Source organism: Pseudomonas sp. FFUP_PS_473 (assembly GCF_002858665.1).
GTDB classification, from domain to species: domain Bacteria; phylum Pseudomonadota; class Gammaproteobacteria; order Pseudomonadales; family Pseudomonadaceae; genus Aquipseudomonas; species Aquipseudomonas defluvii.
This window is the reverse complement of sequence record NZ_PJQQ01000014.1, coordinates 1-57671: the sequence shown is the minus strand read 5'-3', so window position 1 is coordinate 57671 and position 57671 is coordinate 1. Positions and strand designations below refer to the sequence as shown.

At 59.6% G+C, this 57671-nt stretch carries 42 protein-coding genes and 1 pseudogene (1 of these 43 running past the window's edge); 20 read left to right on the top strand and 23 right to left on the bottom strand.

Going from position 1 to position 57671, the window contains the following annotated elements; translation table 11 throughout:
• The 4 genes from hutH to hutC form a co-directional block, all read right to left on the bottom strand.
• Nucleotides 1-822: the 5' portion of a histidine ammonia-lyase gene (gene hutH, locus CYD26_RS11765; protein WP_065760642.1), read on the bottom strand. 711 nt of this gene lie to the left of the window's left edge; 822 of the gene's 1533 nt are visible here — the first part of the coding sequence; it begins with the start codon at nucleotides 820-822; its stop codon lies beyond the left edge, outside the window.
• A 67-nt stretch (nucleotides 823-889) separates the two neighbouring features.
• Entirely contained in the window at nucleotides 890-2554 is a 1665-nt protein-coding gene (gene hutU / locus CYD26_RS11760) for a urocanate hydratase (protein ID WP_176717446.1), read from the bottom strand.
• A 369-nt stretch (nucleotides 2555-2923) separates the two neighbouring features.
• Nucleotides 2924-3496 carry a HutD family protein gene (locus CYD26_RS11755; protein ID WP_102052683.1) on the bottom strand — a complete coding sequence of 191 codons (573 nt, stop codon included), beginning with the start codon at nucleotides 3494-3496 and terminating at the stop codon, nucleotides 2924-2926.
• Complete coding sequence (hutC, locus tag CYD26_RS11750) at nucleotides 3493-4203, bottom strand: histidine utilization repressor (protein WP_177442432.1); 711 nt, start codon at nucleotides 4201-4203, stop codon at nucleotides 3493-3495. The genes CYD26_RS11755 and hutC overlap by 4 nt, the downstream gene beginning before the upstream one ends.
• 143 nt (nucleotides 4204-4346) lie before the next feature.
• On the opposite strand from hutC, the gene CYD26_RS11745 reads away from it, so the two are divergent.
• On the top strand, nucleotides 4347-5711 hold the full coding sequence (locus tag CYD26_RS11745; RefSeq protein WP_102052682.1) for a formimidoylglutamate deiminase: 1365 nt from the start codon (nucleotides 4347-4349) through the stop codon (nucleotides 5709-5711).
• A gap of 36 nt (nucleotides 5712-5747) precedes the next feature.
• Here the strand turns inward: CYD26_RS11745 and CYD26_RS11740 are convergent, their stop codons facing one another.
• Both CYD26_RS11740 and CYD26_RS11735 read right to left on the bottom strand, forming a co-directional pair.
• Nucleotides 5748-6320 carry a lipocalin family protein gene (locus tag CYD26_RS11740; RefSeq protein ID WP_102052681.1) on the bottom strand — a complete coding sequence of 191 codons (573 nt, stop codon included), beginning with the start codon at nucleotides 6318-6320 and terminating at the stop codon, nucleotides 5748-5750.
• The gene (locus tag CYD26_RS11735) at nucleotides 6317-6571 is read right to left on the bottom strand and encodes a hypothetical protein (RefSeq protein WP_065760637.1); all 255 of its coding nucleotides are present in this window, start codon (nucleotides 6569-6571) and stop codon (nucleotides 6317-6319) included. Before CYD26_RS11735 ends, CYD26_RS11740 begins: the two co-directional genes overlap by 4 nt.
• 225 nt (nucleotides 6572-6796) lie before the next feature.
• On the opposite strand from CYD26_RS11735, the pseudogene CYD26_RS25905 reads away from it, so the two are divergent.
• Together CYD26_RS25905 and CYD26_RS25900 are read left to right on the top strand one after the other, a co-directional pair.
• Nucleotides 6797-7834, top strand: a pseudogene (locus tag CYD26_RS25905) (cache domain-containing protein); the annotation flags it as partial.
• A 24-nt stretch (nucleotides 7835-7858) separates the two neighbouring features.
• Nucleotides 7859-8689 (top strand): methyl-accepting chemotaxis protein, encoded by an 831-nt coding sequence (locus tag CYD26_RS25900; protein ID WP_371917219.1) that lies wholly within the window; start codon nucleotides 7859-7861, stop codon nucleotides 8687-8689.
• Nucleotides 8690-8725: 36 nt separating this feature from the next.
• Here the strand turns inward: CYD26_RS25900 and CYD26_RS11725 are convergent, their stop codons facing one another.
• From CYD26_RS11725 to CYD26_RS11715, 3 genes are all read right to left on the bottom strand, one after another.
• Nucleotides 8726-9322, bottom strand: a complete 597-nt coding sequence (locus tag CYD26_RS11725) for a DUF924 family protein (RefSeq protein WP_065760635.1) — start codon at nucleotides 9320-9322, stop codon at nucleotides 8726-8728.
• 4 nt (nucleotides 9323-9326) lie between these two features.
• Nucleotides 9327-10337: a class 1 fructose-bisphosphatase gene (locus CYD26_RS11720; RefSeq protein WP_065760634.1), complete on the bottom strand. Its 1011-nt coding sequence runs from the start codon at nucleotides 10335-10337 to the stop codon at nucleotides 9327-9329.
• A 142-nt stretch (nucleotides 10338-10479) separates the two neighbouring features.
• The gene (locus CYD26_RS11715) at nucleotides 10480-12930 is read right to left on the bottom strand and encodes a glycogen/starch/alpha-glucan phosphorylase (RefSeq protein WP_102052679.1); all 2451 of its coding nucleotides are present in this window, start codon (nucleotides 12928-12930) and stop codon (nucleotides 10480-10482) included.
• A gap of 196 nt (nucleotides 12931-13126) precedes the next feature.
• On the opposite strand from CYD26_RS11715, the gene CYD26_RS11710 reads away from it, so the two are divergent.
• On the top strand, nucleotides 13127-13531 hold the full coding sequence (locus CYD26_RS11710; RefSeq protein ID WP_065760654.1) for a YkgJ family cysteine cluster protein: 405 nt from the start codon (nucleotides 13127-13129) through the stop codon (nucleotides 13529-13531).
• A 97-nt stretch (nucleotides 13532-13628) separates the two neighbouring features.
• Here the strand turns inward: CYD26_RS11710 and typA are convergent, their stop codons facing one another.
• Both typA and thiI read right to left on the bottom strand, forming a co-directional pair.
• Nucleotides 13629-15452, bottom strand: coding sequence for a translational GTPase TypA (gene typA, locus CYD26_RS11705; protein WP_099773353.1), 1824 nt, complete (start codon nucleotides 15450-15452; stop codon nucleotides 13629-13631).
• A 127-nt stretch (nucleotides 15453-15579) separates the two neighbouring features.
• The gene (gene thiI, locus CYD26_RS11700; RefSeq protein WP_102052678.1) at nucleotides 15580-17034 is read right to left on the bottom strand and encodes a tRNA uracil 4-sulfurtransferase ThiI; all 1455 of its coding nucleotides are present in this window, start codon (nucleotides 17032-17034) and stop codon (nucleotides 15580-15582) included.
• Between the two features lie 330 nt (nucleotides 17035-17364).
• Between thiI and glnA the strand changes: the two genes are divergently transcribed.
• The 3 genes from glnA to ntrC all read left to right on the top strand — a co-directional run bounded on the left by glnA (nucleotide 17365) and on the right by ntrC (nucleotide 21804).
• A complete protein-coding gene (glnA, locus tag CYD26_RS11690) occupies nucleotides 17365-18771 on the top strand; it encodes a glutamate--ammonia ligase (protein WP_065761549.1) in 1407 nt (468 codons plus the stop codon).
• Between the two features lie 514 nt (nucleotides 18772-19285).
• Nucleotides 19286-20371 (top strand): nitrogen regulation protein NR(II), encoded by a 1086-nt coding sequence (gene glnL / locus CYD26_RS11685; protein WP_065761548.1) that lies wholly within the window; start codon nucleotides 19286-19288, stop codon nucleotides 20369-20371.
• Entirely contained in the window at nucleotides 20368-21804 is a 1437-nt protein-coding gene (gene ntrC, locus CYD26_RS11680) for a nitrogen regulation protein NR(I) (RefSeq protein WP_099773352.1), read from the top strand. Before glnL ends, ntrC begins: the two co-directional genes overlap by 4 nt.
• A gap of 296 nt (nucleotides 21805-22100) precedes the next feature.
• On the opposite strand, the gene CYD26_RS11675 is transcribed toward ntrC, so the two are convergent.
• Nucleotides 22101-22538 carry a hypothetical protein gene (locus CYD26_RS11675; protein WP_102052677.1) on the bottom strand — a complete coding sequence of 146 codons (438 nt, stop codon included), beginning with the start codon at nucleotides 22536-22538 and terminating at the stop codon, nucleotides 22101-22103.
• On the opposite strand from CYD26_RS11675, the gene trmL reads away from it, so the two are divergent.
• Nucleotides 22537-22992: a tRNA (uridine(34)/cytosine(34)/5-carboxymethylaminomethyluridine(34)-2'-O)-methyltransferase TrmL gene (gene trmL / locus CYD26_RS11670; RefSeq protein WP_065761545.1), complete on the top strand. Its 456-nt coding sequence runs from the start codon at nucleotides 22537-22539 to the stop codon at nucleotides 22990-22992. The two genes, CYD26_RS11675 and trmL, sit on opposite strands and share 2 nt — an antisense overlap.
• Nucleotides 22993-23040: 48 nt before the next feature.
• On the opposite strand, the gene secB is transcribed toward trmL, so the two are convergent.
• The 4 genes from secB to ltrA form a co-directional block, all read right to left on the bottom strand.
• On the bottom strand, nucleotides 23041-23529 hold the full coding sequence (gene secB, locus CYD26_RS11665) for a protein-export chaperone SecB (RefSeq protein ID WP_065761544.1): 489 nt from the start codon (nucleotides 23527-23529) through the stop codon (nucleotides 23041-23043).
• A gap of 39 nt (nucleotides 23530-23568) precedes the next feature.
• On the bottom strand, nucleotides 23569-23823 hold the full coding sequence (grxC, locus tag CYD26_RS11660; RefSeq protein ID WP_065761543.1) for a glutaredoxin 3: 255 nt from the start codon (nucleotides 23821-23823) through the stop codon (nucleotides 23569-23571).
• A 3-nt stretch (nucleotides 23824-23826) separates the two neighbouring features.
• On the bottom strand, nucleotides 23827-24240 hold the full coding sequence (locus tag CYD26_RS11655; RefSeq protein ID WP_065761542.1) for a rhodanese-like domain-containing protein: 414 nt from the start codon (nucleotides 24238-24240) through the stop codon (nucleotides 23827-23829).
• A gap of 160 nt (nucleotides 24241-24400) precedes the next feature.
• Complete coding sequence (ltrA, locus tag CYD26_RS11650; RefSeq protein WP_102052676.1) at nucleotides 24401-26128, bottom strand: group II intron reverse transcriptase/maturase; 1728 nt, start codon at nucleotides 26126-26128, stop codon at nucleotides 24401-24403.
• A 1259-nt stretch (nucleotides 26129-27387) separates the two neighbouring features.
• Here ltrA and gpmI point away from each other — a divergent pair.
• The 4 genes from gpmI (at nucleotide 27388) to CYD26_RS11630 (ending at nucleotide 32513) form a co-directional block, all read left to right on the top strand.
• The gene (gpmI, locus tag CYD26_RS11645) at nucleotides 27388-28923 is read left to right on the top strand and encodes a 2,3-bisphosphoglycerate-independent phosphoglycerate mutase (RefSeq protein WP_102052675.1); all 1536 of its coding nucleotides are present in this window, start codon (nucleotides 27388-27390) and stop codon (nucleotides 28921-28923) included.
• Between the two features lie 127 nt (nucleotides 28924-29050).
• Nucleotides 29051-30337, top strand: a complete 1287-nt coding sequence (locus CYD26_RS11640) for a murein hydrolase activator EnvC (RefSeq protein WP_099773349.1) — start codon at nucleotides 29051-29053, stop codon at nucleotides 30335-30337.
• An 87-nt stretch (nucleotides 30338-30424) separates the two neighbouring features.
• On the top strand, nucleotides 30425-31744 hold the full coding sequence (locus tag CYD26_RS11635) for a S41 family peptidase (protein ID WP_065762004.1): 1320 nt from the start codon (nucleotides 30425-30427) through the stop codon (nucleotides 31742-31744).
• 1 nt (nucleotide 31745) lies between these two features.
• Entirely contained in the window at nucleotides 31746-32513 is a 768-nt protein-coding gene (locus tag CYD26_RS11630) for a divergent polysaccharide deacetylase family protein (RefSeq protein ID WP_256587553.1), read from the top strand.
• Nucleotides 32514-32541: 28 nt separating this feature from the next.
• Here the strand turns inward: CYD26_RS11630 and CYD26_RS11625 are convergent, their stop codons facing one another.
• From CYD26_RS11625 to betT, 3 genes are all read right to left on the bottom strand, one after another.
• Entirely contained in the window at nucleotides 32542-37290 is a 4749-nt protein-coding gene (locus CYD26_RS11625) for a dermonecrotic toxin domain-containing protein (RefSeq protein WP_102052674.1), read from the bottom strand.
• A 104-nt stretch (nucleotides 37291-37394) separates the two neighbouring features.
• Nucleotides 37395-38135, bottom strand: coding sequence for an ABC transporter substrate-binding protein (locus tag CYD26_RS11620; RefSeq protein ID WP_102052673.1), 741 nt, complete (start codon nucleotides 38133-38135; stop codon nucleotides 37395-37397).
• Between the two features lie 131 nt (nucleotides 38136-38266).
• The gene (gene betT / locus CYD26_RS11615) at nucleotides 38267-40270 is read right to left on the bottom strand and encodes a choline BCCT transporter BetT (RefSeq protein WP_065758227.1); all 2004 of its coding nucleotides are present in this window, start codon (nucleotides 40268-40270) and stop codon (nucleotides 38267-38269) included.
• Nucleotides 40271-40693: 423 nt separating this feature from the next.
• On the opposite strand from betT, the gene betI reads away from it, so the two are divergent.
• The 3 genes from betI (at nucleotide 40694) to betA (ending at nucleotide 44637) form a co-directional block, all read left to right on the top strand.
• Nucleotides 40694-41359, top strand: a complete 666-nt coding sequence (betI, locus tag CYD26_RS11610; protein ID WP_099773347.1) for a transcriptional regulator BetI — start codon at nucleotides 40694-40696, stop codon at nucleotides 41357-41359.
• Between the two features lie 29 nt (nucleotides 41360-41388).
• Entirely contained in the window at nucleotides 41389-42861 is a 1473-nt protein-coding gene (gene betB, locus CYD26_RS11605; protein ID WP_065758225.1) for a betaine-aldehyde dehydrogenase, read from the top strand.
• 78 nt (nucleotides 42862-42939) lie between these two features.
• Nucleotides 42940-44637 (top strand): choline dehydrogenase, encoded by a 1698-nt coding sequence (betA, locus tag CYD26_RS11600; RefSeq protein WP_102052672.1) that lies wholly within the window; start codon nucleotides 42940-42942, stop codon nucleotides 44635-44637.
• Nucleotide 44638: 1 nt separating this feature from the next.
• Here betA and CYD26_RS11595 read toward each other — a convergent pair whose 3' ends face one another.
• The gene (locus CYD26_RS11595) at nucleotides 44639-46855 is read right to left on the bottom strand and encodes a dermonecrotic toxin domain-containing protein (protein ID WP_102052671.1); all 2217 of its coding nucleotides are present in this window, start codon (nucleotides 46853-46855) and stop codon (nucleotides 44639-44641) included.
• A gap of 163 nt (nucleotides 46856-47018) precedes the next feature.
• Here CYD26_RS11595 and CYD26_RS11590 point away from each other — a divergent pair, with 163 nt between their 5' ends.
• The 4 genes from CYD26_RS11590 to trxC all read left to right on the top strand — a co-directional run bounded on the left by CYD26_RS11590 (nucleotide 47019) and on the right by trxC (nucleotide 54211).
• Nucleotides 47019-48761 (top strand): potassium/proton antiporter, encoded by a 1743-nt coding sequence (locus tag CYD26_RS11590; RefSeq protein ID WP_065758222.1) that lies wholly within the window; start codon nucleotides 47019-47021, stop codon nucleotides 48759-48761.
• Between the two features lie 40 nt (nucleotides 48762-48801).
• Complete coding sequence (gene mscK / locus CYD26_RS11585; protein WP_099773345.1) at nucleotides 48802-52149, top strand: mechanosensitive channel MscK; 3348 nt, start codon at nucleotides 48802-48804, stop codon at nucleotides 52147-52149.
• A gap of 58 nt (nucleotides 52150-52207) precedes the next feature.
• Nucleotides 52208-53668, top strand: a complete 1461-nt coding sequence (gene selO / locus CYD26_RS11580) for a protein adenylyltransferase SelO (RefSeq protein ID WP_102052670.1) — start codon at nucleotides 52208-52210, stop codon at nucleotides 53666-53668.
• 108 nt (nucleotides 53669-53776) lie between these two features.
• Nucleotides 53777-54211: a thioredoxin TrxC gene (trxC, locus tag CYD26_RS11575; RefSeq protein ID WP_099773344.1), complete on the top strand. Its 435-nt coding sequence runs from the start codon at nucleotides 53777-53779 to the stop codon at nucleotides 54209-54211.
• Here trxC and CYD26_RS11570 read toward each other — a convergent pair.
• Both CYD26_RS11570 and CYD26_RS11565 read right to left on the bottom strand, forming a co-directional pair.
• Nucleotides 54208-54981 (bottom strand): ParA family protein, encoded by a 774-nt coding sequence (locus CYD26_RS11570; RefSeq protein ID WP_065758219.1) that lies wholly within the window; start codon nucleotides 54979-54981, stop codon nucleotides 54208-54210. The two genes, trxC and CYD26_RS11570, sit on opposite strands and share 4 nt — an antisense overlap.
• A gap of 53 nt (nucleotides 54982-55034) precedes the next feature.
• Entirely contained in the window at nucleotides 55035-55937 is a 903-nt protein-coding gene (locus tag CYD26_RS11565) for a LysR family transcriptional regulator (RefSeq protein WP_102052669.1), read from the bottom strand.
• Nucleotides 55938-56162: 225 nt separating this feature from the next.
• Between CYD26_RS11565 and CYD26_RS11560 the strand changes: the two genes are divergently transcribed.
• Nucleotides 56163-57332 (top strand): MFS transporter, encoded by a 1170-nt coding sequence (locus CYD26_RS11560; protein ID WP_176717396.1) that lies wholly within the window; start codon nucleotides 56163-56165, stop codon nucleotides 57330-57332.
• 122 nt (nucleotides 57333-57454) lie between these two features.
• On the opposite strand, the gene CYD26_RS25315 is transcribed toward CYD26_RS11560, so the two are convergent.
• The coding region (locus CYD26_RS25315) for a hypothetical protein (RefSeq protein ID WP_218197057.1) at nucleotides 57455-57671 on the bottom strand (217 nt) is incomplete at its 5' end.

Below are 57671 nucleotides of genomic sequence, written 5' to 3'. Positions count from 1 at the left end.
GCAATGCTCATGGGACGCCGAGACTTCACTGCCGTCACCCAGCAGGTCACGGTAGCAGGCCGCTGCGTCGATTTGACCGCGCTGACCACGGGCGGCGTGAATCCGCGGGTCGAAAGGCGAACGCGAACCGAGCACGGCTTCAACGGTCAGGCCACCGCAGGCCATGGCCGCTGCGAACAGGTCTTCACCCTGGAACAGGCCACGCAGCGCGTAGGCCGTGGACGCCTGGGTACCGTTGAGCAGGGCCAGGCCCTCCTTGGCAGCCAGGGTCAGCGGTTCAAGCCCTGCTACTGCCAGTGCTTCGGTCGCCGACAGCCACTGGCCTTTATGACGAGCCTTGCCCTCGCCCAGCAGAACCAGCGACATGTGCGCCAGCGGCGCCAGGTCACCGGATGCCCCCACCGAACCCTTGAGCGGGATGTGCGGGTAAACCTCGGCGTTGATCAGCGCGATCAGCGCATCGATGACCTTGCGGCGGATGCCCGAGAAACCACGGCTCAGGCTGTTGACCTTGAGCACCATGATCAGGCGCACCAGCTCATCGCAGATCGGCTCGCCGACACCTGCGGCGTGAGACAGCACCAGCGAGCGCTGCAGGTTTTCCAGGTCATGGCTGGCGATACGGGTCGACGCCAACAGGCCAAAACCCGTGTTGATGCCGTAGGCGGTACGGTTTTCCGCAAGAATCTGCTCGACGCAGGCAACGCTGTCGTCGATCTGCTGGTCGGCGCTGGCATCCAGCTTCAGTTTCAGCGGGTTCTTGTAGATGGCACGCAGCTGAGCCAAGGTCAGGGTGCCAGGCTTCAGGGTCAATTCAGTCACGTTGTTGCTCCGCTACAGAGAGGCGATTACGCCTGTCGTTAATTCAGTATCAACCATTGCGCGCCAATCAGCGCGTAATCATCGGCAGGTTCAGACCTTGTTCCTTGGCGCAATCGATGGCGATCTGATAACCGGCATCGGCATGGCGCATCACGCCAGTGGCCGGGTCGTTGGTCAGAACGCGAGCGATTCGCTCGGCTGCCTCGTCGGTACCGTCACAGACGATGACCATGCCGGAGTGCTGCGAGAAGCCCATGCCGACACCACCGCCGTGGTGCAACGAGACCCAGGTCGCGCCGCTGGCGGTGTTGAGCAGTGCGTTGAGCAATGGCCAGTCGGACACAGCGTCGGAGCCATCCATCATCGATTCGGTTTCGCGGTTCGGGCTCGACACCGAGCCCGAGTCCAGGTGGTCACGACCAATCACGATCGGTGCCGACAACTCGCCGCGGCGAACCATCTCGTTGAAGGCCAGGCCCAGTTTGGCGCGCTGCCCCAGACCAACCCAGCAGATACGTGCTGGCAGGCCCTGGAAGCTGATGCGCTCACGGGCCATTTCCAGCCAGTTATGCAGATGCGCATCGTCAGGGATCAGTTCCTTGACCTTGGCGTCGGTCTTGTAGATGTCTTCGGCGTTACCCGACAAGGCCGCCCAGCGGAACGGGCCGATGCCACGGCAGAACAACGGACGAATATAAGCCGGTACGAAGCCTGGGAAGTCGAATGCGTTTTCTACGCCTTCTTCCTTGGCCATCTGACGGATGTTGTTGCCGTAGTCGAAAGTCGGAATGCCCTGCTTCTGGAAATCGAGCATGGCCTGAACGTGCACGGCCATCGACTGCTTGGCCGCCTTGACCACGGCAGCCGGCTCGGTTTGTGCGCGGTCACGGTACTGTTCCCAGGTCCAGCCTGCTGGCAGGTAGCCGTTGAGCGGGTCATGGGCGCTGGTCTGGTCGGTGACCATGTCTGGACGCACGCCGCGCTTGACCAGTTCAGGCAGGATTTCAGCCGCGTTACCGTGCAGGGCAATGGAAATGGCTTTGCCTTCAGCGGTGTACTTGGCAATGCGCGCCAAGGCGTCGTCCAGGTCATTGGCCTGTTCGTCGACATAGCGGGTGCTCAGGCGGAAGTCGATGCGGCTCTGCTGGCATTCGATGTTCAGCGAGCAGGCACCGGCCAGGGTTGCGGCCAGCGGCTGCGCGCCACCCATGCCACCCAGGCCGGCGGTCAGTACCCACTTGCCCTTGAGGCTGCCGTTGTAGTGCTGGCGGCCGGCCTCGACGAAGGTTTCATAGGTGCCTTGAACGATGCCCTGGCTACCGATGTAGATCCAGCTGCCGGCAGTCATCTGGCCGTACATGGCCAGGCCCTTGGCATCCAGTTCGTTGAAGTGCTCCCACGTGGCCCAGTGCGGCACCAGGTTGGAGTTGGCGATCAACACGCGTGGGGCGTTGGCGTGGGTCTTGAACACGCCGACCGGTTTGCCGGACTGCACCAGCAAGGTTTCGTCGTCGTTCAGGTTGGTCAGGCTTTCGACGATCTTGTCGTAGCACTCCCAGTTACGCGCCGCACGGCCAATGCCGCCGTACACCACCAGCTCTTTCGGGTTTTCCGCGACTTCAGGGTCGAGGTTGTTCATCAGCATGCGCAGCGGCGCTTCGGTCAGCCAGCTTTTGGCGGTCAGCGTAGTGCCGCGCGGGGCGCGAATTTCGACGTCACGGAATTTGTTCATGTTCTTGTCAGTCACGGTAACGGCTCCTCAAGCGATCGATCCCGCCCAGCCCAGGCTGTGGGCGAGCGTGCCAGCGGTGGCAGGCAAATTCGGGATGGCAGTAGGGCTGCCATGCACACTCATACAAACACATATTTACTTGTATGTACAAGCATAGGCAATTGAAGTGCCAACTTCTCCGACGAACTGCCAAAGAGGCACGCCACGGCCAACGCAGCGCAAGAAATCCGGGGTTCTGGCAGCAAAAGAAAACGTATGGGAGGGGGACAGGGGTGCAGAACAACGCCGTCAGACAAGGTGGCGTTGCACCACCTTGGGTCAATCAGTAACACACCCGCGCGCAACTCATCAGTAACCGCGGTAACAATCTCAGCAGTGGCTCAGCTCGATCAGGCAGCAGTGACCACTCAGCTCAAGCGCCTGCAACCCCGCGTTTCCTTCGACCTGCAGACAGTCGTGGCGTGACAGCGTCTGCACCGCATGCCCGCCCAACGCAGCACGAACCTGCTCGCCAGCAGCGAAGACCAACAGCGTCTGCGCCGAACTGAAGAGACGACTCTCACCCTCAAGCCATTGCAGGCGTGCGCGGTAACGCTGCGGCGCATAGATCAGGTTGAAATCGCGGATCGGCCCACCCAACAAGCGGCAGCTCACCTGGCTTTCACCTGAGAACATGAAGGCATCGAAGGGCAACAGTGCACGGCTTGCCTCACCATCGACCTGCAGCACCATGCCGTCACCTTGCAGCACGGTGATGATCCGCTGGTATCCGGCAAAGCTGGAGAAGCCACCCGACTCGGCAATATCGGCAATCGACAGGCGCCAGCCAAAGCCCTCAAGCCCCTCTCCGGCGTCACGGGCGATTTCTTCGGTGCTGCCACCACCATTCTTCCAGGGCATGCGGGGGTAATTGACCGCGCGAAGTACCTGCATCTGACTCATTTACTGAAACGTCCTTCCAAACGATGACGGGAACCAGGGTGAATCAACCGTGCCGCCGTCACCGGCTGACGGCCGGACCACGTGCGACGTCGAATCAGCAGGCACGGCTCGCCCTGCTCGATCTGCAGCAGACGACATTCCTCCGGCTCAGCCAGAATCGCCTCGACCACATGCTCGCCCTCGGTCAGGGGTGCCACCTGGGACAGGTAGGCATAAGGGGTCTGCACGGTGAAATCCTGCTTGAGGTAGTCCGGTGCAACCTGAGCATTGACGAAGCGGTCTTCGATTTGCACCGGAATGTCGTTCTCGTAATGCACGATCAACGAATGGAACACCCGCTGACCTTCGCGCATATCCAGTGCCAGCGCCCGCTCGGAGCCGGCGGCCTCTTCAGCCAGGGTCACCACCTTGCAGGTGTGTTTGTGACCCCGCGCGGCGATCTCGTCTGCAATGTTGTTGACGTCGAACAATGCGGAACGGGTCTTGGGCTCGGCAACAAAGGTCCCGACGCCCTGCATGCGCACCAACAGCCCCTCGGCTGTCAGCTCGCGCAGTGCGCGGTTAATGGTCATGCGACTGAAGCCCAGCTCACTGACCAGTTCGCTTTCCGACGGCACACGGTGGTGCGGTGGCCAGCTACCGTTCTTGATTTGCAGGGCAATCATTTGCTTGACCCGGGCATACAGCGGCGCCGGCCCCTCGCCCATTTGGGCAACCAGCGCGGAGACAGGTGGTGTCGGCACGTCGAGATCCTTGTTCAAAATGAGTACTCCATAGATTGCCGGAGTTTACCCAGCAGGCAAACGTCTGTATATGTATATACAAATAAACAAAACGAGGTGCCGTGTCGATGTCCGTCTTCTTTGCCGAACGTGCTTTGCTGCCTACCGGCTGGGCCAACAATGTCCGCATCGAGGTCGGTACCGACGGCCGAATCGGCCGCGTCCATACCGATGCCTCGGCCGAGGGCGCCGAACGCGTGGCAGGCCCACTGCTGCCGGGCATGCCAAACCTGCACTCACATGCCTTCCAGCGCGCCATGGCCGGCCTGGCTGAAGTGGTTGGCAACCCCAATGACAGCTTCTGGACCTGGCGCGAACTGATGTACCGCATGGTCGGCCAGATCAGCCCGGAACAACTGGAAGTGATTGCCCGCCAGTTGTACATCGAGATGCTCAAGGCCGGATACACCTCGGTCGCCGAGTTCCACTACGTGCACCACGATGCTGATGGCACTCCCTATGCCGACCCGACGGAACTGTCCCAGCGTATCAGCCAGGCTGCCAGCCACAGCGGCATCGGCCTGACCCTGCTCCCCGTGCTCTACAGCCACTCAGGTTTCGGTGGCCAAGCGCCCACCGATGGGCAGCGCCGCTTTATCAACAACACCGAGCAGTATCTGCGGCTACACGAGCGCCTGGCACCACTGCTGGCGCAGCAACCCGCGCAACATTTGGGGCTGTGCTTCCACTCGCTGCGCGCCGTCACTCCGCAACAGATCGCTCAGGTCATGGCCGCCAGCGACCCACACTGCCCTGTGCACATACACATTGCGGAGCAACAGAAAGAAGTCGACGACTGCCTGGCCTGGAGCGGCCGACGCCCACTGCAATGGTTGTACGAGAACACCGAGGTTGATCAGCGCTGGTGCCTGGTCCATGCCACCCACGCCGAAGCCGACGAAGTCGCGCTGATGGCGGCCAGCGGCGCGGTAGCTGGATTGTGCCTGACCACCGAGGCCAACCTGGGCGACGGCATCTTCCCTGCAGTCGACTACCTGGCCCGTGGCGGTCGCCTGGGTATTGGCTCGGACAGCCATGTTTCGCTCAGCGTGGTGGAAGAACTGCGCTGGCTCGAATACGGCCAACGCCTGCGCGACCAGCGACGCAACCGACTGTACCGTGCGGAGCAGCCGATGGTTGGGCGCACACTGTTCGATGCAGCCCTCAGTGGCGGAGCACAAGCATTAGGGCAGCCGGTGGGCACGCTGGCAGAAGGTCACCGCGCCGACTGGCTGGTGCTCGACGGCAACGACCCCTACCTGGCAACGGCCAAGGGCGATGGCATCCTCAATCGCTGGCTGTTTGCCGGAGGCGATCGTCAGGTCCGCGATGTGATGGTCAACGGCAAATGGGTGGTACGCCAAGGCCATCATGCCGCCGAAGAACAGACCGCCCAGGCCTTTACCCGTGTGCTGAGAGAACTGTTGGGCTGACGCGGGAGTTGATGCAGGGGCCAGCCAGGCAAGCAATCACGGCTGCCTGGCAATATCCTGATCAGACACTCGCCAGATCAAGCGCGTCGTGTCGTACCCCTGCTGGCGTGCCTTGGCCAGCAGGCTTTCGCGCTCATAGGCCGGTACCGTCGGCCTGCGCGAGAGCAGCCAGAGGTAACGCCGGTTCGGGTTGCCAACCAGTGCGGTCTGGTAGTCATCGTCGAGGTACAACACCCAATAGTCGCCCTTGGCGACGCCCGGCAGCAGTCTCGAGAACCAGTTATCAAACTCGACCCAGAGCTTGTCGGTCTTGCCTGGCACCTGTGGCGTGGCGGTACCGCTTGCCTCCTGCCACTCCCCTTCTAAGGTGCGACAGCGATTGAGAACGCCGACATTGCCATCTGGCTTGAGGCTGTAATGCGCTTCAGATTGCGCACAATCACGCTGGAAGAACATCGGCAAACGCGCCAGTTCATACCACGTGCCCTGGTAGCGCTTGAGGTCGACACGCTCGACTGTCTTGGGCGGCAGTGGCCCGCTATCAGAGTGCGCGCAACCGCCAAGAAGCAGAGCCGCGCTCAGCCCCAGCAGGTGAGAGAGTCGTTTCATTTGAGCCCCTGTCCTGAGTACATCAATACATTGTCACCCGCAAACTGGATACTGATGAAGGTGTCTTTGTCACCCCAGGTACAGCTGGAGATGCCCAACGCACCTGAGCAATCAGTTGGCTTGCCGAGCAGCTTTTCAACGTCGACCTTTGCCATGCCCGCCTTGAGCCGTGAGTAGTTTTCCTGATTGATTTTGTTGCACGCAGTCAGAAACACGCACAAGGACAACAGAGCGAGGGAACGCAACGACATGAAAGGTCACTCCTGAACATGAGGGGGCTGGGCGGATAGCCTGCCATCAGCTTAGAAGGGGAAAAGCCCCTGTGGTTCCCCGCAGTAGAACATTGATCGATGACGTTGGTCGGCTCAGGTGAAATGAGCATTAATCTTTTTTACCGCTTGGACGACACCTAGAGTGCGCTGCGACCTTTTGCCGCGCCCTCACCATTGATTCGCCTTGCGTAAAAAGACCTCGTAATGACCAAAAACCTGAAGTTCAGCCACAAGATCCTTCTCGCTGCCGCCCTTGTGGTCGTCGTCGCCTTCTCCGGCTTCATCCTGTTCAACGATTACCGGCAACGCGAGGCCCTGCGCGACAGCACCGAAGCATCGATGCAGGAACTGGGCAGCCTGACCACCAGCAACATCCAGAACTGGCTAGGCAGCCGTATTCAGATCCTGAATTCTCTGGCTCAGCAAATTGCCGTGGACGGCACCCAAAAAGACAGCCTGACACGCAGCATTGAGTTGTCGGTCTATAGCGATAACTTCCTGATGACCTACTTCGGTGGCGAGGATGGCAGCATGTTGTCAGTGCCTGCCGGAAACCGTGCTGCCGACTATGACCCACGCGCCCGTGGCTGGTACAAGGCTGCCAGCAACGCCAACAGCACCATTATCACCGAGCCCTATGTATCGGCCTCCATGGGCAAGCTGGTCATTACCATTGCGACCCCGGTGCAGCATGATGGCCGGCGGGTTGGGGTGACGGGTGCCGATACAGGCCTGGACACCATCAGCTCAATCATCAATGCCTTGAACTTCGATGGGCATGGCCGCGCGTTCATCGTCGGCAGTGACGGCAAGATCCTGATCCACCCGGACAGCTCGTTGAACCTGAAGACACTGGCCGATGTGTACCCACAAGGTGCACCGACTATTGGCAGCGGGCTCAAGGAGGTTGAAGTCAATGGGCACAAGAAGTTCATCAGCTTCACGCAGGTCAGCGGCATTCCGTCGGTCAACTGGTACGTCGCACTGGAACTGGACCAAGAGGCGGCCTTTGCCATGCTCGGCGAGTTCCGCACCTCGGCCATGATTGCCATGGCGATTGCCGTGCTGATCATCATCGGCCTGCTCGGCATGCTGATTCGCGTGCTGATGGAGCCGTTGCATGTGATGGGCCGTGCGATGCACGACATTGCCGAAGGTGAAGGCGACCTGACCAAGCGGCTGCGCATCCATGCTCAGGACGAATTCGGTGCATTGGGGCAGTCGTTCAATCGCTTTGTCGAACGCATCCACGAGTCGATCCGCGAAGTGTCCTCGGCTACCGGCCAGGTCAATGAAGTAGCCACCCGCGTGGTCAGCGCCTCGAACGCCTCGATTCAGAATGCCGACCAGCAGGCCAGCCGGACCAACAGTGTTGCTGCAGCCATCAACCAGCTCGGCGCCGCCGCACAGGAGATCGCGCAAAACGCCGCGCTAGCGTCGCAACACTCCAGTGAAGCGCGCAACCTGGCCGAAGACGGTCAGCAGGTGGTTGATCAAACCATTTCGGTGATGAATCAGCTGTCGACGAAGATCAGCGACTCCTGCGGCAATATCGAAACCCTGAACGCCAACACGGTGAACATCGGGCAAATCCTCGACGTCATCAGTGGCATTTCCCAACAGACCAACCTGCTGGCGCTTAACGCTGCCATCGAAGCAGCGCGTGCCGGTGAAGCCGGGCGTGGTTTCGCGGTGGTGGCCGATGAAGTGCGTAACCTTGCCCATCGCACCCAGGACTCAGCGCAGCAGGTACAACGGATCATCGAAGAACTGCAGAGCGGGGCGCGGGATGCGGTCAACACCATGACCGAAAGCCAGAGCCAGAGTGAACGCAGTGTCGGTATCGCCAATCAGGCCGGTGAGCGCCCGGGCAGTGTGACCCAGCGGATCAGCGAGATCGATGGCATGAATCAATCGGTCGCTACGGCCACCGAGGAGCAGACCGCCGTGGTGGAGTCGATCAACGTCGACATCACCGAGATCAACACGCTGAATCAGGAAGGGGTGCAAAACCTGCAAACCACTCTGCAGGCGTGCAATGACCTGGAACACCAGGCCACACGCTTGAAACATCTGGTCGGCAGTTTCAGGATCTAAACAGCGCTGCATCGCCGGCCAGGCCGGCGTTGTGCCTTAGAACCGAGAGCCCGGCTCCAGCAGGAAGTCCATTTCCTCGTCGGTGCTGGGCCGACCGAGTACCAGGTTGCGGTGCGGGAAGCGCCCGAAACGGGTTATGACGCGCTGATGCTGCTCGGCATAATCGAGAAAACCCTCGAACAGGCGACGATCAGACTCAGGCTGAGCCGCCAGCAACAGCCGGTAACGCTCGACGCAGATATTCTGCCAGTCCAGCACTTCGGCATGTTCCAGCACCAGCAGGATGAACACCCGCTGGATCGGCAACAGCTGATAATCCCAGGCCTTGTCCAGGCCCTGCATCACCAGCACCTGTGCGCGCCGGTCGCCATCGAAGGCTCGCGGCGTATCGCGATAGATCATCCGCGGCAGTTGATCCAGCAACAACACAAGGCCCAACCAACCCTGAGGGCTTTGCAACCACTCATCCAGGCCGCCAGCCAGTGCCTGCTCGACCAGATCACCGAAGCGCTCATGCGCCTCGGCATCGTGGTGCTTGCCGAACCACAAGGTGCTCTTCTCGTCAGCCACGTCTTGAGGGCTGGTGCCCCAACCGAACCACCACTCCAGTAACGGCTGCCAAGGTGCGAGCATGGAATTACTCCTTGTGGTAGCCGGTCACGCGCTCGACTTCCTGCTTGGAGCCGAGGAACACTGCAACGCGCTGGTGCAGGCTGTCTGGCTGAATGTCGAGAATACGCTGATGACCGTCAGTGGCAGCACCACCGGCCTGCTCGATGATGAACGACATCGGGTTGGCTTCGTACATCAGGCGCAGCTTGCCCGGCTTGGAAGGCTCGCGGGAGTCACGTGGGTACATGAACAGGCCGCCACGGGTCAGGATGCGGTGCACATCGGCAACCATCGACGCGATCCAGCGCATGTTGTAGTTCTTTTTCAGCGGGCCGGTTTCGCCTTCCAGCAACTCGCCGACATAGCGCTGTACCGGGGCTTCCCAGTGACGCTGGTTGGACATGTTGATGGCGAACTCGGCGGTGCTTTCCGGCACGCTGATGTTCTCGTTAGTCAGGACGAAGCTGCCCAGCTCGCGATCCAGGGTGAAGCCTTTGACGCCATCACCCAGGGTCAGGATCAGCATGGTCTGCGGGCCATAGATCGCGTAACCGGCAGCAACCTGCTTGGTGCCTGGCTGCAGGAAGGCTTTCTCGTTCAGGCTTTCGTTCTGGCTCAGGTACTCATTCGGGCAACGCAGTACCGAAAAGATGGTGCCGACCGACACGTTGACGTCAATGTTCGAAGAGCCGTCCAACGGGTCGAACACCAGCAGGTAGGCACCCTTCGGGTATTTGCCCGGGATCTGGTAGGCGTTGTCCATTTCCTCGGACGCCATGCCGGCCAGGTGGCCGCCCCACTCGTTGGCCTCAAGCAGGATATCGTTGGAAATCACGTCCAGTTTCTTCTGGACTTCGCCTTGCACGTTTTCAGTGCCCATGCTGCCGAGGACGCCGCCCAGGGCGCCTTTGGAGACGTGGTGGCTGATCTCCTTGCACGCACGCGCCACCACTTCGATCAGGAAGCGCAGATCGGCAGGGGTACTGTTGCTGCGGGTCTGCTCAATCAAATAGCGACTCAGGGTAACGCGGGACATGTAAGGCTCCGAAGGAAGGGGGTAGTAAAAAACCCACGCAGTTTACAGGGAGAGTGAAGCGCTAGCGAGCAATAGGACGGGCTCGTCTGATCAGACGGCACATTGGCCCGAGAGTTCACCCCCTCGGGCCACATGCAGCCACTCACTCCAGCGCATGCCAGATCTCGGTGGCGTACTCGCGAATGGTCCGATCCGAAGAGAACCAGCCCATACGCGCACTGTTGAGTACCGCCGAACGCCACCACAGCTCAGGTTCGCGCCACAACGCCTCTACGCGCCGCTGCGCCTCCCAGTAGGCGTCAAAATCGGCGCACACCAGGAAGCGGTCATAGGCCAGCAGCGAGTCGATCAACCCGACGTACCGCGATGGATCATCCGGCGAAAACACTCCGCCACGAATGGCATGAAGCACATCATTGAGGCGGTGTGAGGCGGCTGCAGTGGCATGGGCGCTGAAATCGCCACTGCGCTTGCGTGCTTCGACCTGCTGGGCGGTGAGGCCAAAGATAAACATGTGCTCGGCACCGACCTGCTCGGACATCTCGACGTTGGCGCCATCCAGCGTGCCGATGGTCAAGGCGCCATTGAGGCCGAACTTCATATTGCTGGTGCCAGACGCCTCATAACCAGCAGTGGAGATCTGCTCGGACAAGTCTGCTGCCGGAATGATGCTCTCCGCCAGGCTGACGTTGTAGTTGGGCAGGAATACCACCTTGAGCTGGCCCCGCACCGTCGGATCGTTATTGACCACCTTGGCAATGTCGTTGGCCAGCTTGATGATCAGCTTGGCCTGGTGGTAGCTGGCTGCCGCCTTGCCCGCGAACAGTTTCACCCTTGGCACCCAGTTGGTCTCGGGCTCGGCACGGATCGCCTGATACAGCGCCACGGTATGTAACAGGTTGAGCAGTTGGCGCTTGTACTCGTGGATGCGCTTGACCTGCACATCGAACATCGCCTCAGGGCTGATGGTGATACCCAAGCGGTCCTGAATCATTTGCGCCAGTACCCGCTTGCTGTGCAGGCGCTGCTCGGCGAAACGCTTGCGGAAGCCGGCCTGTTCAGCGAAAGGCTCAAGCCCCCTCAAACGGGTCTCCGGGTTGTCGAGCAAGTCGGCACCGAGTGCCTCCACCATCATGCCGGTCAAGCGTGGATTGGCCTGGTAGAGCCAGCGGCGAAAGGTGATGCCGTTGGTCTTGTTGTTGATCCGGTCGGGGTACAACTTGTGCAGTTCGGCAAACACCGTGCTGCGCATCAGCTTGGAATGCAGCGCCGAAACACCGTTGACGCTGTGTGACCCTAGAAACGCCAGATTACCCATGCGCACACGGCGCCCGTTGTCCTCTTCAATCAGCGAGACCGCCCGCAGTACATCGAAATCATGGATGCCCTTGGCCCGCAGGGCGTCGATATGGAAGGCATTGATCAGGTAAATGATCTGCATGTGCCGTGGCAGCATCCGCTCCATCAGGCCCACCGGCCAGGTTTCCAGCGCTTCGGGCAATAGCGTGTGATTGGTGTAGGCCAGGGTATCGACAGTCAACTGCCAGGCGGTATCCCAAGGCACTTCGTGTTGATCGACCAACAGCCGCATCAACTCAGCCACGGCAATCGAGGGGTGGGTATCGTTGAGCTGGATCGCCACCTGCTTGGGCAGGTTAAGGAAGTCATCATGCATGTTCAGGTGGCGGCGCAGCAGGTCCTGCAGCGAGGCCGAAACGAAGAAGTACTCCTGGCGCAACCGCAACTCCTGACCGGCTTCGGTGCTGTCGGCAGGGTACAACACCCGCGAAATGCTCTCGGCGCGCGCCACCTCAGCCACGGCACCCAAGTGGTCACCGGCATTGAAGCGCTCCAGGTGCAGTTCTTCCAGCGCCCGCGCCCGCCAGAGGCGCAACGTGTTCACACTGGCGCCACGCCAACCGACGACCGGCGTGTCGTACGCCACCGCGCGTACCGTCTCGGCCGGCCACCATACTTGCCGGGAAGATCCGTCAGCCTGCTTGACGGTCTCCACGCTGCCACCAAAACTGATGGGGTAAATGACTTCGGCCCGTTCAAATTCCCAGGGGTTACCGAAATCCAGCCAGTTTTCAGTCTGCTCCTGTTGCCAGCCATCGACGACCGCCTGACGGAACAGACCGTGCTCATAACGGATGCCGTAGCCGTGCGCCGCAATACCGAGCGTTGACATGCTTTCCATGAAACAGGCTGCCAAGCGCCCCAGGCCACCATTGCCAAGGGCAGCATCCGGTTCGAGCAGGCGAATACGCTCCAGGTCAACGTTCAACCCGGTCAAGGCTTCACGTGCAACGTCAAGCAAGCCCAGGTTGCTCAGGCTGTCATACAGCAGGCGACCGATCAGGAACTCCAGTGACAGGTAATAGACCCGTTTCTGGTTACTTCGGTAGATCTCCCGCGTATGGTCCATCCAGTGGTTGACCATATGATCACGGGCCGCCAGGGCAATGGCTTCAAACCAGTCATGGTCGAAAGCGTGCTCCGGGTCCTTGCCAACCGCATACGTCAGTTTGGCCAATACAGCGGCGCGGAAGGCCGCCACCTCTTCGTCACGAGCAAGCGTTTCCTGAGACATTCGTCGTCCTCAAGCAGGTTGACGTTCGGGTGCGATCTATCAGCCTAGACGCTCCAGCACAGACCGACAGCCCTGGTTCGTGGTTTTCTGCGTGACGCCAGAAACTTTCATCGAGAAAAACCGGCAAATGGTTGTTCATTCTTTCACCAACCCCGGTATCATCGCGCGCCCGTATGACCGCCGAAAGTCGAACCCGATGAAACCGACCCTGATCGCAGCAGCTGAACTAGACCGCCTGGATACCTGGCAAAAATATGCCAGCCACATGTGTGGAGGCTGCATGTCCAGTTGCTGCACCCTGCCAGTGGAAGTGCGCATCAAGGACTTGATCCGTATCGGGGTGGTCGACGAATTTGAAAAGGACGAGCCGCCGAAGAACGTTGCCAAGCGGCTGCAAAAGGAAGGGATTGTCGAGCGCTTCAATCAGAAGTCGGGCATCTTCACCCTGGCGCGGATGAGCAACGACGATTGCCTGTACCTGGACCGCAAGAGCCGCCTCTGCACCATCTACGACAAGCGCCCGGACACCTGCCGCAACCACCCGAAAATCGGCCCTCGGCCGGGCTATTGCGCCTACAAGCCAAAGCCTCCAGCGCGCTAAGCGCTACCAACGGGTAGTCGTCGGCCTGGCTGGCGACAAACGCACATAAAAAAACGCCCCCGGCCTTTCGACCGGGGGCGTTTTCATTTAGCCGAGCTTAGTTAGCCTTGGCTTTCTTGGCAGCGCGGGTACGCTCGCCTTCGTCGAGGATCTTCTTGCGCAGACGGATCGACTTCGGCGTAACTTCACACAGCTCGTCGTCCTGGATGAACTCCAGAGCCTGTTCCAGGGTGAAACGAACCGGTGGAACCAGAGCGATGGTTTCGTCTTTACCCGAAGCACGCATGTTGTCGAGCTTCTTGCCCTTGGTAGGGTTGACGCCCAGGTCGTTGTCACGGCTGTTCAGACCAACGATCTGACCGTTGTAGATGTCCTGACCGTGCTCGATGAACAGCTTGCCACGTGCCTGCAGGGTTTCCAGGGAGTAGGTCAGTGCCTTGCCGGTCTCAACCGATACCAGTACACCGTTCTGACGGCCGGACATGTGGCCGGACTTCATGGTGTCGTAGCGATCGAAGATCGAGGTCAGGATGCCTGCACCGTTGGTCAGGGTCAGGAACTGGTTACGGAAACCAATCAGACCACGGGCTGGAATGTTGTACTCCAGACGCACACGACCTTTACCATCCGGCGACATGTTGGTCAGGTCGCCTTTACGCAGACCCATCTCTTCCATGACCTTGCCCTGAGCTTCTTCAGGGATGTCGATGGTGACGTTCTCGAACGGCTCCTGCTTGACGCCGTTGACTTCACGGATGATTACTTCAGGACGGCCTACAGCCATCTCGAAGCCTTCACGACGCATGGTTTCGATCAGAACCGACAGGTGCAGCTCACCACGGCCGGAAACCTTGAACTTGTCAGCCGAGTCGCCTTCTTCAACGCGCAGTGCAACGTTGTACAGCAGCTCTTTGTCCAGACGTTCCTTGATGTTACGGCTGGTGACGAACTTGCCTTCCTTACCGCAGAACGGCGAGTCGTTGACCTGGAAGGTCATCGAAACGGTTGGTTCGTCAACGGTCAGTGGCTTCATCGCTTCGACGTTCAGTGGGTCGCACAGGGTGTCGGAGATGAACAGCTCGTCGAAACCGCTGACGCAAACGATATCGCCCGCCAGTGCTTCTTCAACGTCAACGCGGTGCAGACCGTGGTGACCCATCAGCTTCAGGATACGGCCGTTGCGCTTCTTGCCGTCAACGTCGATGGCTACAACCGGGGTGTTCGGCTTGACGCGACCACGGGCGATACGGCCAACGCCGATAACACCGAGGAAGCTGTTGTAGTCCAGGGCAGAGATCTGCATCTGGAACGGGCCGTCACGGTCAACGGAAGGCGCTGGTACGTTGTCGACGATCGACTGGTACAGCGGGGTCATGTCTTCCGCCATGTCGGTGTGGTCCAGACCGGCAATGCCGTTCAGGGCCGAGGCGTAGACGACTTTGAAGTCCAGCTGTTCATCGGTGGCACCGAGGTTGTCGAACAGGTCGAAGATCTGGTCCAGAACCCAATCAGGACGCGCGCCTGGACGGTCAACCTTGTTGATGACCACGATTGGACGCAGGCCGGCTTCGAAGGCCTTCTTGGTCACAAAACGGGTTTGCGGCATAGGGCCGTCTTGAGCGTCAACCAGCAGCAGCACGGAGTCGACCATCGACATTACGCGCTCAACTTCGCCACCGAAGTCGGCGTGGCCGGGGGTATCCACGATGTTGATGTGGTAGCCGTTCCAGTTGATGGCGGTGTTCTTCGCCAGAATGGTAATGCCGCGCTCTTTTTCCTGGTCGTTGGAGTCCATCACGCGCTCGTCGTTGAGCTCGTTGCGCTCCAGAGTGCCGGACTGACGCAGGAGTTTGTCTACCAGGGTGGTTTTACCATGGTCAACGTGGGCGATGATGGCGATGTTACGGAGATTTTCGATCACTTGTGTATCTCGAGCAGAGGATTCGGGTTGCCGCCAGTTTAGGCGGCGAATATGAATGAAAAACGCTCAACGGGCCCGCCGGTCGGGAGGGCGGTGGCGGATGCTGCCGCCATACAGCCCTGGCGTCTTATGCCGGGCGATAAACACGCACATTGGCATGTCCCTCGCTCAATAAGTGGTGGGCATGCAGGCGGCTCATTACGCCCTTGTCGCAATACAGCAGGTACTGGCGGGTAGCATCCAGTTCCTTGAAACGGCTGTTCAGGGCATAGAACGGCAGCACCTGAACTTCGATACCGTCGAGTACCAGTGGCTGGTCTTCCTGGGCGTCGGGGTGACGGATGTCGATCACCACCTGCCCGGCCAACGCCTGGCTGACTTCTTCAATCTGAATATCCTGGCCCAGCTCATCGATGACATTGTCGATCGAGATCAGGCGGGCACGCTCCAGCGCACGCTCCAGCACCGCCATGTCGAAACTGCGCTCTTCGCTTTCGACGCGGTGACGCTTGGCACAGGTGGTCGGGTTCACCGAAATCACGCCGCAGTATTCTGGCATGTGCTTGGCGAACTCGGCGGTCCCGATCTGGTAGGCCTGATCGATGATGTCCTGCTTGTGGCTGGCCAACAGCGGGCGCAACACCAGTTTCTCGGTCGCCGAATCGATCACTGCCAGGTTCGGCAGGGTCTGACTGGAGACCTGGGAAATCGCCTCACCGGTCACCAGTGCGTCGATTTCCAGGCGATCGGCAATGCGGGTTGCAGCACGCAACATCATACGCTTGAGGGTAACGCCCATATAGCTGTTACCGACCTTGCCGAGAATTTCGCCGACCACTTCTTCGAACGGCACGCTGACAAACAGCACACGCTGGCTGCTGCCGTACTTTTTCCAGAGAAAGTGCGCGACTTCCATTACGCCAAGCTCGTGAGCACGGCCACCGAGGTTGAAGAAACAGAAATGGGTCATCAGGCCGCGACGCATCATCTGATAGGCCGCCACGGTAGAGTCGAAACCACCCGACATCAGCACCAGGGTCTGTTCCAGCGCGCCCAGCGGGTAGCCGCCGATGCCCGGGTGCTGGCTGTGCACCACGAACAGGCGCTCATCACGCAGCTCAAGACGCACCACCACTTCAGGGTTGCGCAGATCGATCCCGGCGGCGCCGCACTGCTGGCGCAGTTGGCTGCCAACATAACGATCGACATCCATGGAGGTGAAGCTGTGCTTGCCGGCACGCTTGCAGCGAACCGAAAAATGCTTGCCGGCCAGCTGCGCACCATAATGAAGCTTGCACTTGGCGACGATATCGTCGAAATCGACCAGCGGGTATTCGTCGACCTGAAGGAAATGCGCAATGCCCGGCGTGCAGGACAGACGCTCGATCATCTCGCGCTGCACTTTTTCATCGTCCAGGCGAGTGATGATCTCGAGATTATCCCAGACACCCTTGACCACGAGCTCTGGATCGAGGTCCTTGAGCACGACACGAATGTTGCGGCAGAGCTGGCGAATGAAGCGCTTGCGCACCGGGCCGCTCTTGATGGTGATCTCTGGGAAAATCTTGACGATTAGTTTCATGAAAAACTGCGTGCAATGTGCCAAGCGAAAAAGGGGGGCGCGGATTATAGCGGAAATTGCTCAAGGTTTGACCAACTATTGTACGGACGGCATCTAACGCACCAAAACAGGTCATATTGATTAAAAATCGCATCATAAGAGTGCGAAAAAAATCCGCTTTTTCAGTATTTACGGCGCAAACGCCTATGTTTGGGGCAAAAAACCCAAGTCGGGGCACTGGCATGCAATTTGCTCCCTTGTGAGGCAGGTTGCCTTGGCGGACTATTCGCGCCCGGCATCACCCAAATTCAAGGGCTGCACAGGCAAGCTCTACCCCACCCGGAGGACACTATGTCGAAGTCGGTTCAACTCATCAAAGATCATGACGTTAAATGGATTGATCTGCGCTTCACTGACACCAAAGGCACTCAGCACCACGTGACCATGCCAGCCCGTGATGCGCTGGATGAAGACTTCTTTGAAGCCGGCAAGATGTTCGACGGCTCCTCCATCGCTGGATGGAAAGGCATCGAAGCGTCCGACATGATCCTGATGCCGGTCGACGATACTGCCGTGCTCGATCCGTTCACCGAAGAGCCAACGCTGATCATCGTTTGCGACATCATCGAACCTTCGACCATGCAAGGCTACGACCGCGACCCACGCGCCATCGCCAAGCGTGCCGAGGAGTACCTGAAGTCCACCGCTATCGGTGACACCGTACTGGTCGGCCCGGAGCCAGAGTTCTTCATCTTCGACGAAGTGAAATTCAAGTCCGACATCTCGGGCTCGATGTTCAAGATCTTCTCCGAACAAGGTTCGTGGATGTCCGACCAGGACGTCGAAGGCGGCAACAAAGGTCACCGCCCAGGCGTCAAAGGCGGTTACTTCCCAGTTCCTCCGTTCGACCATGACCACGAAATCCGTACTGCCATGTGTAATGCCATGGAAGAAATGGGCCTGGTCATCGAAGTTCACCACCACGAAGTGGCAACTGCCGGCCAGAACGAAATCGGTGTGCGTTTCAACACCCTGGTGAAGAAAGCCGACGAAGTTCAGACCCTGAAGTACTGCGTACACAACGTTGCCGACGCTTACGGCCGTACCGCTACCTTCATGCCGAAGCCACTGTACGGTGACAACGGTTCGGGCATGCACGTTCACATGTCCATCTCCAAAGAAGGCAAGAACACCTTCTCCGGCGAAGGCTATGCCGGCCTGTCCGACACCGCCCTGTACTTCATCGGCGGTATCATCAAGCACGGTAAGGCACTGAACGGCTTCACCAACCCTTCGACCAACTCCTACAAGCGTCTGGTCCCAGGCTTCGAAGCCCCTGTAATGCTGGCCTACTCGGCGCGCAACCGCTCCGCCTCGATCCGTATTCCATACGTTTCCAGCCCGAAAGCTCGTCGTATCGAAGCGCGCTTCCCGGACCCGGCTGCCAACCCATACCTGTGCTTCGCAGCGCTGCTGATGGCAGGTCTGGACGGTATCCAGAACAAGATCCACCCAGGCGATGCCGCCGACAAGAACCTGTACGACCTGCCGCCTGAAGAGGCCAAGGAAATCCCACAGGTTTGTGGCAGCCTGAAAGAAGCCCTGGAAGAGCTGGACAAGGGCCGTGCGTTCCTGACCAAAGGCGGCGTTTTCAGCGACGACTTCATCGACGCCTACATCGCCCTGAAAAGCGAAGAAGAAATCAAGGTTCGCACCTTCGTACACCCACTGGAATACGAGCTGTACTACAGCTGCTAATCCCGTGACGCTCGCGCAAGCGGCGTAAGAAAGGCCTCCCTCGGGAGGCCTTTCTTGTTTCTGACGTGTCACCTACGCAAAGCCCAGACGCCTGGCACTGAGCCCTGCGGGAAGTTGGCTTGCCAACGATGCAGGCACCACGTACTCGCCGACACACCCGTCGACGCCAGCGCAGGCAAGCCTGCATCCCACAGAAAACGCGGTTTGAAGCGCCCTCGGAAGCCTCTTTCCGGGCAACGCCTTTAATGCAGAACCGACCCCGGCTCAATGCTCTATATTGGTGCAATGAGCCGCCTGCATCCGCTGTTAACAGCCCATTTTGGTTCAAGAAAATCGCAAGCCTAGGGCTTTGTAGTCCTTTTTTGGGCATATACAGGTCTTTTTCAGGCGAATCCGCTTCTTTTCGGAGCCTTGGTTTGTTTTTTGCATTTTCTTCGTATCAGCGGATTACCAGTGCGCGCGACCCTGGCTTCAGCCACGGTTGTCATGTACCAAAAGAGGTCAACGACGCCCCATGACCATCAGCGATGCTCTGCACCGACTGCTACTGGACAACCTGACCACTGCCACCATTCTGCTCAATGCCGAACTGCGTCTTGAGTACATGAATCCGGCGGCGGAGATGCTGCTCGCCATCAGTGGTCAGCGCAGCCATGGCCAGTTCATCAGCGAGCTGTTCACGGAATCGACCGAAGCGCTGAACTCCTTGCGCCAGGCCGTGGAACACGCTCACCCGTTCACTAAACGCGAAGCCCTGCTCACCTCCTTGGCCGGCCAGACCCTGACCGTCGACTACGCGGTAACGCCCATCCTGAGCAACGGAAAGACCCTGCTGTTGCTTGAAGTCCATCCGCGGGACCGCTTGCTGCGGATCACCAAGGAAGAGGCTCAGCTGTCCAAACAAGAGACCACCAAGATGCTGGTCCGTGGCCTGGCCCACGAGATCAAGAACCCGCTTGGCGGTATTCGCGGCGCGGCACAGTTGTTGGCTCGCGAGTTACCTGAAGAAAGCCTGAAGGACTACACCAACGTCATCATTGAAGAGGCAGATCGCCTGCGCAACCTGGTTGATCGCATGCTGGGCTCGAACAAGCTGCCGTCACTGGCCATGACCAACATCCATGAAGTACTGGAGCGGGTCTGTAGCCTGGTCGAAGCAGAAAGCCAAGGCTGCATCACCTTGGTGCGGGACTATGACCCTAGCCTGCCGGACGTCCTGATCGATCGCGAGCAGATGATCCAGGCCGTGCTCAACATCGTTCGCAACGCCATGCAGGCCATAAGCGCCCAGAACGAACTGCGCCTGGGCCGTATCAGCCTGCGTACCCGAGCCATGCGCCAGTTCACCATTGGCCATACACGCCATCGCCTGGTGGCCAAGGTCGAAATCATCGACAACGGCCCAGGCATTCCCGCCGAACTGCAGGAAACCATCTTTTATCCAATGGTCAGCGGCCGTCCAGACGGAACCGGGCTGGGCCTGGCCATTACCCAGAACATCATCAGCCAGCACCAAGGGCTGATCGAGTGTGACAGCCACCCTGGTCACACCAACTTTTCGATCTTCCTGCCGCTGGAACAAGGAGCCATGTCCTCATGAGCCGTAGTGAAACTGTCTGGATCGTCGATGACGATCGCTCCATCCGCTGGGTTCTGGAAAAAGCCTTGCAGCAGGAAGGCATGACCACCCAGAGCTTCGACAGCGCTGATGGCGTCATGGGTCGTTTGTCCCGGCAGCAGCCGGATGTGATCATCTCTGATATCCGCATGCCTGGGGCCAGCGGCCTGGACCTGCTCGCGCAGATTCGCGAGCAGTACCCTCGCCTGCCGGTCATCATCATGACCGCCCACTCGGACCTCGACAGCGCCGTTGCGTCTTATCAGGGCGGGGCCTTCGAGTACTTGCCTAAGCCTTTCGACGTTGACGAAGCCGTCTCACTGGTCAAACGTGCCAACCAGCATGCCCAGGAGCAACAGGGCATGGATGTGGCACCCAGCCTGACCCGCACCCCGGAAATCATCGGCGAAGCACCGGCGATGCAGGAGGTGTTCCGTGCCATTGGTCGCCTGAGCCACTCCAACATTACCGTGCTGATCAACGGCGAGTCGGGTACCGGCAAAGAGCTGGTCGCCCACGCCCTGCATCGCCACAGCCCAAGGGCAGCATCGCCGTTTATTGCATTGAACATGGCGGCAATCCCCAAGGACCTGATGGAGTCAGAGCTGTTCGGCCACGAAAAAGGTGCCTTTACCGGCGCGGCCAACCTGCGGCGCGGGCGCTTTGAGCAGGCGGACGGCGGCACCCTGTTCCTCGATGAAATTGGCGACATGCCGGCCGACACCCAGACGCGCCTGCTGCGCGTGCTGGCTGACGGCGAGTTTTATCGGGTCGGCGGCCACGTGCCGGTCAAAGTCGATGTACGAATCATTGCTGCGACCCATCAGAACCTGGAAACGCTGGTTCAGGCTGGCAAGTTCAGGGAAGACCTGTTCCACCGCCTGAACGTGATCCGCATTCACATCCCGCGCTTGTCGGATCGTCGCGAAGACATCCCGACCCTGGCCCGGCACTTCCTCAGCCGTGCCGCGCAGGAACTGGCCGTCGAGCCCAAGCTGCTCAAGCCTGAAACCGAAGAGTTCATTCGCAACCTGCCATGGCCGGGCAATGTTCGCCAGCTGGAGAACACCTGCCGTTGGATCACCGTCATGGCCTCCGGTCGGGAAGTGCACATTGGCGACCTGCCGCCCGAACTGCTGAACCTGCCGCAGGACGCCGCGCCCGTCACCAACTGGGAGCAGGCCTTGCGGCAGTGGGCAGACCTGGCCCTGGCGCGTGGGCAGTCGAACCTGCTCGACAGTGCCGTGCCTAGTTTTGAGCGGATCATGATCGAAACCGCCCTCAAACACACCGCAGGGCGCCGCCGGGATGCTGCCGTGCTGCTGGGATGGGGGCGCAACACCCTGACCCGGAAGATCAAGGAGCTGGGAATGAACGTAGCGGGCGGCGAAGAGGACGAGGCTGACGACGCCTGACGCCCCATTACTGCAGGAGCACGCCTTGGCGCCCGTTTCACATGACGCGGCGCCGGCTCCTGCAGCCCCCCGATGTAGAAGCTGCCCTCTCCTGCTGAACGCGCCACCCTGCACCAAACCCGCTCGCGATGCACCGCGACAAGGCAAAAATCCCCGCCCTAGAGCCTTCTTCTTCCGGTAAAACGGCTGTAATCAGCCATTTTCAGCCCTGCAACAAAACTGGCACACACAGTGCATAACATAGGTATCACCCGTTTTGGGGACCTTGGTACAGGCAGGCCGGGGAATCCCCTCTTTTATTCGCGCAACAATACCTGCAAGCGCCAACGCCCGTCCTGCTCTGCACCGGCCCAATCGCCGTGCAGAGGACGGGCCGCTACCAGGTTCACCAGCAAGCCCTTATCGGTCTTCTGCACCCGCCAGCTCACGGGCTTGCCCTCAAGTTGCAACTGACCACGCTGAGGCCGCCCATCAGCCTCGAACAGCAGCGCAACAGCACCCTCGACTTCTTCGCCATGCAGCTTGGGTTCTTCGTTGAACCACAGGTTCAGCCCTCCTTCGATGACCTCGACCTGCTCCAACTGCCGCGGCTCGGGCGCCGTCAAGCGACCGATCATCAGCCCGACCAACATGCCGAAGATTGCCAGCGAGAACATCACTCGCGGCCAGAGTTGCGAACGTGGGTCCGGTTCAGGAGTAGAATGCCCTTCGTCTTTTTGCCCGGAGCCGTGCATGTTTCACGTCATCCTATTTCAACCAGAGATTCCGCCGAATACCGGCAACATTATCAGGCTGTGCGCCAACAGCGGCTGCCACCTGCACCTGATCGAGCCTATCGGCTTTGAGTTGGACGACAAGCGCTTGCGCCGAGCGGGCCTCGACTATCACGAGTACGCCACACTCAAGCGTCATGCCGACCTGCCAAGCTGCCTGGAAAGCCTGGGACAGCCGCGCCTGTTCGCGTTCACCACCAAGGCCTCGCGGCCCTTCCATGATGCCAGCTTCCAGCCCGGCGATGCGTTTTTGTTCGGTCCGGAAAGCCGCGGCCTGCCAGCCGAAGTGCTCGACGCGCTGAGCAGCGAGCAACGCCTGCGCCTGCCGATGCGCGAAGGCTGCCGTAGCCTGAACCTGTCCAACACCGTCGCGGTGGCCGTCTACGAGGCCTGGCGCCAGCAAGGCTTTGCCTGAACCAAGAAAAAAGCGCCCCGTGGGGCGCTTTCAGGTGACAGCAGTCGCTTATTGCAGCGACGGCGCCTCACCGGCTTCCTGCATACGCGCCATTTCCTGGGCGTACAGGGCATCGAAGTTCACTGGCGACAGCATCAGTGCCGGGAACGAGCCACGGGTCACCAGGCTGTCCAGCGCTTCACGCGCATAAGGGAACAGGATGTTCGGGCAGAATGCGCCCAAGGTGTGGCTCATCGAAGCGGCATCGAGGTTCTTGATCAGGAAGATACCGGCCTGCTGCACTTCAGCGATGAAGGCTACTTCTTCACCGTTCTTGACCGTGACCGACAGGGTCAGCACGACCTCGTGGAAATCGCCTTCCAGACCTTTTTGCTTGGTGTTCAGGTCCAGTGCGACGCTCGGCTCCCATTGCTGACGGAAGATCGCCGGGCTTTTCGGCGCTTCGAACGACAGGTCGCGCACATAGATGCGCTGCATGGAAAACTGCGGTGCGTTCTCATCCAGCGCTTCTGCGCCGTTGTTCTGTTGATCAGTCATGACAGATCCTTCTTTCCAGGGTCTTGTAGGGGTTCTGAATCAAGCCTTGAGCAAAGCGTCCAGCTTGCCCGCTCGCTCAAGGGCATACAGGTCGTCGCAGCCACCCACATGGGTAGCGCCGATCCAGATTTGCGGCACCGATGTACGCCCGGCCTTCTGGCTCATTTCAGCGCGCAGCTGCGGCTTGCCATCAACCTTGATCTCGTCGAAGGCTACACCTTTGCTCTGGAGCAGGTGCTTGGCGCGCGAGCAGTAAGGGCAGTAATCGCTGGAGTAGACGATGACATCAGGCATGGATCACTTCACCAATGGCAGGTTATCGGCGCGCCAGCTGGACACACCGCCAGACAGCTTGGCAGCGGTAAAGCCGGCCTTGAGCAGCTCACGGCAGGTAGTACCGGAATGCTGGCCCATGTTGTCGACCACGATCAAGGTCTTGGCCTTGTGTTTTTCCAGCTCGCCAATGCGTGCAGCCAGCTTGTCCTGAGGAATGTTCAGGGCGCCGACGATATGACCGGCAGCGAAGTCCTTGCTGGTGCGAATGTCGATGACCAGGCCCTTCTCGCTGTTGACCAGAGCGGTCAGTTCGCCGCTGCTGAGGCTGCGACCGCCGCGACGGGCCTCGGTGAGAATCAGCAGTACCAGCAGCACCGCGAACAGTGCGACGAGCAAATAGTGGTTAGTGGCGAATTCAATCAGGTGAGCAACCATCAGAGGGTTCCGGGCCATTAAAGTCGGGTAGGAGCAGACCATTCCTGGTCCACCCCCCCCTAAGAACCGTGCGTGCGGCTTTCACCGCACACGGCTCAAGCCTACAAAAGCCAGCCATCCTGACCGGCAACACACGAAATTGCGCGAGACTTTACCACTATCAGTCTCGATGAGGCAGTACTACGTTTTTCTGGCTGTGGACCAGAGCATGGCAGTTGGGATGAAGCAGCACGCGGTTTTCCAGAGTGTCCGGACCGCCATCCACACGTCGGATGACGTGATGGTCGTGCCAACCTGTATCACGGCTGATCGCGTGTCCGCAAAGGACGCATTTGCCCTGTTGTCTTTTGAAAAGCCATAGGATCTGTCCCCGATAACGCAGCTTGTGCTGCATCCGTTGAACTCGTAGAGCCTCCCATTTCAACTCGTGTTCCGCGTCGTACGGGTGGTAGTCACCCGGCAGACGTTTGTGGCGCACGATTGCGGTGTCGGCGAGCGCATATAGCCGACGGTACTTCATCTCTGCCTTGCTGTTTTTATAGGGGTGCGCGAACACCCACTTCCGTCCGTCTATGGAAAAGAAGTATTTCTTCCTGATCCATGCTGCGGACTTTCGTGAATGTCTGCGCTTAGCCCACCTCCAAAGTCGCCAATGGATCAAATGATCCAGCTTATTGAAGGCTTGTTTTGCCACTGCTGGAGAGTGGTATTGCGCCCACCCTCGCAGAACCGGGTTTAGTTGGCCGATTAATGCTTCCTGCGTCATTGCCCCGCTGTTCAAGATGATCTCACTGACTTTCCGATAAAACGCCGAAGCGTTTTTCTTCGAGGGTTTAATCAACAGTGTCGGCTTCCTGTACGGCGATTTCGGCACATACTTTCTGAAATTCCACCCTAGGAAGTCGAAGCCCTTATTGATGTGCGTGATCTGCGTTTTCTCTTGAGAAAGCTCAACCCCTCGTACTGACAGGAATTGTTCTACCCAAGGTCTGACTTCGTTTTCAAGCAGCTCTTTTGAAGCTGCCGTAATCACAAAGTCATCCGCATATCGCACCACCTGAATCTTCGACTCTCTGGCCTTTTTGATTCCCAGTTTTTGCGCCATATGGCTTTTCAACTGAGTTTCCAGACCATTTAAAGTGGCATTAGCCAAGCAAGGCGAGATGATTCCACCCTGCGGCGTCCCGGCCTCCGTAGCCGCGAATTGTCCCCGGTCGATAACCCCGGCGCTCAACCATAGGCGCAGAATCGTTTTGTCCATGGGGACATTCCGGCTCAGCCACTCATGATTGATATTGTCGAAAAACCCTTTGATATCCCCTTCAAGAATCCATTGCGGACTCACTTCCCGTGACAGCAAGGCATGAAGTTCGGTCATCGCATCAGCGGTCGAACGGTCAGGCCTGAAGCCATAACTTTTCGGGTCGCTGGTGCTTTCAATGACAGGTTCTAGCGCAAGAAGGTAAAGAGCTTGCATGGCCCGATCCAACATCGTCGGGATGCCCAATGGGCGCTTCTCCTGCTTGCCAGGTTTCGGTATCCACACCCGCCGAAGCGGCTGGGGACGATAACCTCGTTTATTCGACAGACGCATCACCGCATGGAGCTTGGCTTGGGGCGATCCCCAAGTTTCCCCATCTACGCCCGGAGTCTTGCGACCCCGATTTTCCGTGACTCGCCGCACGGCCAAACCGCGACCGTGAAACGAGTGGGTCAGCATCCGTTGGAGGCGTTTAACCCTCCGCCAGTTACCGCTCCCTGTTGCCTGCGCAATCTTCAACTGCGTTTTCCGAACGGAGGTCAGAATCTTGGCCCAGTCGAGACTGTGCCAAGTCGTTTCCCCGTCGAAGGACGCAGACGTTGCCATTACTGCTGGCTGCGTTTTCATACTGTCCTCCTGATGGTGACTAGACCTTCAGGACGGATCTTCCCCGAAGGGTAGAAGCCACCCTTCGGGTCATCGTTACGTTGGAATCAACGGTTTTCGTTGCGCTTGTAGACCAGATGCACGTCAGCCAAGGTTTCCCTTGCCGGTAATGTTTCAACCGGTATGTCACCCATTACAGGAAACCATTCGCTTTTTGCATCCTCCCATTCCCCACACCCATCAGCGCCCCTTGCGGGATGCCTGCCCGTGCCGATGTTGCTGGCCGTCGGCGGGTGGTCGGGATTGCCACGTTCCCCGGATCGCATCAATTCCCCGTTTAGGCTTCGTCTTTCCCCCGGCAGTTGTCTGGTATCGCGTCGCATAACACTACTGCGACGACCAACTGCTTTGCCGTTTTGGCTGGGGCCAATAATTGCCGTAGGCCCGTCACTGGTTACGAGGGTTCAATCGACGATTCACATGCGTTAGCCATGCGGGTTTGGTCACTAGCCCCCATACATCCGTGCAATTCGGATGCATCACACAATTCGTCACCGAGTCATGTTTCTCTTGCGAGAGGGGACATTGTAAATCGGGCTTCACACCCCCGGGTTAGCCCCAGACGCATGCCGATTTAGTGAACTGACGGATACACGTCAGGCTCGATAAACCTGTGGAAACAGGAATTGAGCAATGCGGACCGGAGCTTGCGCTCCGTGCTTGGACAAGACACCTCCGACGTCTCTCGACGGTGGCGAGGGCCAAAATAGCCAAGTCGCCCTGGAGATGAATTGCACCCTCTGGAGGGCATAATTCCCTCAGGGGCTCTTGAAATATTTAGTAACAATCTCGATGGCCGAAATTGCTATTTTGCCTGGCATTCCAGATCATATTCTAAGCCATAAGGGCCGAATTTGAGACGTATTTACCCTGACATGCAGGGATTACGCATCCCCGTTGGCGGGTCATCTAGAGCCTGAACAAAGCCAGGTACTCGTGCTTAATCTGACTTCAAACCTTTGATATCAAAGGGTATTGGTGTCAAGGGAAGCTTCCCTACCAAGCACGACACGAACATACGTGTCGCACAATGTTGGCCAGTATACACAGCCGCCAAGGTCGGCCAAAGCCCGCCCGACGACCCCGCCTGCAGTAATTCCGCTTAATGTGTTGCAGCTTGTCGGCTTATTCCGTTAACCACACAAAGGGAATTCGTCATCCGGGACCAAGATGCCCTAAAATGCGTTTCTTTTTCATCTGAACAAGCGCGAGTGGGATTCATGACGAGCACGCCAAAACCCCTGGTCCTGATCATCCTGGATGGTTTCGGTCACAGCGAAAGCCACGAGTACAACGCCATCTACTCGGCCAACACCCCGGTTTATGATCGCCTGCGTGCTACACAGCCGCATGGCCTGATCTCCGGCTCCGGCATGGACGTGGGCCTGCCGGACGGCCAGATGGGCAACTCCGAGGTTGGCCACATGAACCTGGGTGCAGGGCGCGTGGTGTACCAGGACTTCACCCGTGTCACCAAGGCCATCAAGGACGGCGAGTTCTTCCAGAACCCCGTGCTGTGTGGTGCCGTGGACAAGGCGGTCGGTGCTGGCAAGGCCGTACATATCCTTGGCCTGCTCTCCGATGGTGGCGTACATAGCCACCAGGACCACCTGATCGCCATGGCAGAACTGGCCGTTCAGCGCGGCGCAGAGAAAATCTACCTGCACGCCTTCCTCGATGGCCGCGACACGCCACCAAAGAGTGCGCAATCGTCCATCGAACTGCTCGACGCCACCTTCGCCCGCCTGGGCAAGGGCCGTATTGCCAGCCTGATCGGTCGCTACTACGCGATGGACCGTGACAACCGCTGGGACCGCGTCGCTGCGGCCTACAACCTGATCGTCGACAGTGTCGCCGAGTTCAGCGCCGACAGCGCCCAGGCTGGCCTGGAAGCAGCCTATGCCCGCGACGAGAGCGATGAGTTCGTCAAAGCCACGCGTATTGGTGATGCCGTCAAGGTTGAAGACGGCGATGCTGTGATCTTCATGAACTTCCGTGCCGACCGTGCCCGCGAGCTGTCGCGGGTCTTCGTCGAGACCGAGTTCAATGAATTCCCTCGCGCACGCCTGCCGAAGCTGGCGGCCTACATCGGCCTGACCCAGTACTCGGCAAAGATCCCGGCTCCGGCCGCCTTCGCCCCAGGAAGCCTGGACAATGTGCTCGGGGAATACCTGGCCAAGCAGGGCAAGACCCAACTGCGTATCGCCGAAACCGAGAAATATGCCCACGTCACCTTCTTCTTCTCCGGTGGCCGTGAAGAACCGTTCCCCGGTGAAGAGCGCATCCTGATCCCGTCACCCAAGGTCGCCACCTACGACTTGCAGCCGGAAATGAGCGCCCCCGAGGTGACCGACAAAATCGTCGAAGCCATCGAGCAGCAGCGTTATGACGTGATCGTGGTCAATTACGCCAATGGCGACATGGTTGGCCATAGCGGTGTGTTCGAGGCTGCGGTCAAGGCCGTGGAGTGCCTGGATACCTGCGTCGGCCGGCTGGTCGAAGCACTGGAGAAGGTCGGCGGCGAAGCGCTGATCACTGCCGACCATGGCAACGTCGAGCAGATGGAAGACGAATGCACGGGGCAGGCGCACACCGCGCACACCACCGAACCGGTCCCGTTCATCTACGTCGGTAAACGCCCGTTCACCGTTCGTGACGGCGGCGTACTGGCAGATGTCGCCCCCACCATGCTGAAACTGATGGGCCTGGAACAACCCCGGGAAATGACCGGGACCTCGATCCTGATCGACGCCTGACCTGCGTAAACCCGCCATAACGGTCGGTTTTCCGGACAAACGCCTCAAGGCAGTTGCCTTGAGGCGTTTTTTTTGCGGCGCGTGCCGGGCATACTAGGCCGGTCTCCCTCTTGGTATCGCCCTTCAGATGCTTCGCGCCCTGATCCTTCTAGCCCTGACCTGCCTGTTCAGCCCGGCATTCGCCGATGAACGCGCACAAACCCAGCAGCAACTGGACGCTACGCGTCAGGATATTGCCGAGCTGAAAAAGCTCCTTGGCCAGTTGCAGCAGGAAAAATCCGGCGTGCAGAAAGACCTGCGCTCGACCGAAACCGACATCGGCAAGCTGGAAAAACAGGTGGAGGCATTGCAGAAGGAACTAAAAAAGACCGAGGGCGAGCTGGAGCGCCTGAACAGTGAGAAAAAAAAACTCCAGAGCGCCCGCATTGAACAGCAACGCCTGATCGCGATCCAGGCGCGTTCTGCTTACCAGAATGGCCGTGAGGAATACCTCAAACTGCTACTCAACCAGCAGAACCCGGAAAAATTCGCCCGCACCCTGACCTACTATGACTACTTGAGTCAGGCGCGCTTGAACCAGTTGCGCAGCTTCAATGAAACCCTGCGCCAGCTTGCCAATGTGGAAAACGACATTGCCCTGCAGCAGGCCCAGTTACTGGCCCAGCAAGGCAGCCTCGACAGTCAGCGCCAGGAGCTGGAAAAGGTCCGTGAGGAACGCCAGCAGGTACTGGCCAAGCTCGACACCGACGTAAAAGCCCGTGACCAGAAGCTACAGGCGCGCGAGCAAGAGCAGGCTGACCTGAGCCGCGTCCTCAAGACCATCGAGGAAACCCTGGCCCGTCAGGCGCGCGAGGCCGAAGAAGCACGCCAGCGTGCATTGCTTGCCCAACAGGAAGCCGAGAAACAGCGCCAGCGCGAAGCCCTTGCGGCCCGTGAAAACGATGCGCCGAAGAAGCCTCAGACAACCCCTGGCCCCCTGGTCTCCAGTGATGGAGCCGCATTTGGCGGGGCATTTCCCGCAGCTCGTGGCAAACTGCCATGGCCGGTCAATGGCCGCTTGCTGGCACGCTTTGGTGAAACCCGTGGCGATGACTCGCGGGCCAAGTGGGACGGCGTGATGATCAGCGCCTCTGCGGGCAGCCAGGTGCATGCCGTACACGGGGGCCGCGTGGTCTTCGCCGACTGGTTGCGCGGTGCCGGACTTCTGGTCATCCTCGACCATGGCAACGGTTACTTGAGCCTTTATGGCCATAACCAGACCCTGCTCAAGGATGCCGGCGACATCGTCAAAGCCGGTGAGGCCATCTCCACCGTCGGCAACAGCGGTGGCCAAAATACTTCGGCGTTGTATTTCGCCATTCGCCAGCAGGGTCGCCCGAGCGATCCGGCGCAATGGTGCAGGTCCCAGGGATAGGCATTACCTTATTGTTCACGGCCTGACCGCTATCTGTCATGCCGATGCCCCGAACGGGGCGAAACCCGGATCAGGAGTTCGTTCGACATGCTGCACTCGCCCCGCCTCACCTCGCTGGCCCTGGCTGCTGCCCTGGTCATCGGCGCGCCTCTGGCCAACGCCGCCGAACCGGCACAGCCAGCAGCGATGCCGGCCACGACCGTCAGCGCCAAGGCGCCACTGCCACTCGATGAGCTACGCACCTTCGCCGAGGTGATGGACCGCATCAAGGCAGCCTATGTCGAACCCGTCGATGACAAGACCCTGCTGGAGAATGCCATCAAGGGCATGCTCAGCAACCTCGACCCGCACTCGGCCTACCTGGGCCCGGAAGACTTCCAGGAACTGCAGGAAAGCACCAGCGGCGAGTTCGGTGGCCTGGGTATCGAAGTCGGCAGCGAGGATGGCTTCATCAAGGTGGTGTCGCCCATCGACGATACCCCGGCGTCCCGTGCAGGCATCGAGGCCGGCGACCTGATCGTCAAGATCAACGGCCAGCCGACCCGTGGCCAGACCATGACCGAAGCCGTCGATAAAATGCGTGGCAAGGTCGGCGAGAAAATCACCCTGACCCTGGTCCGCGATGGTGGCACACCGTTCGACGTGACACTGGCCCGCGCCATCATCCAGGTCAAGAGCGTCAAGAGCCAGATGCTCGAAGACGGCTATGGCTACATTCGTATCACCCAGTTCCAGGTCAAGACCGGCGAGGAAGTCGGCAAGGCGCTGGCCAAGCTGCGCAAGGACAACGGCAAGAAACTGCGTGGCCTGGTCCTGGACTTGCGCAACAACCCCGGCGGCGTACTGCAGTCGGCGGTCGAGGTGGCCGACCACTTCCTGACCAAGGGCTTGATCGTCTACACCAAGGGCCGTATCGCCAACTCCGAACTGCGCTTCTCGGCTGACTCGGCCGACGCCAGTGAAGGCGTGCCGCTGGTGGTGCTGATCAACGGTGGCAGTGCTTCGGCATCCGAAATTGTGGCCGGCGCACTCCAGGATCAGAAACGGGGTGTACTGATGGGCACCGACAGCTTCGGTAAAGGCTCCGTGCAAACGGTACTGCCGCTGAACAATGACCGCGCACTGAAGATCACTACCGCGCTGTACTACACCCCCAACGGACGTTCGATCCAGGCCCAGGGCATTGTTCCCGACATCGAGGTGCGCCGCGCCAAGATCACCAGCGAGCAGGACAGCGAGAACTTCAAGGAAGCCGACCTGCAAGGTCACCTGGGCAATGGCAATGGCGGCGCAGACCGTCCATCGGGCAAAGGCTCCGCACGCAAGGCACGGCCGCAGGATGACGACTTCCAGCTCAGCCAGGCCCTCAGCCTGCTCAAGGGCTTGAGCATCACGCGCGACAAGTAAGGTGTTCTTGCGCTGCCTCGCGCTCGTACTGTTGTGCGGGCTGGCCGGTGCCGCCTCTGCGGCGCCGGCCTACCTGAGCCTGATCATCGATGACCTGGGACAAAACCCGGCACGGGACAGCCGTGTTCTCGCCCTGCCCGGCCCGGTGACACTCGCCGTGATGCCCGACACGCCACACGCCAGCGAGCTTGCTCGCCAGGCTCACCTGGCGGGCAAAACGGTCATTCTGCACATGCCCATGGACCCGGCAACAGGGCCCTATGCCTGGCATCCAGGCATGCCACAGGCTGAACTGATGCGCCGCCTGGACGCCGCCCTGGTCAAGGTGCCCTTCGCGGCGGGCCTGAACAACCACATGGGCAGCCGGATGACCGCAGAGCCCGAGGCCATGGGTTGGCTGATGGATGAACTGCACCAACGCGATCTGTTCTTTGTCGACAGCCGCACCAGCGCCAGGACGGTGGCCGCAGCCAAGGCCCAGGAAAAGGGCCTGGCCAGCGTCTCACGTGATGTGTTTCTGGACGATGTCCGCACCACTGCCGCCATCGCGGCGCAGTTGCAACAGGGCATCGACCTGGCGCACAAACAGGGCTCGGCGGTACTGATTGGCCACCCTTACCCGCAAACACTTGACGTGCTGGAGCGCGAGCTGCCGAAACTGAAAGCCCAAGGCATCACCTGGATTGAAATACACCAGATGATTGCCGAACGCAGCAACCAGGCCATGCCCGGCCATGGCAAACATGGCCGGTACCTGCCCGCCCGCTGAACGCTCCCGCTCGTGCTCCAGGCGACGATCAGTCGAGCTGCAGTATCTTGTCCACGTCAGCCAACGTCACATCGCCCCGGTGGATATTGATGAGGCTTCCGTCATCCCGCGCATTGGCCAACTGATAGCGGCGCCCAAGGTTTCGATCCTTCCAGGCCTTCAGGTGGCCTTTGACGAACTGCCGACGTGGCGTGGCATTGTCCGGGTAGTGGAGGTGTATTTCCCACAGCGGCTCCAGCTTTTGCGTTCTGATTTCATATTTTTCAATGAAGTCATTGGCATACCCTTCGACCGGCGTTCGACTCCCTACCCGTGCGATCTGCAGCTTTGCATACTTGTACAGGTACTTCAGACTTTCAGCCTGTGGCGGGCTCTCCTTGTAGAAGGTAATCAAATCCTCGCGGAGGGCATCAGCCGCCTCACGAAGCGCGACGATTTTGCCCTGGTCGCCCTCAGTCAACTGCTCCCCTAGTGCCTCAAGCTGCTGAGCCGCCTCACGGAAATTACGCTCTTCATGCTCAAAAATGTGCTCAAGGCTCTTCAGCGAATCGGTTTTTTTCAGGTAACCACGCAGTTTGCGCAACGCACCTTCACGCCTTTTCAACATGCGATTGGCTTTTTCCCTGGCCAGGCGCAATGCATCAGCAGAGGGCGCACCTTCCTGAGGAGCGGGCAACTCATTGCTGCCTTGCGCCTGCTCAACCACTTCGACCCACTGATCACCATGCTGGTGAAAGCGGCTCAGGCGCTCCCCCGTCACCTTATTACGCTGCTCAACATAGACCTGATCACCCTCGGTCACTTCCTTCCCTACCAGTACGCGCTGGTCATGCGTGGTGATGGTGCGCGATTTGGCGGAAAACTTCGGCGTCGGACGCGGCCTGGCAGGGGTACGGGGTTGATCCAGCTCCTGGGCCCTGATCGCGAGCGCCAAGTCTGTCTCGGCGCTGTGTTTCAAATCCTTCAGCTCCGCCCTGTAGCGCTCCAGCGCGTCGGCACGCACGTTGTCGTACGGGTTTTCCTGAAGAAACTCACAGATCTGTAACGTTGTGTCATAGACTTCAAGGCTACTGTTCAAAATGCTGATTCGATCAGACAGCGAAACGTCCTCCTGCTCCAGGGAGGCATGGGAATACCCTGCACGCTTTAAATCCGAACCGATCAGCAGATGTTCCAGCCACAGGAAGTCATCCGGGTCGGACATCGCAGCCCTGTTCATGACCAACTCGCCAAGGTCGGTCAGGTAGGCAAAGCGAAGCTCTTTCGTGCTGAACAAACGCTCGGCACGCACCTTGGCAACGGCGTCGCTCAACCCCGCCTCAACCAGCAGGCCGTCCAGATGATCGAGTTGCGCCAGGAAGTCCAGGATTTCCTTCTGCTCCTGAATGTTGGTCGTCAAAGCATCGACAAACTGATTGTAATGATCGATTTCAAGCTCACTACGCGGCCATCTGACAACACGCTCACGACTCTCGGCAAGCGTGTCCCAATCGGTGCAAAGGTAAAGCCGTTGGTACAGGGTGGCAGAATCAATGGCCAACTGGGTCAACACCGCGTCAAGGTTCTTGGAGACCCCTGTGCGCGCATAGAACTTCGCGTATTGAGGCTTACCCAAGTCGATAACAATGTCCCTGACTTGCCATTGAATATCCACCATCCGCCGTAGATGCGTGATCTGGTTCTTGTACTGCGCCGCCAGCACATTTTCCCGCTCAAGCTGAAGCGCTTGTACTTTTGCGATGACCCCTTCAAGCACCGTCTTGGCCGGTCCATCAGCGACCTCATGCTTGGCCTTGAATCCCGCCAGAGTCTTCGCAGCGTTGTTTTTTTCGGCCGCCAAACTCCGCGAGGTCTCGATCAGTTTCTCGAAAGCGTCTTTCTCCGTCACGTAGTCTTGCATGGCCTTGCTCATCTGCTCGAGCGTCGCTTCGTAATGCGCCTTGTTGGCCTCGGCCAATGCACTGATCTGACGCTTCGGGCCGCCGCCACGCAAGGCCAATCTCAAATCCAGCGCCCATTCATCAGCCGACAGGTGCCGCAACCGCGGGCCACGCTGAAGACGGTAAATGGGGTTGACCACCCAGACCTCCCCTGCCGCCCGGTCGACACGATAGACAGCCCCTGCAACCTTGGCATACAGGTTGTCATCGGTACCATACAGCCCCCGCGCCTCGCCATCCTCGCGATAGCCTCCCAGGTCTGTCATCGGATCCACCTGCCAGCGCCGAAGCTTTTCACGCTGCACTGCGCTCAGGTGGTTCGCAGGGTTGCTCCAGGAAAAATCCAGTGCGGTGCCATTGCCACCAAGCGTGGCGGTAGTCGAGAACGACTGGTCTTTTTGCACTTTCACCAATGGCACCACATCACCCTCAAGCCTGCGCGCAGGGCCGGCAATCTCTGGCAAGGCAACAGGCTTGGGCGGCGCGACCTCACCGGGCGGCGATGCACGGTGCAACAGGAGCATGCCCAGATTGAACAGCAAATCAACAATCGCCGCGTCCCGCTGAAACTCATCCCCGCTGCGCAGCGCCTTGAAATCCTCGCTCAGACTGTTGAACAGTTGAACGATCCAGATAACCACAGCGACAGGACCACGCAGCACTGGCACTACCGCGCCGAACACCAGCCACGCACCTTTCTTAATCAGTGCCCAACGGCTTTCGGCATTGGACACCGAGTCTCGGTTGGCCAGCTCGACCAACATCCGGGTATTGCCCTCAAAGAGCCGCTCACAGGCCGTTCCCACCACGTCCACCGCAACCAACTGAGCAGGTGCTGACCGTTCCAGCGGCAATAAAGTGTCAATGATCACCCTGGATATGTGCGGCTCGTCGAAACCACCGTTGGCGTAGACTTGACGGGTATCATCACTGAACCAACTGAGGACACTCTCCTGTAACGCTCCCTCTTCCTTGATGGCATCAAACAGCGCCTCAGTGCTGGGGAACTGTAGCAACGGTTGCTCGGTGTCAAGCGGCCGGTACAGCACGCACGGACCTGTTGTCATATCACGGGGAGCAATGACAAAGAAATTGACGACCTCATCCGCGACCTCGCTGTCAGGCTCGCGCTTGAAGGCAAGCGGCCTGATCAACACGGCGGCCTCATCGCCCGTTAAATCATCACTCAACCCCAGCGTCGCACTCCGCACATAGTTGTAGCCCACTTCACTGAAACCGGCCTGCCCACGGATTTTGGCCTCCAGCGCCACAAGCAGTAAATGCACTTCAAGCTCACGGCAAAACAGCTGTTGTCGATGCTTGAGCTGGGCAGGGTCGCCCAGTAACGCCGCGACGTGCTTGGGGTACACCTCACCGATGTTCACCCGTTGCACCAGTTCATCTATGTACTCAGGCGTCATCCAGGCCATGATCGGCTTGTCGTTCCGATGGCTGATGACCACAGTGCCACTGGGCTTTGAGACCAGATTGCCGATGGCATAGTCGGTAAAGGTCATGGCCTCGTGCCTGATCATGCCAGCTGTACCCAGTTGCCCTTCGGCAATCGCGAACGTCAGTATCAGATCATCCGCAAAGTAGTCGCCGTCCGATGGGTGATCATTCAGTAGCTGATCGCGCAGTGACTGAGCGGTAAAAGCCTTCAAGCTCGGCACATCATAAAGAAATGATTGCCCGCGAGACGTTGCCTGCGCATTGGCCAGCCCCAGCAAAAGGCCCATATAAGCAAACTGATCGGATGCCGAGGCATCACTTAACCAGTCTGGCAGGCTGTCGCTGAGTACGGCCTGTGGCACCACCGTCAGCAGCGCGGTGGGCTGGAAGAACACCGAAGGATCCGTGAGCGCACTAAAGCCTTGCTCCAGCGCCTGCACATCGGCAAATCGACGCGACGCCAACGGCGTCAATGCCTCTAACTGACGATTCAACAGTACACTGGCCTGAACCTCGAACAGGTTTTCTTCAGGCTCATGACAGCTCCAGGTAACCTGAGACACCACGAAACGCTTGGCGACCCACGCATGCAAGGCCTCGGAAAACGCCTCTTCGCGGGTAAACGATTCCACCCGCCCCGAAGGCTGACACCAGAGGAACCTGTCGTGCCCGTCTACCCGAGACTTCAACAGCACGTCACCACTCAGCAAGGCATAGGGACCGGCAGCCCCATCCACATGGATATCAATCAGGTAGGCTTGCGTGCAGTCATTGCCATAGCGCCGCTGTCGACTCATTTTCATCGGTACTTCGACGACTTGGGACAGTGCAGCACGCTCCTCACGCCCTAACTCTGCAGTGGACTGGCTTGCAGTCAAAACGGTCTTGAGCACCTCGCTGAGCCACAGCGTCCGTGGCACCTGTGTGCTGCCCGTCTGCTGCCAGTAATCGACCAAGGCTTGTTGCAAATTGATATGAATCGTCGCCTGCAACTCATTCAGCGACTGAGCCACATCCTCCATGTCCAGACGATTCTTCAGGTCACCCGATTGCATGACTGCGGGGTAGTCATAGCTGAGCCGGTAGGCCTCCTGAGTCTCATTGGCAAATACCAGCGTTTTGCCCTGTGCGAAATGCAGCATGAAGACATCAAGCAGTGACTGGCGCGAATAGAACAGGCGATTCTCACGCCTTTCGGGCACCATCAGGCTGATTTGACTGGCCGAGACCAGGCCGGGGTAGTTCCTGGCGAGGGATGGGTAACGTGCGAAAAGCACCTCAAGCATCCGCCGCTCAAGCACGCTACGCAAGGTAGGGCGCGAGGCGAATTGCAAGGCAACCATCGCCTGAATGTTGATATCACTGGGGTGTAAAGAACCAGACATGCACAACTCCTGTCAGTGCGATAGAACACATACAGGAGCGTAACGTCAGCCTTGTACGGCCGATCAATAACTATCTACCACCAGGCAGAAGCGCCCTTCTCGCCTTACAGATAGCGGGCAAACGTCGCGTCAACAAACCCATCCTCGCGCATCTGCTCCAGTGCCTGCTGAAGCCGACTGACAACTGCGTCCGAAACGCTCGTGTTCAGTGCCAGGTACAACTCTGCACCATTAAAACGCAGCACCGTCTTGAGCTGGTTGATGCCGATCTGGCGGGCCAGGTAGCGACCCGCCGGGTCGCCCGTCGCCCACAGGTCGATCTCCCCCCGGAGCAGCTTCCCGGCATTGTCCTGATCCCGCAGCACGATGGAAGGTCGTAGCCCTTGCTTGCTCAGGTGTTCGGCAATGGCATCGCCCTTGTAGGCGCCTATCCGATAGCCACGAGCGTCTTCCAGGCGTTCCAGGGTGATCGGGCTGCCCTCAGGCGCCAGCAGGATCCAGTCATCCGGCCCGATAGGGCCTACCCATTTGAACAGCGCCTCGCGCTCCGGCTGGCGGGCCGTGACAAACACACCGTAGCCTGGCGTATGCAGGGCCAGCTTATAGATACGCTCCCAAGGAAAGCGCAGAGTCATGCTATAGGAGACATCCGCACGCCTGAACATTTCCCGAACGATATCGGCCGCAATGCCTTCGATATTGGCATCCTGAGCGAAGCTCTTGCCGTTCGTGGCCATGTTGTAAGGCGGAAAGTTCTCGGTCAGCAGCACCAATGGCTCGTCTGCACGAGCAACACTGCTGAGCAGGAATACGCTGAAGATCAGAAAAGCAGGAAGCTTGAACATGGCAGGCACCGGGATCCTTGGCGCCTTCAAGAGTGCCGGGCACCTGAGCGGCTGTCCAGCACCGCAGCACACATGAAAAAGAAAGGGCCCTGTTCCTGCGAACAGAGCCCTTGGCTTTCAGCGGATAATGGTCAGCTGTACACCCGACCCAACACCTGGCGATGGCTCTCGAATTGATCGAGTACATCCCGGGTAATCTGCTCCGGCGTGAAGCCCATCAGGTCGTACTCCTGGCTACCGTTATGCAGGTAAACCTCGGCCCGATAGAAGCGTTGCCGTACATCGCTGGCACCGTCAGCCGGCGCTTCGTTTGGCGCGGCCAGGTAGCCATCCAGGCTGACTTCATAGACAAAGGGGTTGCCCTCCTCCATGTCGATCCGCAGGCCCATCGCCGCACGCGACTGGCCCAGGCGGGTCTGCACCTCATAGCCCAGGGTCTTCAGTTGCTCGGCCGCTTCCTTAAGCGCCGGGCTGACCTGCTTGTCCATGAAGCGCTGAACCATGGCCTGGGTCGGCTGAAGGTCCAGTTGGCTCAGGCGCTCGCTGAAGCCGCGACGGCCCCGGGCCGCCAATTCGGCTTGCTCCTGCTCGACCTGAGTGTCCTGTTTCATCGCCTTGAACAGGCCGAACATGAACACCACCAGCACCACGGAGAACGGCAAGCCTGCCAACACCACCATGGTCTGCATGGCTTCAAAATTGCCTGCGAACAGCAGGCCGATGGTCACTAGAGTGATGATCGCCGACCAGAGAATACGCAGCCAGTGCGGTGCGTCTTCGTCGACCTGGCCACCCTTGCAAGACAGGTTGGCCATCATGACTGCACCGGAATCGGCCGGGGTCAGGAACAGCACGAAACCGACGAACACGGCCACACCCACGACGATCTTGGCCGCGGGATAGTGCTCCAGCAGTTGATAGATCGACATTGAAGGCTGCTCCAGCGCCGTGCGCCCCAACTCCACCGCGCCCTGGTTGATCACCAGGTCCAGCGCGGTATTGCCGAAGATCGACAGCCAGGCCAAGGTGAAGCCCAACGGAATCAGCAGCACGCCGGCCACCAATTCACGCACGGTACGACCACGGGAAATACGCGCGATGAACATACCCACGAATGGGCCCCAGGAGATCCACCAGGCCCAATAGAACACCGTCCACAGGCCCAACCAGCGCTCCGACTTGGCGCTGTCGCCCTCATAGACGTAGAGGTCGAAGGTCTTCAGGATCACGCCGTTGAGGTAGTCACCCGTGTTCTGTACGAAGCTGTTGAGCAGGTGCAGGGTCGGGCCGTTGAACAGCACGAACAGCAGCAGGCCGCTGAACAGCAGGATGTTCAGGTTGGACAAGCGACGAATACCGTTTTCCACACCCGATACCGCAGCAATGGTGGCCACCGTGCTCATCACCAGAATGACGATCAGCAGGTTGGTCTTGCTATGGTCGATCCCAAACAGGTACTCCAGGCCCGACGATACCTGCATCGAGCCGATACCCAGGTTGGTCACCAGGCCCAGCAGGGTCACGAACATCCCGAAGATATCAACGGTATGACCGGCTGCGCCCTTGACCCAGCGCTCGCCCATCAGCGGGTACAGCGCCGAACGCAGGGCCAGCGGCTGGTTGTGACGATAGGCGAAGTAGGCCACTGACAGACCAACCAACGCGTAGATCGCCCAGCCATGCAGCCCCCAATGCAGGAACGTTAACTGCAGGCTCTGACGGGCCGCTTGCAGGCTGGCCGGAGCGCCCTCTGGCGGGTTGAAGTAGTGATCCAGCGGTTCGGAGGCGCCGAAGTACAGCAGCGAAATACCGATGCCGGAGGAGAACAGCATGCCGGCCCAGGCACCGTAGCTGAAGTCCGGTGTGTCGTCCTTGCCGCCCAGCTTCAACTTGCCGAAGGAGGAAAACGCCAGAACGATGACGAACAGCAGGTAGCCGCCAATCACCAGCATGTAGTACCAACCGAAACTACGCGACAACCAGGCTTGGGCCTGGCCAAGCACACGACCTGCAGTTTCAGGAACCGCGATCAGCAAGGCAGTCAGTACAAGAATCAACAGCGCCGAGGTGAAGAACACCACGCTATTGACCCGGACCCTCTCAACAGGGGTCTTTATCAAAGAGGCAGAACTCATTGCACAGAGGCTCCAGGCAGTGCGAGAAAAAACAACAGAACGACCCGTTACCTGAGCAAATGGTGCAATAGCCACATTGTCTCAGGTGTTATAAAAGCACCTTGGAAAAAACTGTAATCCCGAACGATTGCGTTAAAAAACAGACCGAAAACCCCGACCAGAAGGTTTGCCGCATGGCTGCGTGCCGTTCGGCCGATCTGTTCAATATTCCGCAAAAAACCGTCAACGCCTTGTGTTACGGGGCTTACACGTCATTTTTGGGTGCCAATTTGCGCCAACAGAAGGTCAGAAAAACCTGTCAATGGTGCAGATTGTCGCAGAGCTTATTCTTTGTTGATTGAACGTTCAATCAAAACAAAATAGACTGGCCTTCGCCGAGGCAGCCGCTTGTCGTCTGCCCGCAGGCCTGAGGAGATTTGCAAGATGCCCAAGGTCGGTATGCAACCCATCCGCCGCCAGCAGTTGATCGAAGCCACGTTGATGGCGGTCGATCAGGTCGGCATGGGAGATGCCAGCATTGCGCTGATCGCCCGTTTGGCCGGTGTGTCGAATGGCATCATCAGTCACTACTTTCAGGACAAGAATGGCCTGATCGCAGCGACCATGCGGTACTTGATGAGCGTGCTCACCGAGAGCGTCGCCGTACGTCGGCATGCGCTCAAGGACAACAGCCCGCGCGCCCACCTGCAGGTGATCATCGAAGGCAACTTCGACGCCAGCCAGGTCAACGGCCCGGCAATGAAAACCTGGTTGGCATTCTGGGCAACCAGCATGCACCAGCCGTCTTTGCACAGGTTGCAGCGGATCAACGATCACCGCTTGTATTCCAACCTGTGCTGTCAGTTCCGCCGCGTCCTGCCGTTGCCTGAAGCACGCAGTGCAGCACGCGGGCTGGCAGCCTTGATCGACGGCCTGTGGCTGCGTGGTGCGTTATCCGGAGACGCCTTCGACACCGACCAGGCGCAGCAAATCGCTTACGAATACATGGATCTACAACTGGCAAAACAGACGAGCCCGGACACACACAACCAGGCCTCTGATGCACCGCGCCCGGCGATTGCCACACAGGCAGGAGCGCTGCGCGGATAGCCAAACCACAATGCACTTGCGAGGACACTATGGCCCGTTTCGAACTGCAAAAACTCTACATTGATGGTGGTTATGTCGACGCTGGCGGCGATGCCACCTTCGAAGCCATCAACCCGGCCAACGGCGAAGTCCTCGCCCACGTGCAACGTGCCACCAAAGAAGACGTCGAGCGCGCCGTCGAAAGCGCCGAACGTGGCCAGAAAGTCTGGGCCGCGATGACCGCCATGCAGCGTTCGCGCATCCTGCGTCGTGCCGTCGACATCCTGCGCGAGCGCAACGATGAGCTGGCAGCGCTGGAAACTCTGGACACCGGCAAGTCCTACTCCGAAACCCGCTACGTCGACATCGTGACCGGTGCCGACGTACTCGAATACTACGCCGGCCTGGTACCGGCCATCGAAGGCGAGCAGATCCCGCTGCGCGACAGCTCCTTCGTCTACACCCGCCGCGAACCACTGGGTGTGACCGTCGGTATCGGCGCCTGGAACTACCCGATCCAGATCGCCCTGTGGAAATCCGCCCCGGCCCTGGCCGCTGGTAACGCGATGATCTTCAAGCCCAGTGAAGTCACCTCGCTGACCACACTGAAACTGGCCGAAATCTACACCGAAGCCGGCCTGCCAGACGGCGTGTTCAACGTGCTGACCGGCAGCGGTCGCGAAGTCGGTACCTGGCTGACCGAGCACCCACGCGTTGAAAAAGTATCCTTTACCGGTGGCACCGACACCGGCAAGAAGGTCATGGCCAGTGCTTCGAGCTCCTCGCTCAAGGAAGTCACCATGGAACTGGGCGGCAAGTCGCCACTGATCATCTGCGCCGACGCAGACCTGGATCGCGCCGCCGACATCGCCATGATGGCCAACTTCTACAGCTCCGGTCAGGTCTGCACCAACGGCACCCGCGTGTTCGTGCCTGCCGCTCTGAAAGCCGCCTTTGAAGCCAAGATCGTTGAGCGCGTTGCGCGCATCCGCGTGGGTAACCCGGAAGACGAAAACACCAACTTCGGCCCACTGGTCAGCTTCGCCCACATGGAAAATGTCCTCGGCTACATCGCCAAGGGCAAGGAAGAAGGCGCACGCGTACTGTGCGGTGGCGAACGCCTGACCACCGGTGACTTCGCCAAGGGTGCCTTCGTTGCGCCGACCGTATTCACCGACTGCCGCGACGACATGACCATTGTTCGCGAGGAAATCTTCGGCCCGGTGATGAGCATCCTCACCTACGAAACCGAAGAAGAAGTCATCCGTCGCGCCAATGACACCGACTTCGGCCTGGCCGCGGGTGTCTGCACCAACGACCTGACCCGTGCGCATCGCATCATCCACCAGCTGGAAGCCGGTATCTGCTGGATCAACGCCTGGGGCGAGTCGCCTGCCGAAATGCCGGTCGGCGGTTACAAGCAGTCCGGTGTCGGCCGTGAAAACGGTATCAGCTCGCTGGCTCAGTACACTCGCATCAAGTCGGTACAGGTCGAGCTGGGCAACTACAACTCGGTGTTCTAAGCACCCTTGTAGCCGCGCCCGAGTCGCGAGACCCGGGCGCCATCCGCTCACCTCGTTCACTGCCAAGAGGGTACATTCATGTCCCAAGAATTCGATTACATCATTGTCGGTGCAGGCTCGGCCGGTAACACCCTGGCCACCCGCCTGACCGAAGACGAAGGCGTCACCGTACTGCTGCTTGAAGCCGGCGGCCCGGATTACCGCTACGACTTCCGTACCCAGATGCCTGCCGCCCTGGCCTTCCCGCTGCAGGGTCGCCGCTACAACTGGGCCTACGAGACCGATCCTGAGCCCTACATGGACAACCGTCGCATGGAATGTGGCCGTGGCAAGGGCCTGGGTGGTTCATCGCTGATCAACGGCATGTGCTATATCCGTGGCAACGCCATGGACTATGACGGCTGGGCCAAACTGCCAGGCCTGGAAGACTGGAGCTACCTGGACTGCCTGCCGTATTTCCGTAAAGCGGAAACCCGTGACATCGGCCCGAACGACTACCATGGCGGCGAAGGCCCGGTCCGCGTGACCACGCCAAAGGCGGGCAACAACCCACTGTTCCACGCCATGGTTGAAGCTGGCGTGCAAGCCGGCTACCCGCGCACCGAAGACCTGAACGGCTACCAGCAGGAAGGCTTTGGCCCGATGGACCGTACGGTGACCCCTGAAGGCCGTCGCTCCAGTACCGCACGCGGCTACCTGGACATCGCCAAGAAGCGCTCGACCCTGACCATCGTCACTCATGCCCTGACCGATCGCGTGCTGTTCAACGGCAAACGCGCTATTGGCGTGACCTACCTGCAAGGCGACAGCGAAGAGCGTGTCGAAGCCCGTGCACGCAGGGAAGTCATCGTCTGCAGCGGCGCCATCGCTTCGCCGCAGTTGCTGCAACGCTCCGGTGTCGGCCCGGCCAAACTGCTGCAGAGCCTGGACATTCCGGTGGTCCACGACCTGCCGGGCGTGGGTGAAAACCTGCAAGACCACCTGGAACTGTACCTGCAGTACGCCTGCACCCAGCCGGTCTCGCTGTACCCTTCGCTGCTGTGGTGGAACCAGCCCGCTATCGGTGCCCAGTGGCTGTTTGCCGGAACCGGTATCGGCGCCAGCAACCAGTTCGAGGCTGGTGGCTTCATCCGCACCCGCCCCGAGTTCGAGTGGCCGAACATCCAGTACCACTTCCTGCCGGTCGCGATCAACTACAACGGCAGCAACGGTGTGCAGGAGCACGGCTTCCAGGCCCACATGGGCTCGATGCGTTCGCCAAGCCGTGGGCGCATCCAGGTCAAGTCCAAGGACCCACGCCAACACCCAAGCATCCTGTTCAACTACATGGCAACCGAACAGGACTGGCAGGAGTTCCGCGATGGCATCCGCCTGACCCGTGAGATCATGGCGCAGCCGGCGCTGGACGCATACCGTGGTCGTGAAATCAGCCCGGGTGCGCATGTGCAAACCGACGAAGAGTTGGACACGTTCATTCGCGAGCACGCCGAAACCGCGTTCCACCCGTCCTGCTCGTGCAAAATGGGCACCGACGACATGGCCGTGGTCGATGGCCAGGGTCGCGTACATGGCATGGAAGGCCTGCGCGTGGTCGATGCCTCGATCATGCCGATCATCACTACCGGCAACCTGAACGCCCCAACGATCATGATGGCCGAGAAAATCGCTGACAAGATTCGTGGGCGTCAGCCACTGCCACGCAGCACCGCCAAGTACTACGTGGCCAACGGTGCGCCGGTCAAGGGCAAGCCGCTGCGTGAAGTGAAGCAGGCATAAGCTAGGGCTGCGGGAAAAAGCGCTCGACCAGGCTCTGCCCGACGTCCCCAAGACGTCGGGCATACGCCGCTCGCTGGAACGGCTCCCCGGTACGAAACTCGAACATCGACTCGTCAGGAGCAACCGACTCAACCCCCTGCAAACGGACTTGAGTGAAGCGGAAATCCGCCCCGACGACATCGGCAATGTCGAGAATGCGCAGCGGCCGCCCCGGCAAGATCAGTGCCTCGGCCTCATGTTCCAGGTCGGAAAAGGCTGCTACGGGCGACGCATAGGCAGGCCCACCAGGCTCCAGAACGAACACCACGGAGCTTTCGTCGAAACGTGCCTGAACGACACTCCTGTCTTCACGGAACAACTCCCAGAGGGTGTACGGGTTTTCTGTAAACGACGTAAAGTCAGTCGTCAGGAGCACGTCCCCAACCTTCACCTGCCCACGCTTGAGCCATGCACCGGATGTGCCTCTCGCCGCAGACGCAGCGCGATACAGCCGCACCTGATTATCGCAGCCAACCATGCCCAACTCCTTGGATAATGCATGAATCCTGGCCACATTAGCGTCAACCGTGCCTTCCAGCGGCAGGCCGCGCAAGAGGTTGTTGTAGCGCTGCGGCGAATGGCTGTACTGCTTGATGTGACGTGCGCCAAAACCCAGTTCATCGCGGTACACCACATAAGGCTCACCAAACGGATCCAGGTAGTCGCCGCTGGCCGAGACCCGCTCCAGATCGGCTTCAGGCAGGTGCGTCAACAGGCTTCGCTGACGTGCCAACGCCTGATCGGACAGTGCCAGCAATTCATCGGCGGCGGGCCGCATGCAGGCCGTCCAGAACGTAGAGTTGCCGTCAGAGAGCGGCGGTGCCCCCACAGGCTGCGCATCAACCGGGAGCGGCGGCAACGCCACCTGCGGGGCTCGGGTCAATGGCACAGCCTCAGAACCACCCGGTGTACGAACAGCACGCGCTTCACCGTTGAAGGCATCGGCTTCAAGCATCTTGGCATCCAGCAACACAAACAACAGGTCCACAACCGCCAACACCCAACCGCGCCGGCGCTGGCGTATATCGCTCGCGTTGACAGCCTGGTCCAGGTGCAATCCCAGGCTTGCCGCCCCGGCACCGACCGCCGCCAGGGCGAGCGGCCAGCCCAGCGGCGCCAGCGGTGAAACCACACGACTGACAACTCCCAGCCATGCCAGCCATTTGGCCTTGCGCAAGTCACTATTGGCGGTGATTCGTGCCAAGGCAACGGCCTTGAGTTCCTGCTTGGCGGCCTCTCGCAGATGCACAAAGACATCCCCTGCAACGGGCGCGACATCCCAATTGAGCACTCGCTGACCGGCTGATAGACGCTCACACAACACCTTCCCCGCGGCCGGATCAAGGTCAGGAAAGTGTTGCCGAAAACGCTGCCGGCCTGGCTCGTCCGCCACTTGCTCCTTTATCCAGGCATAGAGCTGGTCCTTGCCGGTAAAACGGATCAGGGCAGGCGTCTCGCTGGCCAGGTACAGCAGCAAGGCATTGCTCGGGAGTACCAACCAGAACATATCGCGCGCCACCTGCCCACTGAAGCTGAGGGCGCTGAAGCCGGAGCTCACACCCTCCCCCTGCGACTGGCGCAAGCGCGCGAGCGTTGCCGGGAAGCGGATCGAACCGACTGCCGCACGCAACACCGCCTGTTGCTCGGCGTCGGACAAGCCCTCCTTCTCTCGTGCATGCGCCAATGCTGTCAGAAACTGCGCCCGGGCAAGCAGACAGAAGTTATCGGCATGCTGCGCCCAGAACCGCTCCAGGGTTTGCAGGTACACCGACTGCAGGTCGAGCGCCCAGAAGGCCTCCATGACATTTTCAGGTGCCAGACGAACCTCGACACGCTCGTCATAGTGCCCATGGCCAGCGCCCACTCGGTAAAAACCACCGTAGTTGCTGAGCAGGTCGGGATTGAGCTGGTCGTTGAGGGTGAAACGCCGTTGAATCAGCTCGCTCAACGTCATCGACTCGATCGGCGCGCTGTAGTGCGCCCAACCACTGAAGGTTCGGTTGCTGCTGACGGCATTATCAAAGCGGTGCCAGTAGACCTGGTCGGGGTCGAGCCAATAGCCGAGTGCATTTTCGATGATATGGCCTGCGCCAAGCCGGGCCAGGCTATGGATATCGGGATAGGCCACGAGGAAGCCTTGAGCGATGTTCTGCAGAGAAGCGGATGCGAATGACGTCATGATAATTGCCGTATTGGTTGCTGATACGGCATTGCAAACGCTATCAAGCACATCGCGGTGGTAACTATCTAGACAGTTTTCCAAGCGCTCAGGTTAGAATCCTTGGCACGCGACCTGCTTGTTTCTGCACACCTTTCCCGCCGATTGTCCTGGAGTACTGCCTTTGAATGCGACCGCCATCAACAGCCTGTTCTTGATCGGCGCGTTGCTGGTAGGTGCAAGTATTCTGGTCAGCTCACTGTCTTCGCGACTGGGCATCCCCATCCTGGTGATCATCCTCGCCGTAGGCATGGCAGCCGGGGTCGATGGCGGCGGCATCATCTTTGACAACTACCCCACCGCCTACCTCGTCGGCAACCTGGCACTGGCCGTGATTCTGCTCGATGGCGGCCTGCGTACGCGGGTCGCGAGCTTCCGTGTTGCCTTGTGGCCAGCGTTATCGCTCGCGACCGTCGGGGTACTGATTACCACCGGCCTGACCGGCATGATGGCGGCCTGGCTGTTTGACCTGAACCTGATCCAGGGCCTGCTGATCGGCGCCATTGTCGGTTCGACCGACGCTGCTGCGGTGTTCTCCCTGCTGGGCGGCAAGGGCCTGAATGAACGGGTCACCGCCTCGCTGGAAATCGAATCGGGCAGCAACGACCCCATGGCGGTGTTCCTCACCGTGACCCTGATCGACATGCTCGCCAGCGGCCAGACAGGCCTGCACTGGGGCCTGCTCGGGCACCTGGTGCGCGAGTTTGGCATTGGCGCGGTGCTCGGCCTGGGCGGCGGTTGGCTGATGCTGCAACTGGTCAACCGGATCAACCTGGCCGGCGGCCTCTATCCGATCTTGGTGATCAGTGGTGGCCTGCTGGTATTTGCCCTGACCAACGCCCTGCACGGCAGTGGCTTCCTCGCCGTGTACCTCTGCGGCCTGGTACTGGGCAACCGCCCGATCCGCAGCCGCCACGGCATTCTGCACATGCTCGACGGCATGGCCTGGCTGGCACAGATCGGCATGTTCCTGGTGCTGGGGTTGCTGGTCACTCCGCACGACCTGCTGCCAATTGCCCTGCCGGCACTGGGCCTGGCCTTGTGGATGATCCTCTTCGCCCGCCCGCTGTCGGTGCTGGCCGGGTTGCTGCCATTCAAGGCCTTCCATGGCCGCGAAAAGGCTTTTATTTCCTGGGTCGGCCTACGCGGCGCGGTACCGATCATTCTGGCGGTGTTCCCGCTGATGGCCGGGCTGCCCAACGCACAACTGTATTTCAACCTGGCCTTCTTCATCGTCCTGGTCTCGCTGCTGGTGCAAGGCACCAGCCTGCCGTGGGTGGCCAAGCTGCTGAAAGTCACCGTGCCACCTGACCCGGCACCCATCTCCCGCTCTGCACTGGAAGTGCACATCACCAGTGAATGGGAGCTGTTCGTCTACCGTCTGGGTGCTGAAAAATGGTGCATCGGCGCAGCGCTGCGCGAGTTGAAAATGCCTGAGGGTACCCGCATTGCAGCGCTTTTCCGTGGTCAGCAACTGCTCCACCCGTCGGGAAGTACCACCCTGGAGGTGGGTGACCTGCTCTGTGTTATCGGCCATGAACACGATCTCCCGGCCCTGGGCAAGCTGTTCAGCCAGGCACCACAACGTGGTCTGGACCTGCGCTTCTTCGGTGACTTCGTCCTTGAAGGTGACGCAGAACTGGGGGCTGTAGCGGCCCTGTACGGCCTCAAGCTCGACGGTCAGGACCCACACACGCCTCTGAGCCACTTCATCCAACAGAAGGTTGGTGGTGCGCCGGTAGTGGGTGACCAGATCGAATGGAACAACACCTTGTGGACCGTTGCGCTGATGGAGGGGAACAAGATCCTCAAAGTGGGCGTCAAATTTCCCGAAGGAAGTCGCCCCGGCCCGGGCCTGTTCCTCTAAACTCCGCTTTCTTACATCTGCTTGTACGAATTTTCTGCCTATGTCCTTGCGCACGCTTGTCTGCGCAGCCCTGCTGGGGCTGTGCCTTTCTGCAACCTTCGCCTTCGCTGCGGAGCCACCCAACGCTGCCGCTGTTCAGCAAAGTCTCGACAAGATTGCCGAGCGCAAGCTGCCTGAGGCGGAGCAGAAAGCCCTGCGTCAGGTGCTGGAACAAACCCTGGTCTTCCTCAACAGCAAGGATGACAGTGAAAAACGCCTGGCCGCGCTCAAGCAGCAACTCAGCGATGCCCCAAAAAAGACCGGTGAAAACCAGCGCGAACTGGCCAAGCTCAAGAGCAGCACGGTCATTCCGGTGGCTGAGCGTTATGCCAGCCTTGATGTTCCCCAGTTGGAACAGTTGCTCACCGAACGCACGACCCAACAGAGTGACCTGCAAAAGGCACTCTCCGAAGCCAACAGCCTGACCATTACATCCCAGACTCGCCCGGAGCGGGCCCAGGCCGAAATCAGCGACAACCAGACACGCAGCCAACAGATCAATACCAGCCTGAAACTGGGCAAAGAAGCCGGGAAGGTGCTGTCGCCAGAACAGCGCAACCAACTCAATGCCGAGCTAGCCGCCCTCAACGCCCTGACCCTGCTACGCCGGCAGGAACTGGCCGGCAACAGCTTGCTGCAAGATCTGGGTAGCAGCCAGCATGACTTGCTGATCGAGCGCGCGGCACGCCTGGAGCAAGAGATTCAGGACCTGCAGACCCTGATCAACCAGAAGCGCCTGGCCCAGTCGCAGCAGACCGTCACCGAACAATCCATCGAGGCGCAGAAAGCCGGGGGCAGCAGTGTTCTGGCCACCGAAAGTGCTGCCAACCTCAAGCTCTCCGACTACCTGCTGCTGAGCACAGACCGGCTCAACCAACTGACTCAGGAAAACCTCAAGACCAAGCAGCAACTTGATGCCCTGACCCAGAGCGACCTGGCGCTGGACGAACAAATCAGTGTGCTCAAGGGCAGCCTGCTGCTGTCCAAGATTCTCTACAAACAGAAACAGTCCCTGCCGCACTTGAAAGTCGACGGTGACCTGGCGGACCAGATTGCCGATATCCGCCTCTACCAGTTTGAGGTCAACCAGCAGCGTGAGCAGATCAGCAGCCCGAGTAGCTATGTCGACAAACTGCTGGCCAGCCACCCAGAGGAAAGCGCTACGCCGCAATTGCGCAAGGCGTTGCTTGAAGTCGCGATCACCCGCAGTGACCTGCTTGAACGACTTAACCGTGAACTGAGTGCACTGCTCAACGAATCCATCACCCTGCAACTGAACCAGAAGCAGCTGCTGAGCACGGCGCAGAACCTGCGCGCCACCCTCGACGAGCAGATGTTCTGGATCCCCAGCAACAAGCCGCTGGAACTGGAATGGCTACGCAGCGTACCTGAGCGCCTGCAAAAGCAGGTCGTGAGCCTGCCGTGGGCCTCAAGTGTGAGTGAACTGGCTGACGGTCTGGTACAACGCCCGCTGTTGTTCCTGCCGCTGCTGTTGCTGATCGGTGCCCTGCTCTGGCGCCGCAACTACCTGTATGCGCGCCTGAGCAAGGTCCATCGGGATATCGGTCACTTCAAGCGCGATAGTCAGTGGCACACCCCTCAGGCGCTCCTGATCAACGTGCTGCTGGCGCTGCCGATCAGCCTGGCGCTGGCCCTGTGCGGCTTTGCCTTGCAGATCGACGCACGCGGTCAGAATGCCAACCTCGGTGCCGCCCTGCTACAGATTGCCCAAGCCTGGATGGTGTTCTACACCGCGTACCGGATTCTCGCGCCCGCGGGTGTTGCCGAGCTGCATTTTCGCTGGGAGAAACCGCAGGTGGAGTTCCTCCGCAGCTGGATCCGGCGTCTTGGCGCAGTGGTGTTGGCACTGGTGGCCGTGGTGGCGGTCGCCGAGCACCAACCCTCGGCCCTGGCCGACGACGTGCTGGGTATCGGCGTAGTACTGACCTGCTACGCCCTGATGACCTGGTTGCTCAGCCGCCTGCTGCTAAGCAGCCCGAACCATAACCAGGCCTCGCTATTTCGCATGGCCGTGGGGCTGGCCTTCACCGTGTTGCCAATCGCCCTGTTCGTCGCGGTCTGTTTTGGTTACTACTACACCGCGCTGAAGCTCACCGACCGGCTGATAGACACGCTGTATCTGTTGATGCTCTGGCTGGTGATCGAGGCTGCATTCGTCCGTGGCCTGGCAGTTGCCGCACGCCGCCTGGCTTATCAGCGTGCGCAGAGTAAACGTCAGGCCGTCAAGGAAGGCCCGGACGGTGAAACGATGATTGAAGAGCCGACCCTGGACATCGAACAGGTCAACCAGCAGTCGCTGCGCCTGATCCGCCTCGCGCTGCTCGGCATCTTCATTGGCGCCCTGTACTGGGTCTGGGCAGACCTGATCAGTGTGTTTGCCTACCTCGACAACATCACCCTCTACGAATACACCAGCGGCACCGGTGCAGCCATGAGCATGGTCCCGATCAGCCTCGGTGACCTGTTGGGTGCACTGGTAATCGTCGGTATCACCTTTGCCCTGGCCAGCAACCTGCCAGGCTTGCTGGAAGTGCTGGTACTGTCGCGGCTGAACCTGGCCCAAGGCAGTGCCTACGCGGCGACCACGCTGTTGTCCTATGCAATTGCCGGGATCGGCTTCGTCACCACGCTGTCAACCCTCGGCGTCAGTTGGGACAAGCTGCAGTGGCTGGTGGCTGCGCTGTCGGTCGGCCTGGGCTTCGGGATGCAAGAAATCTTCGCCAACTTCATCTCGGGGATCATGATCCTGTTCGAACGCCCGGTGCGTATCGGGGACACCATCACCATCGGCAACCTGTCCGGTACCGTGAGCAAGATCCGCATCCGAGCAACCACCATTACCGACTTCGACCGCAAGGACATCATTGTCCCGAACAAGACCTTCATTACCGGGCAACTGATCAACTGGTCGCTGACTGACACCATCACCCGAGTCACGCTCAAGATCGGCGTCGACTATGGCTCGGACCTGGAGCTGGTGCGCAACCTGCTGCTCAAGGCCGCCAACGACAACCCACGCGTGCTCAAGGAGCCGGCCCCGACGGTCTACTTCCTCAATTTTGGCGAAAGCACACTGGACCACGAACTGCGCATGCATGTACGCGACCTCGGTGACCGCAACCCGGCGCTGGATGAGGTCAACCGCGTCATCAACAGCGAGTTCAAGAAAAACAACATCAACATCGCGTACCGCCAACTGGAAATCTACCTGAAAAACATGCAGGGACAGGTGTTCAACATCGCTCCCGCAGAGGATCAGAAGACCGCCGCGCCAATCCCTTTGATCGGCAAGCCGGATGATCTGGCATCAGGTTCCAATCCCGCCTGACTGGACGTCAACGGCCATACCCTTGCAGAATGGTCGGACATTCTCCTGGAGATGGCCGTTGAAAGCCCTCGACGAACTCACCTTCGATAACCGCTTCGCCCGTCTGGGCGATGCGTTCTCCACGTCGGTACTGCCCGAGCCGATTGCCGAGCCACGCCTGGTGGTTGCCAGCGATGCCGCCATGGCCCTGCTCGACCTCGACCCTACCGAGGCCCACTCACCGGTGTTTGCCGAGCTTTTCAGTGGCCATAAACTCTGGGCCGAGGCTGAACCTCGGGCGATGGTTTACTCCGGTCACCAGTTCGGCTCCTACAACCCTCGCCTGGGCGATGGCCGCGGCCTGTTGCTGGGCGAAGTGCGCAATGACGCGGGCGAGTATTGGGACCTGCACCTGAAAGGCGCCGGGCAGACGCCCTATTCGCGCATGGGAGATGGTCGTGCGGTTCTGCGCTCTTCGATTCGCGAGTTCCTCGCCTCCGAGGCCCTTCATGCCCTGGGTATCGCCAGCAACCGAGCGCTGTGCGTAATCGGCTCGAACACACCTGTGTGGCGCGAAACCCAGGAGCACGCAGCCATGCTGTTGCGCCTGGCACCCAGCCATGTTCGCTTCGGTCACTTCGAATACTTCTACTACACCCGCCAGCCGGAGCAGCAGAAGATCCTCGCCGAGCACGTGCTGAACCACCATTTCCCCGAGTGCCGTGACCAGCCCGAGCCGTACCTGGCGATGTTCCGTAGCATCGTTGAGCGCAACGCCGAACTGATCGCCCATTGGCAAGCCTATGGTTTCTGCCACGGCGTGATGAATACCGACAACATGTCGATCCTGGGCATCACCTTTGATTTCGGCCCCTTTGCATTCCTGGACGATTTCGACGCCCGCTTCGTCTGCAACCACTCGGATGACCAGGGACGCTACAGCTACAGCAATCAAGTGCCGATTGCCCACTGGAACCTCAGCGCCCTGGCCCAGGCCCTGACGCCCTTCATCAGCGTCGAGGCCCTGCGCGAAACCCTTGCGTTGTTCCTGCCGCTGTACGAAGCCCACTACCTGGACCTGATGCGTCGTCGACTCGGCCTGACGCACGCTGAAGACGCCGACAAGGCGCTGATCGAGGGGCTCCTGCAGGTCATGCAACAGGGTGCGGTGGATTACACATTGTTCTTCAGAAAGCTCGGCGACCAGCCCGCAGAAGCGGCGCTGCGTGTGGTTCGCGACGACTTCGTCGACCTCGCCAGTTTTGACCGTTGGTCTGAAGACTACCTGGCACGCATCGCCCGTGAACCGGGCAACAGCGAAAAACGCCGCGCCCGGATGCATGCGGTCAACCCGCTGTACATCCTGCGCAACTACCTGGCCCAACGCGCGATAGAAGCCGCTGAAGCGGGTGACTACAGCGAGGTGCGTCGCCTGCACCAGGTACTCTGCACGCCATTCGACGAACAACCAGGCATGGAGGCGTACGCAGAGCGGCCACCCGAGTGGGGCAAGCATCTGGAGATCAGTTGCTCCTCGTGAGCAACTGCCAACATCAATGAATCAGATGAGAATCACTCGGAGCCGACATTGAAAAAGCTGCGCGTACGCTCCAGATAACCTCTATCGACTCGCTTCCCGGACGCCACCATGACCGACCCGCTGCTGATACCCTGCCCTCATTGCAATGGCCTGAATCGCATCCCCGCCGCACGCGTGGGCGACGCCCCGAAGTGCGGACGCTGCAAAGGCGCCGTGCTGCTGAACAAACCGTTTGAATTGAAACAGGGGGACTATGCCAGCCAGATCAAGGGTGATCTGCCACTGCTGGTTGATGTCTGGGCCGACTGGTGCGGCCCGTGTAAATCCTTTGCGCCGATCTTTGAACAGGCGGCCAGCCAGCTAAGCGGGCGCTGTCGCCTGGCCAAGCTCGACAGCGAGGCCAACCCGCAACTGGCTGCGCAGTTGGGTATTCGCTCAATTCCCAGCCTGATCCTGTTCAAAAATGGCCGCGAAGTCGCACGCCAAAGCGGCGCCTTCCCACTCCAGCACTTGCTGGAGTGGCTGCGCAGTCAGGGGATTTAAGCGTTTTCTTCCAGCAGCGAATGCAGCTCAACGAACTGCTGGGTCAACTTGTGCCGTGGTTCCAGATGGATCAACGGCAAGTTGGCCTGATGCGACTCGCGCATCTTCACTGAGCTGTTCAGGTAGACCGGCAGCACCGGCAAGCCTTCAGCCAGCAACTCGTCGAGCATCTGCTGGGGCAGGCTGGCCCGGGCCTGGAACTGGTTGACCACAATGCCCTCGACCTGCAGGTGCTCATTGTGGTCCTCACGCAGTTCCTCGATTTCGGCCAGCAGACCGTATAGAGCCTGGCGCGAGAAGCTGTCGCAGTCGAAGGGAATCAGTACCCGATCGGCCGCAATCAATGCCGATACCGCATAAAAGTTCAGCGCTGGCGGCGTATCGAGATAAATCCGGTCGTAGTCTTCGGACAACTCATCGAGCAACTTACGCAGCTTGTTGATCTTGTGCTTGGCTTCGAGCTTGGGTTGCAGGTCAGCCAACTCCGCAGTAGCGGTGACGACATGGAGGTTGTCGAACGGCGTCTCGTAGATGTCGACCTTGTTCTTCCTGGCAAAGGGGCCGGACGACAATGTCTGCTTGAAGAAATCGGCAATCCCCATGGGGATATCCTCGCCAGTCAGGCCGGTGAGGTACTGGGTCGAGTTGGCCTGAGCATCCAGGTCAATCAACAGGGTTCGGTAGCCTTCACTGGCACTCACCGCCGCCAGGTTGCAAGCAATACTCGACTTACCCACGCCACCTTTCTGATTAAACACCACGCGCCGCATGGAATGACCTCCGTGTATCAGTGAATGACCGAGTATGTGGGCGTGAGGGCGGTTTAGCCAGCACCATTGAGCCCTTGACCCGCCAGCAGCTCGACAAAGGCACGGGCCATGGCCGAGGCTGACTCGCGTCGCTGTACCAACCACACAGCGGTAACCGCGTCGGCATCAAGCAGGGTTCGATAGACCACACCGTCAATACGCATGCGCTGAAAAGAGGCCGGCAACACTGACACCCCCAGGCCCGCTGCCACCAAGCCAATAATCGTCATGGCCTCACCCGCCTCCTGGGCAAAGTGCGGGCTGAAGCCGGCCTGCCGTGCCAGGCTCATCAATTGCGCATGCAAGCCACTGCCATAGCTGCGCGGGAAAAATACAAACGGCTCATTGGCCAGCGTCGACAACAACAAGCCACGCTCGCTGCCCTCCGCCAGCGGGTGTGTAGCGCTGAGCACCGCCACCAGAGGCTCACGGAACAACTCCGTGACGAGCAGGCTCTCCGGCAAGGCCAGCGGGCGCATCAGGCCGATCTCGATGGTCTCGTCGAGCAGCGCATCGGCAACATCACGGCTGCTCATTTCCTTGAGGTTCAGGTGCACAGCGGGAAAGCGCTGACGAAAGGCATAAATCGCCTTGGGGATACCCGAATTAATCGGGGCCGAGGTCGTGAAGCCAATTTTCATTTCACCCAGCTCGCCAAGCTGGGCGCGCCGAGCGACATCGGCAGCCTTATCGACCTGAGCCAGCACCTGTCGCGCCTCATCGAGGAACAAGCGGCCGGCTTCACTCAGCTCCACTCGTCGGTTGGTCCGCTCGAACAAACGCGCCCCCAACTCCTGCTCCAGAGCCTGGATCTGCTGGCTCAAGGGTGGCTGGGAGATGCCCAACAGCTGTGCCGCCCGCCCGAAGTGGAGCTCTTCGGCAACTGCAATGAAGTACCGCAAGTGGCGTAATTCCATGACACCCTCAACAGGTCGCAAAACATCTTAAACAGGTCGAACAATATATTGGAAATGATCATTAGCTAGCTATATGCTTTTTTCACTGCCTGACTGGCCGTAGCCCTTCCGAGGTTTACCGTGAAAATTGCTGTTGCTCCCCTCGCCCACGACGTGCCCCCTGCACCCACCACGGATGCAGCCACCACCACTGACCACTGGATCGAAAAGGGCACACCGGCGTTCATGCGCACGGTGCTGGCATTGTTCTGTGGTGGCTTCGCCACCTTCGCGCTGCTGTATTGCGTGCAACCCATGATGCCGCTGCTGTCCCGGGAGTTCTCCATCAATGCGGCGCAGAGCAGCCTGGTGCTGTCGGTGTCGACTGCGCTGCTAGCGTTCGGTCTACTGGTCACCGGGCCTGTTTCAGACCGTATTGGGCGTAAGCCCGTGATGGTTGCAGCGTTGTTCTGCGCTGCACTATGCACAATCGCCAGTGCGCTGATGCCCACCTGGGAAGGGGTTCTGGCGATGCGCGCACTGGTCGGTCTGTCCTTGAGCGGGCTGGCTGCGGTGGCCATGACCTACCTCAGCGAAGAGATCTACCCTCAGCATCTTGGCCTGGCCATGGGCCTGTACATCGGCGGCAATGCCATTGGTGGCATGAGCGGACGCTTGATTACTGGCGTACTGATCGACTTCGTCAGTTGGCACACGGCACTGCTGGCCATCGGTGGGCTGGCACTGATCGCCGCGGTACTGTTCTGGAAAATGCTCCCCGAGTCCCGTAACTTCCGTGCGCGCCCGCTGAATCCTCGCAGCCTGCTGGACGGCTTCACCTTGCACTTTCGCGATGCCGGGCTGCCCTGGCTGTTCCTTGAAGCCTTCCTGCTGATGGGCGCCTTCGTTACCCTCTTCAACTACATCGGCTACCGCCTGCTGGCAGAGCCTTACCACATGAACCAGGCCTTGGTCGGGCTGCTGTCGGTGGTTTACCTGTCGGGCATCTACAGCTCGGCACAAATTGGCGCGCTGGCCGACAAGTTGGGCCGCCGCAAGGTGTTCTGGGCAACCATTGTGCTGATGTTCGGTGGCCTGCTGCTGACCCTGCTCGAACCCCTGCCACTAGTCGTCATCGGCATGCTGATCTTCACCTTCGGCTTCTTCGGCGCACACTCGGTGGCCAGTAGCTGGATCGGCCGCCGTGCCTTCAAGGCCAAGGGCCAGGCTTCGTCGCTGTACCTGTTCAGCTACTACGCCGGCTCCAGTGTCGCCGGCACCGCTGGTGGTGTGTTCTGGCACCAGGGCGGCTGGAACGGCATCGGCCTCTTCATCGGCAGCTTGCTGGTCATTGCCCTGCTGGTGGCACTGCACCTGAGCAAGTTGCCGGCACTGCCAGAAAACGCCAAGGGTTAAGCTACAGTGTGCCCGCGGCAAAATGATAGGAGCCTCCCTGGCACTTACTGCCTCCCCCTTACCGACCTCTCGCACTCCGTCCAGGCCTGTCGCTAAGGTTTTTCTTCAACACTTTTGAAAAATCAAAAACGCCAACGTGGACGAATATCGGCGGCCGAGTTGTTTACCAACTCCTTACCAAACTTATCTTGCGCAAACGCAAGACGCGTCTCGCCGCCATACCCTCTAACGCTTAGCCCATTAAAGTCTGCGTCACTCAGATGGCGGTTGCAGGAGCTGAGTGCAACACGGTTATTGAATTGAAGCCGGAGCATCATGCCGCATTGCCATGGCATTTTG

Bases quoted from the DNA above. Each gene is read 5' to 3' on its own strand.
- hutU (WP_176717446.1), bottom strand. From the start codon at position 2,554: ATGAACAAATTCCGTGACGTCGAAATTCGCGCCCCGCGCGGCACTACG.
- CYD26_RS11755 (WP_102052683.1), bottom strand. From the start codon at position 3,496: ATGAGTCAGATGCAGGTACTTCGCGCGGTCAATTACCCCCGCATGCCC.
- hutC (WP_177442432.1), bottom strand. From the start codon at position 4,203: ATGGGCGAGGGGCCGGCGCCGCTGTATGCCCGGGTCAAGCAAATGATT.
- CYD26_RS11745 (WP_102052682.1), top strand. From the start codon at position 4,347: ATGTCCGTCTTCTTTGCCGAACGTGCTTTGCTGCCTACCGGCTGGGCC.
- CYD26_RS11740 (WP_102052681.1), bottom strand. From the start codon at position 6,320: ATGAAACGACTCTCTCACCTGCTGGGGCTGAGCGCGGCTCTGCTTCTT.
- CYD26_RS11735 (WP_065760637.1), bottom strand. From the start codon at position 6,571: ATGTCGTTGCGTTCCCTCGCTCTGTTGTCCTTGTGCGTGTTTCTGACT.
- CYD26_RS11725 (WP_065760635.1), bottom strand. From the start codon at position 9,322: ATGCTCGCACCTTGGCAGCCGTTACTGGAGTGGTGGTTCGGTTGGGGC.
- CYD26_RS11720 (WP_065760634.1), bottom strand. From the start codon at position 10,337: ATGTCCCGCGTTACCCTGAGTCGCTATTTGATTGAGCAGACCCGCAGC.
- CYD26_RS11715 (WP_102052679.1), bottom strand. From the start codon at position 12,930: ATGTCTCAGGAAACGCTTGCTCGTGACGAAGAGGTGGCGGCCTTCCGC.
- CYD26_RS11710 (WP_065760654.1), top strand. From the start codon at position 13,127: ATGAAACCGACCCTGATCGCAGCAGCTGAACTAGACCGCCTGGATACC.
- thiI (WP_102052678.1), bottom strand. From the start codon at position 17,034: ATGAAACTAATCGTCAAGATTTTCCCAGAGATCACCATCAAGAGCGGC.
- glnA (WP_065761549.1), top strand. From the start codon at position 17,365: ATGTCGAAGTCGGTTCAACTCATCAAAGATCATGACGTTAAATGGATT.
- glnL (WP_065761548.1), top strand. From the start codon at position 19,286: ATGACCATCAGCGATGCTCTGCACCGACTGCTACTGGACAACCTGACC.
- ntrC (WP_099773352.1), top strand. From the start codon at position 20,368: ATGAGCCGTAGTGAAACTGTCTGGATCGTCGATGACGATCGCTCCATC.
- trmL (WP_065761545.1), top strand. From the start codon at position 22,537: ATGTTTCACGTCATCCTATTTCAACCAGAGATTCCGCCGAATACCGGC.
- CYD26_RS11675 (WP_102052677.1), bottom strand. From the start codon at position 22,538: ATGCACGGCTCCGGGCAAAAAGACGAAGGGCATTCTACTCCTGAACCG.
- secB (WP_065761544.1), bottom strand. From the start codon at position 23,529: ATGACTGATCAACAGAACAACGGCGCAGAAGCGCTGGATGAGAACGCA.
- grxC (WP_065761543.1), bottom strand. From the start codon at position 23,823: ATGCCTGATGTCATCGTCTACTCCAGCGATTACTGCCCTTACTGCTCG.
- CYD26_RS11655 (WP_065761542.1), bottom strand. From the start codon at position 24,240: ATGGTTGCTCACCTGATTGAATTCGCCACTAACCACTATTTGCTCGTC.
- ltrA (WP_102052676.1), bottom strand. From the start codon at position 26,128: ATGAAAACGCAGCCAGCAGTAATGGCAACGTCTGCGTCCTTCGACGGG.
- gpmI (WP_102052675.1), top strand. From the start codon at position 27,388: ATGACGAGCACGCCAAAACCCCTGGTCCTGATCATCCTGGATGGTTTC.
- CYD26_RS11640 (WP_099773349.1), top strand. From the start codon at position 29,051: ATGCTTCGCGCCCTGATCCTTCTAGCCCTGACCTGCCTGTTCAGCCCG.
- CYD26_RS11635 (WP_065762004.1), top strand. From the start codon at position 30,425: ATGCTGCACTCGCCCCGCCTCACCTCGCTGGCCCTGGCTGCTGCCCTG.
- CYD26_RS11625 (WP_102052674.1), bottom strand. From the start codon at position 37,290: ATGTCTGGTTCTTTACACCCCAGTGATATCAACATTCAGGCGATGGTT.
- CYD26_RS11620 (WP_102052673.1), bottom strand. From the start codon at position 38,135: ATGTTCAAGCTTCCTGCTTTTCTGATCTTCAGCGTATTCCTGCTCAGC.
- betT (WP_065758227.1), bottom strand. From the start codon at position 40,270: ATGAGTTCTGCCTCTTTGATAAAGACCCCTGTTGAGAGGGTCCGGGTC.
- betI (WP_099773347.1), top strand. From the start codon at position 40,694: ATGCCCAAGGTCGGTATGCAACCCATCCGCCGCCAGCAGTTGATCGAA.
- betB (WP_065758225.1), top strand. From the start codon at position 41,389: ATGGCCCGTTTCGAACTGCAAAAACTCTACATTGATGGTGGTTATGTC.
- betA (WP_102052672.1), top strand. From the start codon at position 42,940: ATGTCCCAAGAATTCGATTACATCATTGTCGGTGCAGGCTCGGCCGGT.
- CYD26_RS11595 (WP_102052671.1), bottom strand. From the start codon at position 46,855: ATGACGTCATTCGCATCCGCTTCTCTGCAGAACATCGCTCAAGGCTTC.
- mscK (WP_099773345.1), top strand. From the start codon at position 48,802: ATGTCCTTGCGCACGCTTGTCTGCGCAGCCCTGCTGGGGCTGTGCCTT.
- trxC (WP_099773344.1), top strand. From the start codon at position 53,777: ATGACCGACCCGCTGCTGATACCCTGCCCTCATTGCAATGGCCTGAAT.
- CYD26_RS11570 (WP_065758219.1), bottom strand. From the start codon at position 54,981: ATGCGGCGCGTGGTGTTTAATCAGAAAGGTGGCGTGGGTAAGTCGAGT.
- CYD26_RS11565 (WP_102052669.1), bottom strand. From the start codon at position 55,937: ATGGAATTACGCCACTTGCGGTACTTCATTGCAGTTGCCGAAGAGCTC.
- CYD26_RS11560 (WP_176717396.1), top strand. From the start codon at position 56,163: ATGCGCACGGTGCTGGCATTGTTCTGTGGTGGCTTCGCCACCTTCGCG.